Raw genomic sequence first — 57671 nt, 5'->3', positions numbered from 1 at the left:
CGATCCCCGCCTGGACGTCGTCGGCGGAGCCGCCGGACTGGAGAGCCGCGAGCTGCACTGCGGCCGCGGCGGCTCCCGCCTGGGTCGGGTCGCCGTTGATCGCGACCGAGCCGCGGTAGTCGGCGCCGAGGAGGTCCTCGAGCGACGTGGGCGCAGGCACCGCGTCCGCGTCGAACCCGATCGACATCAGGCCGGTGTAGTCGTTGACCCAGAGGCCCGACTCCTCCTTGTTCCCCTCGGGGATGTCGTCCCAGGACTCGACCTTGTACGGCGCGAACATGTCCGTGTTCGCCAGAGCGACGGCCGGCCCCAGGTCGAACACGTCGGGAGCGGTGTCCTGCCCGGCGAGGTTCTCCGCCGTGCTGATCTCCTCCGCGGAGGAGACGTCGGGGTCGGCGGAGTTCACGGTGATGCCGTACTCGTCCTCGAAGCCGCTGATCAGCTCGCCGTAGTTCGCCCAGGTGTCGGGCAGGGCGATGACGTTGAGCTCGCCCTCGGCCTTCGCAGCCTCGACCAGGGCGTCCAGCCCGCCGAGGTCCGCGGCGGACGTGGCGGACGCCGCGTCCGTGCCGCCGCCGTCGGACGAGGCGGTGGCGCCGCCGGAGCAGGCCGAGAGCGTGAAGACGAGGGCGGTGCCGGCGGCGGCGACCGCGGCGGTGCGCGACAGGCGCTGAATGGTCAAGGGTCCTCCAGGAGTCGGGTGGGCCGCCCCGGTGGGACGGCCTCGGGAACGGTAGGAGCGCCGCGAGACGGCGAGGGAGCGCGGCGGTGAATGCCGGGCGAACGCCGGGGGCCGAATCGGGGACGGCGATGTCGGGGGCGTTCGCTAGCGTGGGCGGACCATGACCGAGCAGCTCTCCCCCGCGCTCGCGCGCCGCATCGCCCTGGCGGCGCAGGGGTTCGGCGTCCCCCGTCCCTCCCGGGTCGACGCGCGCCGGGTGCGCGCCGCCGTGGACCGGATCCGCCCGCTCCAGCTCGACTCGGTGAACGTCTTCGAGCGGAGCCACTACCTGCCGCTGCTCGCGCGGCTCGGCCCGTACGATCGCTCCCTCCTCGACGCCGCGGCCTTCTCCCCCGACGGCCCCTACGTCGAGTACTGGGCCCACGAGGCCGCCCTCGTCCGCCGCGAGGACCTCCCGCTCTACCGCTGGCGGATGGAGCACTACCGCCGGGTCCGCCTGCCCGAGCACGAGGGCTGGGCCCACGAGAACCGCGCCACCCTCGACTGGCTCCGCGCCGCGCTCGCCGACGGTCCCCTCCGCGCCTCCGAGATCGAGCACCAGGCCAACGTCCGCACGGGCCCCTGGTGGGGCTGGTCCGACATCAAGCGCGGCCTCGAGGTCCTGTTCCGCTGGGGCGAGGTGGTGACGGCGGGGCGCACGCGCTTCGAGCGCTCCTACGGTCTCGCCGAGCGGCTCCTCCCGAGCGCGGTGCTCGACGCCGACGTGCCCCTCCCCGACGCCGTCCGCGAGCTCGTGCGCCGGGCGGCCCGGGCCCACGGGATCGGCACCCTCGGCGACCTGGCCGACTACCACCGGCTGCTCCAGTCCCCCACGCGCGTCGCGATCGACGAGCTGGTCGAGGCGGGCGAGCTCGAGCGCGTCGAGGTGCGCGGCTGGGAGCGGGGCGGGCGGCCCGTTCCGCTCTGGCGGCACGTCGACGCCCGACGCCCCCGCACGCTCCGGGCGGACGCGCTCCTCTCGCCGTTCGACCCCGTGGTCTGGCACCGGCCGAGGGCCGAGCTGTTCTTCGGCTTCCACTACCGGATCGAGATCTACACCCCGGCCGAGCAGCGGGTCCACGGCTACTACGTCCTCCCCGTGCTCCTCGACGACGTGATCGCTGCACGGGTCGACCTCAAGAGCGAGCGCAAGCGCCGGGTCCTCCTCGTGCAGGCCGCCTGGCTCGAGCCGGGGGCCCCGGCCGACACGCCGGAGCGGCTCGCCGCGCTGCTGGTCGAGGCGGCGGCCTGGCAGGGCCTCGACGTCGTCGAGGTCGTCGGTCGCGGCGACCTCGCGGCCGCCCTCGCCGCAGCACTGCGGAGGATCGCGTGAGCGGGCCCGGCGGCGTCCTGGCGCTGGCGCTCTCGGAGCGCTGCGTCGCCCGTCTGCTCGAGCGCGGAAGCGTCGTCGGAGTCGGCACGGGCGAGCTCGCCCACGCGGCCGGCGTCTCCCTCCGGACCTTCCACCGGTACCTCGGCGGGAAGGAGGACTGCGTGCGCCCGGTGCTCGCCGCCGCGATCGCCGCGATGGGACGCGCCTTGCTCGAGCGCCCGGCCGCCGAGCCGCTGAACGCGGCGCTCGGTCACGCCTTCGCCGCGGCGGCCTCCGGTCCCCAGCTCGACCGCACCCTCCGGCTGATCCCCCTGCTCACCGAGACCTCGGCGATGCGCGCCGTCTGGGCGCAGTCGCTGCACGACGGCGAGGAGGCGCTGACGCCGTTCCTCGCGGAGCGGATGGGGCTCGGCCGCACGTCCCCGCACCGGGCGGCCGTCCTGGCCACCGTCGTCCTCGCCCTGGTCCGGCGGGCGCTGGTCGACGCGGCGGCGAGCGGCATCGACCCGGCGCCGGTCTTCGCCGAGTACCTGACGACCGTCGACGGCGGTCCGCTCGCGGCTCCGACCGGATGACGTTCCGTCCGGCGCGGTGACGCGTGCCCCGCTGCCCGGGGTGAGATCCGGGCGGGCGGCGATCGGCGACGGGGCGGCCGCCGGATCGGCCTGCTAGAAGCGCGAGCCCATCTCGGAGAGGCGGGCGACGCGGTCCGCGATCGGCGGGTGGGTCGCGAAGAGGCGCGCGACCACTCCCGGCTTCGACGGGTCGGCGATCCAGAGGTGCGCCATCGAGCTGTTCTGCCGCTGCATCGGCCGGCCCGCGGACTCGAGCTTGAGCAGGGCGCGGGCGAGGGCGTCGGGGTGGCGGGTCGTCAGCGCACCGGTGGCGTCGGCGAGGTACTCGCGCTGACGGGAGATCGAGAGCTGCACGACCGAGGCGACGATCGGCGCGAGGACCATCGACACCAGCCCGACGATCAGGAGCGCCGGGTTGCCCCCGCCGTTGCCGTTGCCGCCCCGCCCGAAGAAGGCCAGGCGGAGGAAGGCGTCCGAGAGGAAGCCCACCGCGACGACGAGACCGAAGACGATCATCGAGACGCGGATGTCGTAGTTGCGGACGTGGCCCAGCTCGTGGGCCATCACGCCCTCCAGCTCGGCGTCGTCCATGATCGCGAGCAGGCCCGTCGTCGCAGCCACGACGGCGTGCTCGGGGTCACGGCCGGTCGCGAACGCGTTCGGCGCCGGGTCGTCGATCAGGTACACCTTCGGCATCGGCGTGCCCGTCGCGATCGAGAGGTTCTCGACGATGCGGTAGAGCCTCGGCTCGTCCGCCTTCTCCACCGCCACGCCGCCGCTGAGCGCGACCGCCTGGCGAGCGGCGAAGAAGTACTGGAAGAACGCGTAAGCGGCGGCGATCACGAGCACCACCACGACGATCGCCGTGCTGCGGTAGACCGCTGCCGCCAGGGCGCCCAGGCCGCCGATGATCACCAGGAACAGGACGAGGATCAGGACCGTGTTGCGCTTGTTGCGGGCGATCGCGCTGTACACGGCGGCTGCCTAGAACTGGACGCGCGGGGGCTCCGAGATCGCGGCGAGATCGCCGACCTCGAAGAACTCGCGCTCCGAGAAGCCGAGCCGGCGCGAGAAGAGCGTGTTCGGGAAGACCTTCACCTTGGTGTTCATCTCGCGCACGCCGCCGTTGTAGAAGCGCCGGGCCGACTGGATCTTGTCCTCGGTGTCGACCAGCTCGCCCTGCAGCTGGAGGAAGTTCTGGCTCGCCTGCAGCTGGGGGTACGCCTCCGCGACCGCGAAGATCGACTTCAGCGCGCTCTGCATGTGGTCCTCGGCGACCGACGCCTCCGCCGGGCCCTGGGCCTGGAGCGTCTCGGCGCGAGCCTGCGTCACCGACTCGAAGACCTGGCGCTCGTGCGAGGCGTAGCCCTTCACGGAGTCGATCACGTTGGGGATCAGATCCGCGCGGCGCTTCAGCTGAACGGTGATGTCGCTCCACGCCTCGTCCACGCGGACGTTGAGGGTGACCAGCGAGTTGTACGTCGCCCAGAGGTAGACCCCGAGGATGACGACGAGCGCGACGACGACGATGAGCGGGACGAGCCATTCCATGCCGTCCAGTGTAGGGACGGCGCGCTCCCCGCCACCTGTCGATGAGGCGCATTCGCAGGGGCGGGTCGGCCCTACTTGAGGGTCTTCTGCAGCAGGACGGTGCTGAGCCAGCGCTCGAACTTGAAGCCGACGCGGCCCATCCGGCCGACCTCGACGAATCCGAACTGCGCGTGCATCGCCAGCGACGCCTCCGCGCCCTTGTCGGCGATGACGGCCATGATCTGACGGATCCCCACGGCCTTCGCGCGCTCGAGGAGCTCGGCCATCAGCGCCCGGCCGAGGCCCTTGCCGGTGGAGGCCGCCCGCAGGTAGATCGAGTTCTCCACGGTGAAGCGGTACGCCCGCTTGGAGGACCACGGCGACACCATCGCGTAGCCGAGGATCTGGCCCGACGGCGAGACCGCCACGATGAAGGGCAGCCCGAGCTTCTGGTTGCGGGAGAACTTCGTGCGCCACTCCTTCAGCGTCGAGTCGTCCTCGTCGAAGGTCACCACCGTGTTGCGCACGTAGTGGTTGTAGATCTCGCGGATGTCCGGGAGGTCGGCGTCGCGGGCGTCGCGGATCTCGAACGAGAAGCCGGGCTCGGGAGGCGGCGCCTTCCGCAGGTGCGGCGGCAGGACGCGCCGGCTCTCGTACTCTTCCTCAAGCATCCGGCTCCCCTTCGGCTCCGCCCATCGATCCGGGCCAGCGTAGCCGCCCCGCGGGCGAGCGCCCGGTCACGCGAGAGCGCTCCAGTCGACCGGCTCCGCGCCGCGCTCCTCCAGGAGGGCGTTGGCGCGGCTGAACGGCCGGGAGCCGAAGAAGCCGCGCGAGGCCGACAGCGGGCTGGGGTGCGCGCTCTCGATCACTCCGGCCTCCCCCAGCATCGGGCGGAGCGACGCGGCGTCGCGGCCCCAGAGGATCGCGACGAGAGGCGATTCCCGGGCGGCCAGCGTGCGGATCGCGTGCTCGGCGACCGCCTCCCAGCCCTTCCCGCGGTGCGAGGCGGGAGAGCCGGGGGCGACGGTGAGGACCCGGTTGAGCAGCATCACGCCGCTCGAGGTCCAGCCGCTGAGGTCGCCGTGCTCGGGCGGCTCGACGCCGAGGTCGTCCCGGAGCTCGCGGTGGATGTTCTGCAGGCTCCTCGGCAGCGGGCGCACGTGGCGCTCGACCGCGAAGGACAGCCCGATCGGGTGCCCGGGCGTCGGGTACGGGTCCTGTCCGACGATGAGGACGCGCACGTCCGCGAGCGGTGCGGCGAAGGCGCGGAGCACGTCGCGGCCCGCGGGGAGGTAGGGCCGGCCGGCCGCGACCTCGCCGCGGAGGAAGTCGCCCATCGCGGCGATGTCCCCGGCGACGGGGGCGAGCGCCTCCGCCCAGCCCCTGTCGATCAGTCCCGAGGCCGCGAGCTCCGCGAGGTCCACCCGGTCAGCCCGCCGCGAGCGTCGCGACGACGACTCCGGCGTCGCTGCCGCTCACGCGCCACACCGAGCCGGCGCCGCCGACGCGGAGCGCGCCGGTCCCGACGATCAGCACGGTGGACTCGTCGAGCGCGACGCCGCCGTCGACCAGGCCCGCCTCGACGGCCGCGACCAGGCGGCCGAGGGTCCCCCACTGCGCCGCATGCACGTCGACCGTCACGTCGATGAGGCCGATGCCCTCGAGCACCGTGACCTCGTCGAGCTCCTCCGCCGCACCCTCCGGGACGACGGCGACGCCGCCGATCCGGTGGCCGCCGACGAGGGCGCGATCGGCCGCGACGGCGGCTCCCGCCGAGTAGCCGGCGTACGGCACCCCGGAGGAGACGAGATCGCGCAGCCGCGGGAAGCAGGCCTCGAGCGCGTCGCGGTAGGCCGGGGTCAGGCCTCCGCCGACGAAGATCCCGTCGACGTCGTCGAAGACCGCGGGATCGATCCGGCCGCCCTCCGGCTTCATCACGGCGAACGCGTCGAGCGGGCCGACCGTCGCGAGCAGTGCCGCGTAGCCGGCGTAGGCCTCGGGGCCCAGCCCGTCGTGGACGACGACGATCGCGATGCGCGGGCCCTCGATCCGGCCGGCGTCGACCGCGTGGGCGCGCGCCTCCGCGAGGAACGCCCCGTACAGCTGCTGGTCGTGCTCGACGCCGCCTCCGCCGCCGATCAGGTGGACGCTCACTCGTCGTCCTCGGCGAGGGCTCCGTCCACCGGGGGCAGAGCCGACCAGGGGAAGACGATCCAGCGCGGGGTGCGGCGCCAGAAGAAATCGGGCTCGAGCACCGTGCGCGGCTTCGTGTAGAGGGTCACGGTGCGCACCTCGGCACCCATCGCGCGGATGAGCTTCACCGAGAGGGCGAGGGTGTGGCCGGAGTCGGAGACGTCGTCGACCAGGAGGATGCGCTTGCCGCGCACGGACGCCTCGTCGAGCAGCGGCGGCAGCACCACGGGCTCCGCCAGGCGCGCCTCGACGCCGGTGTAGAACTCGACGTTCAGCGCGCCGCAGCTCTTGATGCCGAGCGCGTAGGCCACGGCGCCCGCGAGGAGCAGACCGCCGCGCGCGATGGCGACGACCAGCTCCGGCCGGTAGCCCGACGCGACCACGTCGTCGGCCAGGTGCCGAGCGGCGTCGCCGAACTCGAGCCAGCCGAGCACCTCCTTCTCCGTGGCGGCGAGGAGGGCGGCGGAGTCGTCGGCGTCGGAAACCATGAGGGACAGGCTAGGCCGTCGCGGGCCTCCGCGTCACATCGGTCAGGCGCGCGGGGCCAGGGGTCCCTTCGCGACCTTGTGCGGGGCCGCCTGCGCGACCGGCTTGATGGTCACCAGGTCGAGGTTGACGTGGGCGGGGAGCTCCACCGAGGAGACGATCGCAGCGGCGACGTCCTCCGCGACGAGCGGGTCGGGGACCTCGGCGTAGACCGCGTCGGCGCGCTCCCGGTCGCCGCCGAAGCGGACCAGCGAGAACTCGTCCGTGTGCACCATCCCCGGCGCGATCTCGATCACGCGGATCGGCTCGCCGGCCAGCTCGAGCCGCAGCACGGCGACCAGCGCGTGCGCGGCGTGCTTGGCGGCGTTGTACCCGCCTCCGCCCTCGTATGCGACGTGGCCGGCGATCGAGGTGACGGTCACGATGTCCGCGGAGGTGCCGCTCCCCCGGATCCCGGCCCGCAGCAGCGGGAGCAGCGCGCTGGTCACGAGCTTCACCGAGAGCACGTTGATCTCGAACATGCGGCGCCAGTCCTCGGGGTCGGACTTCTCGACCGAGTCGAGTCCGAGCGCACCGCCCGCGTTGTTCACGAGCGCGTGCACGGGCCCGGAGGAGGCGAGGTGGTCGCGCAGAGCGTCGACCTGGGCGGCGTCGGTGAGGTCGGCGGCGAAGTACCCGGCGCCGGTCTCGGCGGCGAGCGCCTCCAGCCGGTCGCGCCGGCGCGCGACGGCGACGACCTCCCAGCCGTGCTCGCGGAACAGGCGGACCGTGGCCGCCCCGATCCCTGAACTCGCTCCTGTCACGACAACGCGTCGATCCACGCCCGTCCCCTTCCGTCAAGCCTCGGACACCCTCGACTCCGTCGTCGCAGCCCAACGCTAGTCTGGCCGCGTGCCGCCCGCCGACCCGGTTCCCGCGACCGCCGGGACAGCCGTCACCCCGAAGCGCCGCGTTCCCCTCTGGGACAACGCGCGCTTCGTCTGCGTGACCCTCGTCGTGATCGGGCACGGCGTCCAGCGGCTGACGGCCAACTCCGACACCTCGCTCATCGTCTACCTGACGATCTACGCCTTCCACATGCCGGCGTTCGCGATCATCTCGGGCTACTTCTCCAAGAGCGGCGCCCCGAGCGGGCGCGCGATGCGGCGGGTGCTGACCGACATCCTCCTGCCCTACCTGATCATGGAGACGATCTGGACCCTGGTGCAGTTCCTGGTCGAGGGGAAGCAGGAGTTCAACCCGACGAAGCCGAGCTGGACGCTGTGGTTCCTGCTCGCGCTGGGCATCTTCCGCCTCGTCCTCCCCTACCTGGCGCTGCTGCGCTGGCCGCTGCTGATCAGCGTGGTGCTCGCGGTCGGGGTCAGCTACTACGACAACATCGACTCGACCTTCTCGCTCGCACGCGCGATCGGGATCCTGCCGTTCTTCGTGTTCGGCTGGCGCCTGCGCGGCTTCGCCCCCGGCGGCCGCTCCGCCGTCGACCGCTGGCTCGATCAGCCGCCGTCGCGGGTCCTCCTCGCCCGGATCCTCGCCGTCGTCCTCTTCGCGGTCACAGCGGTCGTCATGACCGTCAACATCGAGGCGTTCCGAGCGGCGGACCTGCGCTACTGGTTCTTCTACGACCGCCCCTACGACGCCCTCGGCGAGACCCAGTGGTGGGCCGGGCTGGTGCGGCTGGCCCTGATGGCCGGAGCGGTCGTGCTCTCGCTCGCGCTCTTCGCGCTGGTTCCGCGCCGCCGCACCCCGTTTACCGCCTGGGGGCAGTCGACGATGTACGTCTACCTCCTCCACAGCTTCGTCCTCTATCCGCTGCGGGAGTCCGGGATCCTCTCGCAGACGGAGAGCACGCTCGCCCTCGTGCTGATGATCGTGTTCTGCATCGCGGTCTCGGTCGCGCTCTCACTGGGCTGGACCCGCACCGTCTTCCACCGGCTGGTCGAGCCCCGCGCGGCCTGGCTCTTCGCCCCGGCGGCCGACGAGAGGCCTCCGCGCCCGGACCGCGCAGACCCCACGGGCGCCAAGCGCGACCGGCAGCCCGAGCGGCGCTGACGGCCGTTACCCCGTGTGTCGGCGGTCCTGGCCGCCCGGCGGGCCCCCGCGTACGCTCGTCGCGACGGAGAACGGCCCCGTCCCCGACCCCGACGATCCGATGGGAAGCACCATGACCGACTCCGACCAGTGGCAGTTCGAGACCAAGCAGATCCACTCGGGCGCCGCGCCGGACCCGGTGACCAAGGCCCGCGCGACGCCGATCTACCAGACCACCTCCTACGTCTTCGACAACGCGGAGCACGCCCAGAACCTGTTCGCGCTGGCCGAGTTCGGGAACATCTACACCCGCATCCAGAACCCGACCCAGGCGGTCGTGGAGGAGCGGCTCACCGCCCTCGAGGGCGGCTCCGGCGCCCTGCTGCTCGCCTCGGGCCAGGCCGCCGAGACCGCGGCCGTGCTGAACATCGCCCAGGCCGGCGACCACATCGTCTCGTCGTCCTCGATCTACGGCGGCACCTACAACCTCTTCAAGTACACCCTCGCCAAGCTCGGCATCGAGACGACCTTCGTCGAGAACCAGGACGACCGCGAGGAGTGGCGCCGCGCCGTCCGCCCGAACACGAAGCTGTTCTTCGCCGAGACCGTCGGCAACCCCAAGATCAACATCCTCGACATCCGCACCGTGGCCGATGTCGCGCACGACGCCGGCGTGCCCCTGATCGTCGACAACACCATCGCGACGCCCTACCTGATCCGCCCCTTCGAGCACGGCGCGGACATCATCGTGCACTCGGCGACGAAGTTCCTCGGCGGCCACGGCACGGTCATCGGCGGAGCGATCGTCGACGGCGGCCGCTTCTCGTGGACCGCGAACGCCGAGCGCTTCCCCGGCCTCACCACGCCGGACGAGTCGTACCACGGCGCCGTCTACACCGCCGCGGTCGGCGACTCCCTCGCCTACATCATCAAGGCCCGCGTGCAGCTGCTGCGCGACCTCGGCGCCTCGATCGCCCCGGCGAGCGCCTGGCAGCTCATCCAGGGCATCGAGACTCTCTCGCTCCGGATCGAGCGCCACGTGCAGAACGCGCAGGAGATCGCGGAGTACCTCGAGAACCACTCCGACATCGCCTCGGTGAACTACTCGGGCCTGCCCACCTCGCCCTGGTACGCCGCGGCCAACCGCTACGCGCCGAAGGGCGTGGGCGCGGTGCTCTCGTTCGAGCTCAAGGGCGGAGTGGACGCCGGCCGGGCCTTCGTCGACTCGCTGGAGCTGTTCTCGCACCTGGCCAACATCGGCGACGTCCGCTCGCTCGTCATCCACCCCGCGTCGACCACGCACTCGCAGCTCTCGCCCGAGCAGCAGCTGACCGCCGGTGTCACTCCGGGCCTGGTGCGCCTGTCGGTGGGACTCGAGAACGTCGACGACCTCCGCGCCGACCTCGACCAGGCCCTCCGCGCCGCGCGCGCCGTCGTCGAGGCCTCCCGCGCGAACGCCTGAGGCCCCTCGGCGCCCTGACGGGGTCCCCGTCCTCGGGGATCGCGTCGGGGCGCTCCGCGCGCGGGCGGACGAGCGCGGGAGCAGGACGTAACAAACGGCTCCGCCCCGCGGCGCTCTGACACGATGGACAGCGCTATGGACTGGCAGCAGACACTCGAGGACACGGTCCCGTCGGCCTTCGTCACCGAGCGCCAGCTCCTCTCGGTCATCGGCAAGCCGCCCGCCACCGGAGCCTGGCGCGACGGCGACCACCCGGGCGGACGCCGCTTCGTCGACCTCGGCCCGTTCGACTTCGAGGCGGGCGGCCGCCTCCCCCACGCCCGCATCGCCTACGAGAGCTGGGGCGCGCTGAACGAGCGCCGCGACAACGCCGTCCTCGTCCTGCACGCGCTGACCGGCGACTCCCACCTGCTCGGCCGCGGCGATCCCGGCCACGCGACGGACGGCTGGTGGTCGGGACTCGTCGGCCCCGGCCTCGTGATCGACACCGACCGCTTCTTCGTGGTCGCCCCGAACATGCTCGGCGGCTGCCAGGGCTCCACCGGGCCCGCGTCCCTCGCCCCCGACGGCCACGAGTGGGGCGCACGGTTCCCGTACACGAGCATCCGCGACCAGGTACGGGCGCAGGTGCAGTTCAGCGACCTGCTCGGCGTCGAGCGCTGGCACACCGTCATCGGCGGCTCGATGGGCGGGATGCAGGCGCTGGAGTGGGGGATCGACCACGCGGAGCGGGTCGCGCGCCTCGCGGTCCTGGCCGCTCCCCCGCGGGCCACGGCCGACCAGATCGCCCTCAACTTCGTGCAGCTCGAGGCGATCCGCAACGACGCGGCCTTCGCGGGCGGCTCCTACTACGACGCGGGCGACGGCCAGGGCCCGTACCACGGCCTCGCGCTCGCCCGCCGGATGGCACTGCTCAACTACCGCAGCCCCTCCGAGCTCAACGACCGCTTCGAGCGCAGCTGGCAGTCGGGGCTCAGCCCGCTCGGCGGCGGCGGCCGCTTCGCCGTGGAGTCGTACCTCGACTTCCACGGCAACAAGTTCACCCGCCGCTTCGACGCGAACAGCTACATCACGCTGGTCGAGGCGATGAACTCGCACGACGTCGGCCGCGGCCGCGGCGGCGAGGCGGCCGCCCTCTCCCGGATCACCAGCCCGACCCTCGTCCTCGGCATCGACAGCGACCGGCTCTTCCCGGTCGAGGGCCAGCGGATCATCGCGGCGCACGCTCCCGGCGCCCTCGACGGCGGAGAGGTCGCGGTGATCACCTCGACGTTCGGCCACGACGGGTTCCTCATCGAGGACGACGCGGTCGGCGCGCACCTCGCCCGGCTGCTGGCGCATCCCGCGACGGCCTGACCCGCCCGACTCCGGCGCGGTTCGACGCCCCGAACCGCGCCGACCGGCCCGGCCAGTGGCTATCGTGAGACGGGGGCCAGCCCCGCGCCACGACCGGAGGGGGCCAGAGCGTGCCGATGATCCGCAGCGCCCGCGAGCGCGATCGGCTGCTGCGCCACTCCGCCTGCGGGATCGGCCTGCTCACGGAGGCGGGGGCGCTCGGTATGGCCCTCATCCCCGGAACGCTCCAGCCCGCCGCCGTGCCGTTCGCCGTCGCGCTGCTCCTGGGCATGATGGCCGCCCACGTCGAGCTCGCCCGGACGGGGCGCCGCAGCCGCGTGATCGCGGTCGCCGTCGGCGGCCTGCTGCTGGGCTGGGGCCTCGCCCTGGGGCTCGCTCCGGGCGCCGACTTCGCCGGGTTCGTCCTGGTCAACACCGCGAACGCCGTGACCGCGAGCATCGCCGTGGTCGTGACGACGTCCGCGCGCCGCCTGCTCCTGCTGCTGCCGGTGCTCCTCCCGAGCCTGATCCCGTCGGTGCTCGTCTCGAGCGGCACCATGATCCCCACCGTGGTCGTCCAGAGCCTGCTGCCCTGGGGCACGCTCTGCGGCTTCGCCCTCTGGATCGGCACAGCGGTCCCGCGGGTGGTGCGGCGGATCGACAGCATCGGCAACGCCCACCGCGTGGAGCGCCTCGCCAGCGAGACGGAGGCGCAGCGCCGGCAGGGCGCGCGGCTCCTGCACGACACGGTGCTGGCCACCCTCACGCTCCTCGCGCACTCGGGCCGCGGAGTGTCGGTCGACGCGCTCCGGCAGCAGGCGGCGCAGGACGCGCAGCTCCTGCGCCAGCTCCGGCTCGGCGGGACCCCCACCCCGAGCGCGTCCGGCTCCTACCAGCTGACCAGCGTCACCTCCGCCCCCGCGGCCAACACCCTCGAGACCGTCCGCAACCGCTTCGGCCGGATGGGGCTCGACGTGATCTGGCACGGCTCCGGCCAGGTGGCGCTCACCGGCGCGGCCCTCGACTCCTTCGTGCTCGCCCTGGCGGAGTGCCTCGAGAACGTGCGCCGCCACTCCGGCGTCGCCTCGGCCGACGTGACGATCACCGAGGACGAGACGACCGTCCGCGCGATGGTCACGGACGCGGGCGCGGGCTTCGACATCGCGACCGTCCCCGACACGAAGCTCGGCTTCAAGGAGTCGGTGATCGCCCGGCTCGGCGACGTCGGCGGCCGCACCAGACTGTTCAGCGCCCCCGGATCGGGGACGACCGTGGTGCTGGAGGTCCCCAAGTGAGCCCCGCGCCGGAGTCGCGGGCCCCGCTGCTGGGACGCGTGCCCGCGACGCACGGCCGCTCCTCCCGGTCCGCCCGCTCGGTCCGCCGCCAGCAGGAGGGGCTCGGCACCAACTACCTCGGCAGCGGCCTCAACGGCATCGCCGCCGCGATCCTCGCCTACGAGCTGCTGATCTTCCTCTCGACCTCCGCCCGCTACAGCGACCTCGCACCCGCGGCGATCGCCTGGGTCCTCGTCGTCCTGGCCTTCGGGTCCACCGTCCTCGCGATCCACCTCGGCGGACGCCGCCTGCCGCTCCCGGTCTACCTCTGCTTCCTCGTCGCCCTCGGAGCCGCCGTCGTGCTCGACCTGGTGGCCGTGACCGACTCCGGCGCGGCCCGCACCGTCCCCACCGCCGCGGTCGCGGGCGCCGTCGCGCACGCCGCGCTGATCGTCCACCGGCGCGGGATCGAGATCCTCGCGGTGAGCGCCCTCGTCGCGATCGCCGAGGTGATCGCGTTCCTCTCGATGGAGTCGGGCGGCGCAGGCGCGCTCTCGGTGCGCATCAGCGCCCTCGTGGTGACGATCGCGCCGGCCGTCGTCGTGGTCGTGATGATGCGCGGATTCCGCCGGATGGTCCAGCTCGAGATCGACCGCGCCCTCGTGCAGAGCACCACGCTCGGCCCGCGCTACGCGGTCGGGATGCTCGCCTCGGAAGAGCTCGCACGGCTCGACCTCGCCGCCGAGCGCCTCCTCGCCGAGGTGGGCGACGGCTCGGTCCGCCTGCCCCTCGACGCCCAGCGCGCCGCGCACGCGACCTCGCTCGCCACCCAGCTCCGCCTCCACCTCATCGAGGGGCGGCGCGAGACCTGGCTGCACCACGCCGTGCTCGAGTCCGAGCTGCTCGCGCCGCTCGTCGAGCTCGACGACCCGGACGGCACCGCCGGGCTCCTCGGGCACCAGCAGCGCGACGGGCTCCTCTCGGCGATCTGGCTGATCGCCGACAGCGCGACCGGGCTCGCCGTGGTCCTCCACGTCGAGTCGGGCAGCCCCCGCGATCCCGGAGCCGGGACGGCCGCCCGAGGACTGCTCGTGCCGATCACGCTCCGCTCCTCAGGCGCGCCCTTGCGCGGCGTCGATCCTGCGACGTGGGAGGCTATCGCTCAGGTCGGCGTCTTCCGCGACACCTCGCGCGACGGGGAGCTCCGGATCGAGATCGACTGCCTGGTCGAGAATCCCGCCGACCGGTGAGCAGCCGCCGAGAGACCGCCGACGACCGCCGACCGAAGGACACCGATGACACCCACCGCTGACGCGAAGATCACTCTCGCGGTCGTGGACGACCACAAGATGCTCCTCGGAGCGCTCACGGAGTGGATCCGCGGAGCCGCCTCCGACATCCAGCTGGTGGCCGCGGTCGCCTCCTGGCCCGAGCTGCTCACGCACCCCGAGTTCCCCGTCGACGTCGTGCTCCTCGACCTCGACCTCAAGGACAACATCCCGATCTCGGTGAAGCTCTCGACCCTCAAGACCACCGGGGTGAAGACCGTGCTGATGAGCACCTACTCCGAGCCCGCCGTGGTCCGCGAGGCACTCGCCTCCGGAGCCCTCGGCTACCTCGTGAAGACCGAGGACGCGGACATGATCGTCGAGGCGATCCGCGCGGCCAAGGACGGCCACTCCTACATCTCGCACGAGCTCGACATGGCGCTCTCCACCGGCGACTCCGACGGAGCGCCGAAGCTCAGCGCGCAGGAGCGCCGCGTGATGGCCCTCTACGGCGGCGGCGAGCCGGTCAAGTCGGTCGCGTTCGAGCTGGGCATCTCGGAGGAGACCGCGAAGTCGTACCTCAAGCGGATCCGCGAGAAGTACCGCGTCGTCGGCATCGACGTCGGCACGAAGGTGGCGCTCCGCAAGCGCGCCATCCACGACGGGATCCTCATCGAGACGGACTGAGTCCTCTTCCGTGGCGGTCCCTGACCGCCACGGCGCGGTCGGCTTCACGACGTGGTGCGTTCCGCGGAGCGGGGTGCGTCGCCCGGCATCGATCCACTGGCACGCGGATCGCTGTCGGCGGACTCCACGAGGGCGCGGCGGTCCCCGCCCGCCGCGGCGCGGTCGGCTTCACGACGTAGTGCGATCCGCAGAGCGGGGCGCGTCGCCCGGCATCGATCCGCTGACACGCGGATCGCTGTCGGCGGGCTCCACGAGGGCGCGGCGGTCCCCGCCCGCCGCGGCGCGGTCGGCTTCACGACGTAGTGCGATCCGCAGAGCGGGGCGCGTCGCCCGGCATCGATCCGCTGACACGCGGATCGCTGTCGGCGGGCTCCACGAAGGCGCGGCGGTCCCCGCCCGCCGCGGCGCGGTCGGCTTCACGACGTGGTGCGTTCCGCGGAGCGAGGTGCGTCGCCAGGCATCGATCCGCTGGCACGCGGATCGCTGTCGGCGGACTCCACCTCGTCGAGCGGCGGCCACCTGCTCCTGCAGTCGAGCCGGGCGGGCGTGCCCGAGTCGTGCCGGTCGAGTCGCCGCGGGACGCGGCGTATCGAGACCCGCCAGGCACGGACAACGGGTCGATGCTGGTCGAGATGCCGCGGGACGCGGGGCATCGAGACCCACCGGACCGGGACTGCGAGCGCTCCTGCGGGACCGCGTCAGGGGGCCAGGACGGCGACAGTCATGCCGGGCGTCGCGGCGGGGGCGTCCATCGCGGCGAGGGCGCCGGGCAGGTCCTCGAAGGCGATGGTGCGGCCGACGGAGTCGGCGGGGCGCAGACGGCCGGCGACGATGTCGTCGAGGAGGGCCGTGTAGCCGCTCCGGGCGATGCCGTGGCTGCCCAGCAGCTCCAGCTCCTGGGCGATGACCCGGCCGAGCGGGATCGCCGGTGCGGCGTCGGGCCCGAGGAGCAGACCCACCTGCACGTGCCGGCCGCGCGGACGCAGGGCGGCGATCGACGCCTCCGCGGTGACCCTGCTGCCGACGGCGTCGACCGCCAGATGCGCCCCTCCTCCGGTCGCCGCCCGGATCGCCTCGGCGGCACCCTCGCCTCCGGGGACGGTCACCGCCCCGAGCGCGGCCGCGGCCTCCCGCGCCGGGGCGGAGACGTCCGACGCCACCACGCGGGCCCCGGCCGCGAGCGCGACGATCACCGCGGAGAGGCCGACTCCGCCGCAGCCCAGCACCGCGACCCACTCCCCCGGGGCGACCCGGCCGCGCTCGTGCAGGGCGTGGTACGCGGTCCCGAAGCGGCAGCCGAGACCGGCCGCCTCGACGAAGCCGACGGAGTCGGGCAGGCGCACCAGGTTCAGGTCCGCACCCGTCACGGCCACCGCCTCGGCGAACGACCCGTCGAGGGTGAATCCCGGCTGCTGCTGCCGGAGGCACACCTGCGTCGCCCCCTCCCGGCACTGCTCGCAGTCGCCGCAGGCGAACACGAACGGCGCCGTGACCCGGTCACCGACCGCGAAGAGCGACACCCGGGCTCCCGTCGCGATCACCGTCCCGGCGAACTCGTGCCCGGGGATCTGCGGCAGGACGACCGAGTCGTCGTGCCCCTTCCACGCGTGCCAGTCGCTCCGGCACACCCCGGTCGCCGCGACGCGGACGACGACGCCGTCGACGGGGCAGACGGGCTCCGGGACCTCGACGATCGCGGGGAGGGCGGAGAAGGACGAGTAGCTCACGGCGCGCATGCCGAGAGTCTTCCAGAGGCCCGGGCGGCGCTCTGCTTACAGTGCGTCGACCGGGATGCCGCCGGTGCCCGGCTGGGCGGGCTCGCGGTGGACCGGGTAGACCGTGCCTCGGGCGCGGTCGATCGCGATGCTGCCGAGAGCGAGCACGATTCCGGCCGCGGTCAGGCCCACGCCGACCCAGATGGGCGACAGGTAGCCCAGTCCGGCGGCGATCGTCAGGCCGCCGAGCGCGGCACCCACCGAGTTGCCGATGTTGAGCGCGGAGTGGTTGAGCGCTGCCGCGATCGTCTGGCTGTCGCGCGCCACGTCCATCAGCCGGGTCTGGATCGCGGGCGACGCGGCCGCCGAGAAGCCCGCCGAGAGGAACGCGAACACCACCAGGCCGACGACCGACGAGGCCGACAGCGCGAGTCCGATCAGCGAGACGCCGACGCCGGCGAAGAACACCACCAGCGCCCGCCGCACGTCGCGGTCGGCGGCCCAGCCGCCGACGAGGTTGCCGACGGTCATCCCGAGGCCGATGACGACCAGGATCCACGGGACCGCGCCGAGCGGCAGGCCCGTCACCTCGGTCGCGAGCGGCGAGATGTAGCTGTACATCGCGAAGAGTCCGCCGAAGCCGATGGCGCCGACGAGCAGGGTCATCCAGACCTGCAGGCGCCCGAACGCCCGCAGCTCGTTGCGGACGGTCGCCGCCGGATTCCCGGGCTGCGCGGGCACCAGAAGCTGGACGGCCACGACGGTCAGCGCGAAGAGCACCGCGACCACGAGGTAGGCGGTGCGCCAGCCGGCCACCTGCCCGACCCAGGTGATCGCGGGCACGCCGACGACGTTCGCGATCGTGAGCCCGGAGAGGACGAACGCGACTCCCTTGCCGCGCTTGCCGGGACCCATCAGGTCGGCGGCGACCAGGGAGGCGATGCCGAAGTAGGCGCCGTGCGGGAGCGCGGCGACGAAGCGCGCGGCGAGGACGAGCGGGAAGCTCGGGAGCAGCGCCGAGCCGATCGTCCCGACGGTGAAGGCGACGAGGAGGGTCAGGAGGAGCCTCTTGCGCGGCCAGCGCGCCGCTGCGGCGGCGATGGTGGGGGCGCCGACCACGACGCCGAGTGCGTAGGCCGAGATCAGCATCCCGGCCTGCGAGACGGCCTGCTCCTGGCTCACGGCCCAGACCCCGGGGAGGAGGTCGGCGGCGAGCTGCGGGAGGAGCCCCATCGCGACGAACTCGGTCGAGCCGATGCCGAAGCCCCCCATCGCGAGGGCGAGCAGGGCGAGGCGGGTCCGAGCGGGCGAGAGCGTCACCGCTCAAGGCTACTCAGGATCGGGCGGATGTCGAATCGATTCGAGAAAGCCTGGACACGAGAGGACGCGGCGGGGACCCGCTACTCCCCCAGCGCGTCGTTCAGCCGAGCGATCTTGCCGTCGATCTCGCCTGAGTAGCCGGGTCGGATGTCCGCCTTCAGGACGAGCGACACGCGCGTCCCGAACGCTCCGACGGCCTCCGTCGCGCGCTTGACGACGTCGAAGACCTCGTCCCACTCCCCCTCGATCTCGGTGAACATCGAGGTCGTCCGCGACGGCAGGCCGCTCTCGCGGACGATGCGGACGGCGGCGGCGACGGCGTCGTGGACGGACGCGTCGGGCGCCTCGCCCCCGGACGGTGCGACCGAGAATGCGACGAGCATGGGAGCCTCCTTGACTGCGCGCACCGCGTGCCGGCCCCGCGCCCTCCGAGCCTACGAGCCCTGGGGCGCCAGGCGGGTCTCGCCGGTCAGCGACGACGCGGAAGTCGTGGCGCCGGGTGCGACGACCCGCGCCGTCCCCATCCTCCACAGCTCGCGCAGCAGCCAGCCGAGCAGCACCACGAGGAGGATGTTCCGCACGGTCAGCACGAGCACCATCCACCAGTGCGACCAGAGGAGGAAGAGGTAGAGGTACGGGTAGACCACCTGGGTCAGAGCCGCAGTGACGAGGGTCAGCTTCGCGGGCCGGTCGAACGCGCCGTCGCGGCACGCGATCAGCCCGGCGATCACCGGCGGCGCGAGCCAGACGATGTACTGCGGCGAGAGCACCTTGTTGGTGTCGATGAACACGACCACGAAGGTCAGCGCGAGCAGCGGAAACAGCCTCGCGGGGTCCGCCCGGCGGGCGAGAGCACGGGCACCCAGCAGGGCCACGCCGAGCATGGCCAGAGCGAGCAGCGGGGTCATCAGGCTCGCCGCGAACTCGGTGCCGGGCCCGTGCATCTCGAAGGTGTTGATGTCGGCGGCGTAGTAGACGTAGCTCCCCGATCCCGGGAGGACCGACAGCCACATCCAGGGAGTGCTCACGACGGCCTCGATCTGGAGGCCCCGATCGGTTTGATCGGTGACGAAGCTGAAGACCTGGTCCCCGCCACCGACGAGGACGACCGCGAGCACGATGATCACGGAGGCGACCGCGGGGACGAGGACCATCCGCAGCCGTCCGCGCAGGACCAGCACGGCAGCGGCGAGGATCGCGGCCGGCCACACCTTGATCCAGGTGGCCACGGTCATCAGCAGCGCCGCGACGCCCGGACGGGTCGCAGCCCAGAGCATCCCGGCGATGGCCGGCGGCGCGGTGAAGGCGTCGATGCGGCCGATCGCGATCGGCCCGAGGAGGACGAGGAACAGCAGCCACCAGCGCGCCGCGGCGAGGCGCGGTGCCGACCGGCCGCGCAGCAGCAGGGCGAAGGCGGCGGCGTCGGCGAGCGCGACGAGGACGAGCCACATCAGGTCGTAGCCCGCCGAGCCGAAGAGCCAGGAGGCGGCGATCGGGCCCCAGGCGAGGATCGGGTAGACCCAGCCCGTGTCGATCCCGGCGATGCCGCCGCCCTCGACGGCGGTCCTCATCCACTCCTTGTAGACGATGCTGACGTCGCCCATCGGCAGACCCGGAGCGAACAGCGCCAGGAGGGAGAGCACCACGTGCACCAGCGCGAAGGCGCCCCAGAGCACGGCGACGGAGTCGCGGTTCTCGCGCAGCCGGGCGAGGGGGCGGGAGGACGCTCGAGGAGGGGAGGACGGCACCGCGTCATTGTAGAGGGGCCGCTGAACGGGACCCTGGCAGCACCTGAGCCCGCCTGAGAGCGCCGCTCCCGCCGGGCATCGGTCCCCCCGGCGGCGTCGGTCGCCGCCGGGCGTCAGCAGACGGCGGGCGTCAGCAGGCCGCGGGTGTCAGCAGGCCGCGGGTGTCAGCAGCTCGCGGTCGTCAGCAGCCCGCAGGCGTCCGGAGCCCGCAGGCGTCACCAGCCCGCGGGCGTCGCGACCCGACGAACTCAGTAGCCGGCGAACGCGTCGGTGCGGATCCGCTTCGCCCCGGCACCGCGCAGGGCGCCGCGGACCGAGTCGACGAACGACGGCGACCCGGAGACGTAGCCCACGCGGCGGCCGGCGTCCGGCACCGCGTCCGCGAGCAGCTCGGCGGTCAGTCGGCCTGTGACGTGCGACCACCGTGCGGGCAGGTCGGTCGGCGCCTCCTTCGAGCAGAGCACGACCCGGGCCCCCGACTCCTGCAGCAGGTCGCGGTACGCGACCTCGGCGAGGCTCGGCGCGGCGACCACGACGACGACGTCGCGCCGCGGACCGTCCGCGAGCGAGCGGAGCTGACTGGCGAACGGGGTGATCCCGATGCCGCCCGCCACCAGCAGCAGCGGCACGGTGGGATCGGCCGGCAGGACGAAGTCACCGCCGACGCTCGTCGCCCGGAGCGAGTCGCCGGGCTCCAGCGCGGCGAGGGCGCGCTTGAAGCTGCTCGCCTTCTCCGGCATCCGCAGGGCGATCGCGATCTCGCCGTCGGACGGAGCGGAGGAGACCGAGAAGGTGCGCCGGCTGCCCCGGCTGTCGGCGCGGTGCGGCAGGTCGAGCTCGAGCCACTGGCCCGGCTCGAAGGCCAGCGGCGAGCGGGAGCGGAAGCGGTACTCCGCGATGCCCGGCACCAGCACGCGGGTCGAGGCGAGCTCGAGCGTGTGCCGCCGACGCTGGCGGAACGCCAAGGCGAACGCGAGGGCGTTGCCGACCACGAGGCCCAGCTCCGGAGTGGCGGAGACGACGCCGATGTGGAAGGGAACGCTCGCCACGAGCGCTGCGACGACCGCGATGATCAGCTGCTGCGAGCGGCGCGGCGCGAGCGTGAGCGGCTCCGTCAGCATGAAGGCGCCGGCGAAGACGAAGGGGTAGGCCGTGAGGACCAGGGCCGCCGCGGCGCCGAGGTCCTGGCCGTTCTGCACCGCCTGCTGCACGGACACCCCGCCGGCGACGACGACGAAGACGGCGAAGACGGCCCAGCGGCGGACCCGCGCGACGATCAGGAGGGAACCCACGACGACGAACGGCCAGATCGCGCCACTGGCGATCCACCAGGCTCCGGCGTTGAGCCCTGTGAAGCCGATGATCAGCACGGCGACCGCGGCCGGGTTGAAGAGGTGGCGGCCCCGCCAGGCGAGGACGTACTTGGACGCGGCGGCGATCGCGCCGACGAGCGCGATCACGGCGAGCCCGCGGGGATCGGCCGTCGGGAAGAGCAGGCAGGCGATCAGCAGACCGGTGACGAGCGAGGACTCCAGGTGCGCGCGGCTGCGGAACAGCCTCGCGAGGACCGCGCTGACCAGGGCCGTCGAGGCGACGGCGACCAGCGTCGTGCCGAGGATCTCGAGCGGCGTCGAGAAGATCAGGCCGGCTGCGGCGTAGCCGACGGCGACGAGCAGGAGCGCGGCGAGCGTCATCCAGACCAGCCGGTAGGTGGTGACGCGGCCGAGGGCGCGGTCGAAGGTGCCGATCATCGGAAGACCTCTCCGGGGAAGGAAGGCGAGTAGTGGAGGGTGCCGTCGCTGCGGACGCGGACGAACTCGAAGTCGAAGCGCTCGGCGAGGGCCTCGGGCGGGCAGACGAACAGCGCGGTCGCGAGCCCGTCGGCGACGAGGGCCGTGTCGGCCACCGCCCAGGTGGCGACGATGCTCTCGACCGGAGCTCCGGTCCGCCCGTCGAGGACGTGGTGGAGGCCGCTGCCCCAGGCGCGGCGGTTGCTCGCCGAGCCGCAGAGCGCGCGGTCGCCGGGCACCGCCACTCCCAGTGCGCTGCTCGGGTCCCACGGGTGCTCGAGGCCGACCCGGACGGGTCCGGCTCCGATGCCCCGGAGGTCGCCGCTCGCGTCGACGACCGCGGGCCCGGCTCCGTCGAGCTCCTCGAGGACGAGGTCGACGAGCTGGCCCTTGCCCGCGGCGCCGACGTCGACGACGGTCCCGGGCTCGACCCGCAGTCCCGCCGCCCCGCGACGGGCGGCGGCCCAGGAGGGAGCCGGGACGGCGGGTCCGCGCGGGACGAGGGTGTACGCGGAGTCGTAGCCGAGCTGCTCGAGAGAGCCGCCGACGAAGGGGGTGACCGCCCCGCCGGTCAGCTCGTCGAGCACGTCGTACAGTGCGAAGAGGTCGACCGCCTCGTCGGGGAAGACGTGCTCGCCTCCGGCCCGCAGCTGCGAGACGGCGGAGTCGTCACGGAACCGCGACCAAGTGCGGTCGTACGCCGCGATGCGCGCCTCGACCCGCGAGCGGTGGGACGGCCCGAGCGGCTCGGCGGTGTCGATCTGCCAGCCGGTGCCGATCGCGTCGAACCGCCACGCGTGGCCGAGGACCGTCGGGGCGTCAGGCCGTGGCATCGGCCTTGATGGTCTCGACGGCGTCGTTGAAGCCGCCGGAGGTGAGGGAGGACCCCGACACCTTGGAGACCTTCAGCTCGTCGAGCTGCTTGCCGACGACCTCGCCCGCGATGCCGCCCGCGAAGCGCGACTGGTACTGCTGGCCGGTGGGGTTCTCCGACTCCGGGGTCACGGTCACGTCGGTGACGACGCCGTCGGCGAGGGTCAGCGAGACGCCCACCTTCTCGTTCCCTCCGGGCGAGGTGTAGGCGCCCTCGGCCTCGTAGGTGCCGTCGGCGTAGCTGCTGCCGCTCGCGGCTGAGGACGCGGCGCCGGTGGCCTCGGGGGCGGAGCTGGTGGCGGTGCTCGGAGCGGTGGTGGTCGCCGCGTCGGCGGCGTCGCTCCCGGTCGTGGTGGTGCTGGAGCAGGCGGCGAGCGCGGCGAGGGTGCCGGCGCCGGCGAGGAGGGTCAGGGCGTAGCGGGCGGGAGTCGTGGTCTTCGCGGTCATGTCTGTTCTCCTGGTCAAGGCGGACGCGGCGGATCCGACGGTAGAGGTGCTCGCTTCGAGCACCCGATGAGGCGGCGGTGCGGAGCGGGTGAGCTGGGCCGCGGGCGTCGCTTCCTCCAGGACAACGGCGGCGGTCCCGGTTCGGTTCAGCGCTCGTCCGACGGGCGTGTCAGCGCAGGAGTGCGGCGACCACTCCGGCCAGGTGCTCCGCGATGTCGAGCGCGGCGATCGGGCCGCCGGCGGAGGCGCTCCGTCCGGCCTCCGCGTGCAGGACGGCGGCCGCGGCTGCCACGGGGGCGAGGTCCTCCGCGGTCAGAGTCTCCCCGGCCGCCTCGGCGTCCGCGGCCCGACCGGCGAGGAGTGCGCCGAGCACGCCGCCGAGGACGTCGCCGCTGCCCGCGGTCGCCAGCCAGGGCGTGGATCCGGAGACCTCGAGCTCGACGCCGCCCGCGACGACGTGGGTGGTGCCGCCCTTGAGGAGCACGCAGACTCCGAGGCGGTCCGCCGCCCGGCGCGCCCACTCCCCCGGGGCCTCGGCGATCGTCGCGGCGTCCGCGTCCAGACCCGCTCGGCCGAGCACTCCGGCGAGCTCGCGGTAGTGCGGCGTGATGACGACCGGGCCTGCGGCCTCGTCGATCAGGTCGAGCGCGCCCGCGTCGAGCACCACCGGGACTCCCGAGTGCAGCTGCTCGATCAGGGTGCGCCGCTCCTCGTCGCTGCGGTCCTCGGCGCTGGTGCCGGAGCCGACGAGCCAGGCCTGCACGCGCCCCACCGCGGTCACGACCTCCGGCCGCCGGGCGAGCACCAGTCCCGCGGGCCGCTCCGGTCCGAGATAGCGGACCATGCCGACTCCCGTCCGCACCGCCGCCTCGACGCCGAGCACCGCCGCTCCCGGGTACCGCTCCGACCCGGTCGCGATCCCCAGCACCCCGCGCGTGTACTTGTCGTCGTCCTCCCGCGGCACCCTGATGCTCCGCGCCGCCTCCGCCGTCCCGACCCGCTCACCCATCCCGCCACCCTACGTCGCCCTGCGACGGATCCGCCCGGTGCCGGCGCAGCGCACTGGTGCCGGCGCAGCCGCACCCCTCTCCCCTTTCTCCAGGGGGGCGCGGGTGCTGGAGGGGGCAGTCGCTGGGCGGAGGAGGAAGCGGTACCGGCGGTACCGCGCCCGACAACAACGCCGCAGACGGCCCCTCCGCGGCCCGCGCCTAGCGGCGGGTGGCGTCGTCGACTTCGCCGACGAGCTCCTCGATGATGTCCTCGAGGAACAGCACTCCGGTGGCGCGGCCCTGCTCGTCGAACGCGCGAGCGAGGTGGGCGCCGGTGCGCCGCATGATCGCGAGGGCGTCCTCGAGGTCGGTGGCCTCGAAGATCGAGGCGAGCTGGCGGATGCGCTTGGCGGGGACGGGGAGGCGGAACTTGGCGCCCTCCGTGTCGCCGTCGAGGTCGAGGACGTCCTTGAGGTGGATGTAGCCCTCGGGGGTGCCGTCCTCGCCGAGGATCACGTAGCGCGAGAAGCCGTGCTTGGCGACGGCGCGCTCGACGTCGGCGGGGGTCGCTCCGCTGGGGAGGCTGACGATCCCGACGAGGGGCAGGGCGACGTCGTGGACCTTCTTCTCGGTGAACTCGAACGCGGCGAGGAGGGTCCCGGTCGAGTCGCGGAGCGTGCCCTCGCGGGTGGACTGGTCGACGATCGTCTGCACCTCCTCGAGCGTGAAGGTGCTGTTCGCCTCGTCCTTGGGCTCCACCTTGAAGAGGCGGAGCACTCCGTTCGAGACCGCGTTGAGGGCGACGATGATCGGGCGGAGGACCCGGGCGATGGCGACGAGCGGCGGCGCCAGGAGGAGCACGGCGCGGTCGGGCATCGAGAACGAGATGTTCTTGGGGACCATCTCGCCGAGCACCACGTGCAGGAACGACACGATCAGCAGCGTGATGACGAAGGCGACGGTGCCGGAGAGCTCGTCGGGGATGCCGACGGCGTGCAGCGGCACCTCGAGCAGGTGGTGGATCGCCGGCTCGCTCACGTTGAGGATCAGCAGCGAGCAGACGGTGATGCCCAGCTGCGTGGTCGCGAGCATCAGTGTGGCGTGCTCCATCGCGGCGAGCGCGGTGATCGCGCTGCGGCGTCCGCTCTCCGCGAGGGGCTCGATCTGGGAGCGGCGCGCGGAGATGACCGCGAACTCCGCTCCGACGAAGAAGGCGTTCGCGGCGAGGAGCACCACGAGCCAGGCGATTCCGGCCCAGTCACTCATCGTCGGACTCCTTCCGTCCGCGGTGTCCGCGGGCGACGTCGGCGAGCGGGTCGGGGATCCCGTCGGGATCCGCGTCGGGGTCGGGCGTGAAGCGGAGGCGGTCGATGCGGCGGCCGTCCAGGCGCTCGACGCGCAGCGAGCCGCCCTCGACGACGACCCGGTCGCCGACGGCGGGGAGGCGGCCGAGCTCGCTCATCACGAATCCGGCGACCGTCTCGTAGGGCCCCTCCTCGGGGATGTGCACGCCGGCGCGGTCGAGGACCTCGTCGGGGCGGAGCATGCCGGGGAAGGTGGTGGAGCCGGGGAGCTTGACCACGTCGGCCCGGGAGCGGTCGTGCTCGTCGGCGACCTCGCCGACCAGCTCCTCGACCAGGTCCTCGAGCGTGGCGACGCCCGCCGTCCCGCCGTACTCGTCGACGACGACCGCGAGCTGGAAGCCGCGTCCGCGCAGCTCCGTGAGCAGCACGTCGAGCTTCATGGTCTCGGGGACGCGGAGCGGCTCGGAGCGCAGCGCCGTGACCGGCACGTCGGACCTCTTGCCGCGGGGCACGGCGACGGCCTGCTTGACGTGCACGACTCCGACGATGTCGTCGATGTCGTCGTCCGTGATCGGGAAGCGCGAGAACCCGGTGGTGCGGGCGAGGTCGAGCACGTCCTGCGCGGTGCTCGCGCGCTCGACCGTCGACAGGCGCAGGCGCGGCGTCATCACGTCGCCCGCGGTGAGGGCGGAGAAGCGGAGGGTGCGCCCGAGCAGGTCGGCCGTGTCCTCCTCGAGCAGTCCGGCGCTGGCGGAGTGGCGCACGAGGCTCGAGAGCTCCTCGGCGCTGCGGGCGCCCGAGAGCTCCTCCTTCGGCTCGATGCCGACCAGGCGCAGCAGGGCGTTCGCGCTGCCGTTCAGCAGGGCGACGGCCGGGCGGAACACCGTCGTGAACGCGGTCTGCAGCGGCACGACGAGCTTCGCGGTCGCCCGCGGCAGAGCGAGGGCGAAGTTCTTGGGGACCAGCTCGCCGAGGATCATCGACAGCAGGGTCGCGATGACGATGGCGACCACCGTCATGACCGGCGCGAGCGCCTCCTCCGGGATGCCGAGTCCGCTGAACGGCTCCTGGAGCAGCGTCGAGAGGGCGGGCTCCATCGTGTAGCCGGTGAGCAGCGTCGTGAGAGTGATGCCCAGCTGCGCGCTCGAGAGGTGCGTGGAGGTGACGCGCAGGGCCGCGATGGTCATGCCCAGGCGCGTCTCGCCGCGGTCGCGACGGGACTCGAGGTCGGCCCGGTCGAGGTTCACCAGCGCGAACTCGCTGGCGACGAAGACGCCGGTGCCCAGGGTCAGCAGCAGGCCGACGCCGAGGAGGAGCCACTCAGTTCCCACGGTGGTCGCCCCCGGTCACGAGAGGGAGGTGCGAGGAGGGCCGGATGGTGCGGGCCGGCGGAGCGGCGGCACCGGAGCGTCGAGCGGGAGTCCGAGGAGCACGGCAGTGAGCGGAACAGGCCGGATGCGCAGAGGGAGGGTCGTCCATTGTGGCGCCGAGTCTACCCGCCGCGGAGCGCCGCCGGGCGTGCTCCGACGCGGCGGCTCAGAGCCACTTCTTCCGCTTGAACACCGCGTAGAGCGCGAAGCCGAACAGCACCATCAGGCCCAGCGCCCAGGGGTAGCCGAGCCGCCAGTGCAGCTCCGGCATGTCGTCGAAGTTCATCCCATAGATGCCGGCCACGAGCGTCGGGGCGAAGAGGATCGCCGCCCACGAGGAGATCTTGCGGACCACGTCGTTCTGGGCGAGCCCGGTCTCGGTCTGCCGGCGCGAGACGAGCGTCGAGTGCACCGTGAGCGCCTTGTCGAGGATCGCGCGCAGGGAGTCGACCGCCTCCGTCACGCGGATGGTGTGGTCGAGCACGTCGCGGAGTGACCGGCGCAGCTCGATCCGCTCCGGCGAGGGCGAGGGCTCCCCCTCCACGGGCGTCGACTCCTGCAGCAGCTCGTGCAGCAGGGCGGTCAGCGGCTGCACCGAGCGCTGGAAGTGGATGACCTCGCGCGAGAGCCGGTAGATGCGCTCCGAGAGCCCGTCGTCCGAGTCGTCGCCGAAGAGCTGGTCCTCGATCTCGTCCACGTCGCCCTGGACGCCGAACACCACCGGCGCGTACTCGTCGACGACCTGGTCGAGGATCGCGTAGAGCACCGCTTCGGGCCCGCGGGCGAGGAGGGCCGGATCCTCCTCCAGGCGGCGCCGCACGCGGGCGAGGTCCGGGGAGTCGGCGTGCCGGATGGTGACCACGAAGTCGGGGCCGACGAAGACGTGCAGCTCGCCGAAGACGACCGTCTCGGCGGCGTCCGCGTAGCGCGCCGGCCGCAGCACGACGAAGAGCCCGTCGTCGTAGCGCTCGAGCTTGGCCCGCTGGTGCCCGCTGAGCGCGTCCTCGACGGCGAGCGGGTGCAGCCCGAACTCCTCGGCGACCGCCTCGACCTCCTCGCGCGTCGGGCGGTAGAGGCCGATCCAGGCCATGCCGTGCTCGTCGCGCATCAGCTCGAAGGTGTCCTCGAGCGAGTCGGGGTTCCGGATGCGGCGGCCGTCGACGTACACGGCGTTGTCGACGATGGTCATGGGCTCGGTTCTAGCACGCGGCGCCCGCTCACCAGCTGACCGGCAGCGCCTTGCCCTCCTCGTAGCCCGCGGCCGACTGCAGGCCCACGTGCGCCCGCTCGTGGAAGTCGGCCACGCTCCGGGCGCCGGCGTAGGTGAAGGACGAGCGGACCCCCGAGGTGATCATGTCGAGCAGGTCCTCGACCGAGGGCCGCAACGGGTCGAGGTAGATGGTGGAGGAGGAGATGCCCTCGGCGAAGAGGCGCTTGCGGGCGAGCTCGTAGGCGTCGAGGCGGTCGAAGCGCTCCTGCACCGCCTTGGCCGAGGCCATGCCCCAGCTCTCCTTGTAGACCCGGCCGACCGCGTCGCTGCGCAGCTCCCCCGGCGCCTCGATCGTGCCGGCGAACCACGAGCCGATCATCACGGAGGCGGCGCCCGCGGCCAGCGCGAGGGCGACGTCGCGCGGGTAGCGCACCCCGCCGTCCGCCCAGACGTGAGCGCCCAGCTCGTGCGCGCGCTCGGCCGTCTCGAGGACGGCCGAGAACTGCGGGCGGCCGACCGCGGTCATCATCCGGGTGGTGCACATCGCGCCGGGGCCGACGCCGACCTTGAGGATGTCCGCTCCCGCGTCGACGAGGTCGTGCACCGCGTCGGCCGTGACGACGTTGCCCGCCGCGATCGGCACTCCGAGATCGAGCGCGGAGACCGTCCGGAGCGCCCGGAGCATCCCCTCCTGGTGGCCGTGCGCGGTGTCGAGGACGAGGACGTCGACGCCCGCGGAGACGAGCGCGCGCGCCTTCGCCTCGACGTCGCCGTTGATGCCGATCGCCGCCGCGACGCGCAGACGCCCGTCCGCGTCGAGCGCCGGGTCGTAGACGGTGGAGCGGAGGGCGCCGGTGCGCGACAGCGTGCCGACCAGGGCGCCGTGGTGCAGCACCGGGGCGAAGTCGAGGTCGGCGGCCACCATGAGGTCGAAGGCGGCCCGCGCGGTGGGCACGTCGTCGGCGTCGATCGAGGGCGTGGCGGAGTGCACCAGGTCGCCCAGACGCGCGTCCGGCAGCGCGGTCGCCAGGCGCGCAGCCGGGACGCAGCCGAGGATCGCGCCGCCCTCCTCCTGCACCACGAAGCCGTGGCCGGCGACGGCCGGCAGGATGCGCAGCGCCTCCTCCACGGTCGTCGCCGGCGAGGCGGTGAGGGCGCCGGAGAAAGCGACCGGCTGGCGCTTCACCCAGCGGATCGCGGCGTCCAGCGCCTGCAGGGGCATGTCCTGCGGGAGGACGCCGAGCCCGCCCCGGCGCGCGAGCGTCGCTGCGAGGCGCTGACCGGTGACCGAGTTCATGTTGGAGGAGACGACGGGGATCGTCGCCCCGGTGCCGTCGCCCGGGGCGAGCGAGACGTCGAGGCGGCTCGTCACCGACGAGCGGCCGGGGACGAGGAAGACGTCCGAGTAGGTGAGGTCGCCTGAGGGTGTTCCGCCGGAGAAACGCATGGGGGAAACGCTACTCCGGCGCGGCCCCGGGTCGGCCGTGCAGGGAACGGGGCTAGGCTTGGCGACCGGGACGGGACCAGGCGACGGCACCGGTTCCCGCTGGTGCGAGGACGACCTCCTCCGCCGCGGTGGCAGGCGCCGAGGGATGCGACGGGCCCGTCCGGATGATCGAGGACGAATCAACGGAGAGAGTGGGCGATCGGCTGTGTCGAGCCAGTTGACCGGAGCAGGAACAGAGCAGGGCGCGGAGGACTTCGGAGCCAACGAGTGGCTCGTGGAGGAGCTGTACGAGCAGTACAGCGCCGACCGCGCCTCGGTGGACGAGTCCTGGTGGCCCATCCTGGAGCGCTACGGCGCCCAGCTCGCGAACTCCGGCAAGGACGCTCCGGCTCCGGCTCCCGCCGCGGCCCCCGCGCCCGCCGCCTCGAAGCCCGCCGCTGCCGCCGAGCGCGTCTCGTCGAGCGGCGGAGGCGCCGTGACCCATCCCGCCGCGGCCTCCTCCTCCGAGTCGACCCCCGCCTCCCGCACCACGTCGAAGCAGCCGAAAGCGCAGCCGATCCCGGCCGACGCTCCGGTGAGCAAGCCCTCCGCCGAGGACTCGACGCCGGACGAGGACGTCGTCACCCCGCTCCGCGGCATGGCGAAGAGCCTCGCGACCAACATGGACGCCAGCCTCAGCATCCCCACCGCGACGAGCGTCCGCACGATCCCGGCGAAGCTGATGATCGACAACCGCATCGTCATCAACAACCACCTGCGCCGCACCCGCGGCGGCAAGGTCTCGTTCACGCACCTGATCGGCTGGGCGCTCATCCGCGCGCTCAAGGACTTCCCGAGCCAGAACGTGTTCTACGACGAGGTCGACGGCAAGCCCGCGGTCGTCGCCCCGGCGCACGTCAACCTCGGCATCGCGATCGACATGCCGAAGCCCGACGGCACGCGCGCCCTGCTCGTGCCGAGCATCAAGCGCGCCGACACGCTGAGCTTCACCGCCTACCTCTCGGCCTACGAGGACCTGGTCAAGCGCGCGCGCGGCAACAAGCTCGTCGCCGGCGACTTCGCGGGCACCACGCTCTCGCTGACGAACCCCGGCGGCATCGGCACGGTCCACTCCGTCCCCCGCCTGATGAAGGGCCAGGGGTGCATCATCGGAGCCGGCGCCCTCGAGTACCCCGCGCAGTTCCAGGGCGCGTCCGAGAAGACGCTGGTCGAGCTGGGCATCGGCAAGACCATCACCCTGACCTCGACCTACGACCACCGCGTCATCCAGGGTGCCGGCTCGGGCGAGTTCCTCAAGATCGTGCACGAGCTCCTGCTCGGCGGCCGCGGGTTCTACGAGGACATCTTCGCCGCGCTGCGCATCCCCTACGACCCGATCCACTGGTCCACGGACATCGCCGTCGACCTCGCCGAGCGCGTCTCCAAGACCGCCCGCGTGCAGGAGCTCATCAACTCGTTCCGCGTCCGCGGGCACCTGATGGCCGACGTCGACCCGCTGGAGTACGTGCAGCGCTCGCACCCCGACCTCGCCATCGAGAGCCACGGCCTCACCTTCTGGGACCTCGACCGCGAGTTCGTCACGGACGGCTTCGGCGGCAAGCGCCAGCTCAAGCTGCGCGACATCCTCGGGATCCTCCGCGACTCGTACTGCCGCACCGTCGGCGTCGAGTACATGCACATCCAGGACCCGGAGCAGCGCGCCTGGATGCAGCAGAAGCTCGAGCGCGGCTACGAGAAGCCGGGCCACGACGAGCAGCTGCGCATCCTGGGCAAGCTCAACGAGGCCGAGGCCTTCGAGACCTTCCTGCAGACCAAGTACGTGGGCCAGAAGCGCTTCTCGCTCGAGGGCGGGGAGTCGCTCATCGCGTTGCTCGACGCCGTCCTGCAGGGCGCGGCCGACGAGCACCTCGACGAGGTGGCGATCGGCATGGCCCACCGCGGCCGCCTGAACGTGCTGACCAACATCGCCGGCAAGACCTACGGTCAGATCTTCCGCGAGTTCGAGGGCACCCAGGACCCGCGCACGGTCCAGGGCTCCGGAGACGTGAAGTACCACCTCGGCACCGAGGGCACCTTCCGCGGTGCTGCGGGCGAGGAGATCCCGGTCTACCTGGCGGCGAATCCCTCGCACCTCGAGGCCGTGAACGGCGTGCTCGAGGGCATCGTCCGCGCCAAGCAGGACCGCAAGCCCATCGGCACCTTCACCACGCTGCCGATCCTCGTCCACGGCGACGCCGCGATGGCGGGCCAGGGCGTGGTGGTCGAGACCCTGCAGATGTCGCAGCTGCGCGCGTACCGCACCGGCGGCACGATCCACATCAACATCAACAACCAGGTCGGGTTCACGACTCCCCCTCACGAGGCCCGCACCTCGATCTACTCGACCGACGGCGCGAAGACGATCCAGGCGCCGATCTTCCACGTGAACGGCGACGACCCCGAGGCGGTCGTCCACGTCGGGCAGCTCGCGTTCGAGTACCGCCAGCGGTTCCACCGCGACGTGGTCATCGACCTGATCTGCTACCGCCGGCGCGGGCACAACGAGGGCGACGACCCCTCGATGACCCAGCCGCTGATGTACAGCCTGATCGAGGCCAAGCGCTCGGTCCGCAAGCTGTACACCGAGGCGCTCGTCGGCCGCGGCGACATCACCGAGGAGGAGTACGACCGCGCCCACCAGGACTTCCAGGACCGCCTGGAGCGCGCGTTCGCCGAGACCCACGCCGCGCAGACCGGCGCGATCCCCGTGATCACCGCCGATGGCGACTCCGTGGCCGACCTCGAGCTGCCCGACGCGCAGCAGGGCGAGGACTACCCGGGCGAGCCCGAGGTGACCGGCGTGAAGACCGAGGTCGTCACCCGCATCGGCGATGCGTTCACGACGCCGCCCGAGGGCTTCACCGTGCACCCCAAGCTCCAGCAGCTGCTGGCGAAGCGCCAGGAGATGAGCCGCTCCGGCTCCATCGACTGGGCCTTCGGCGAACTGCTCGCGCTCGGCTCCCTGCTGCTCGAGGACACCCCGGTGCGCCTCGTCGGCCAGGACACGCGCCGCGGGACCTTCGTCCAGCGCCACGCGGTCCTCCACGACCGCGAGAACGGCCAGGAGTGGCTGCCGCTGATGAACCTGTCCGAGCAGCAGGCCCGGCTCTGGATCTACGACTCGCTGCTCTCGGAGTACGCGGCGATGGCGTTCGAATACGGCTACTCGGTGGAGCGGCCCGACTCGCTCGTGCTGTGGGAGGCGCAGTTCGGCGACTTCGCGAACGGCGCCCAGATCGTGATCGACGAGTTCATCTCCTCCGCCGAGCAGAAGTGGGGGCAGCGCTCGTCGCTCGTTCTCCTGCTCCCGCACGGCTACGAGGGCCAGGGCCCCGACCACTCGTCGGCCCGGATCGAGCGCTACCTGCAGATGTGCGCGGAGCGGAACATGACCGTCGCGCGCCCGTCGACGCCGGCGTCCTACTTCCACCTGCTACGCCGCCAGGCCTACTCCCGGCCCCGCCGACCGCTGATCGTCTTCACCCCGAAGGCGATGCTGCGCCTGCGCGGAGCCTCGAGCCCGGTCGAGGACTTCACCTCGGGCCGCTTCCAGCCGGTGATCGACGACGCGCGGATCCAGGACGCCTCCGCCGTGAAGCGCGTCCTGCTCCACGCCGGCAAGGTCCACTACGACCTCAAGGCGGAGCTCGAGAAGAAGCCCGACGACGGCATCGCGCTGGTGCGGGTCGAGCAGTACTACCCGGCGCCGATCGAGGAGCTGCGCGGCATCGCCGAGCGGTACCCGGACGCGGAGCTCGTCTGGGTGCAGGACGAGCCCGAGAACCAGGGCGCCTGGCCGTTCATGGCCCTCGAGGTCGCTCCGAAGCTGGGCCGGTCCATGCGCGTGGTCTCGCGGCCGTCCGCGGCCTCCCCCGCGGCCGGCTCGGCCAAGCGGCACGCCTCCGAGCAGGCAGACCTGCTGTCGCGGGCGCTCACCCGCTGATCCGCGGTCCGCACGACGCGGTCGGGCCCGTCGGAACCTCGTGTTCCGGCGGGCCCGTCACGTTGCGGGCGGACCGTGCCTGACCGCAGGCCCGCAGAGACCGGCAGGAGCGCTCGCGACGTGCGGGTGCCGCGGCGACCGGAGGCCGCCGGACACGACGGAGCCCCGGCCCCTCGAGGGCCCGCGGTGCGCGGGAGGTCTCGAACGGCCGGGGCTCCCCGGGTCGTGCTGCGCCTAGAGGCGGGCGGGCGCCTGGGAGTGCGCGGCGTGCTCGTCGCGGAGCATGCCGAGCACCTGGGCGCGGAGGTCCTCCGGCGCCGTCTCCTTGCACGCCCGCTGCACGGCGACCGTGAGCACCACGCCGACCTTCGCCTCGTCGGCGCAGTCGACGCATCCCGCCATGTGCTCGCGGATGTCGGCGGCGTCCTCCTTGCACAGCTCGTTGTGGAGGTACTCCTCGAGCTCGGCCTTCGCCTTCGTGCAGCCGCTGTCGGTCATTTCGTGCTCCCGGAAGTGAATGCGGCGCGGAATCCGCGCTCGCGTGCGTAGTCGGTGAGTCGTTCGCGCAGCATGCGCCGACCGCGGTGCAGCCGGCTCATGACGGTCCCGACGGGGGTCTTCATGATGTCCGCGATCTCCTGGTAGGAGAAGCCTTCGACATCGGCGAAGTAGACGGCGAGCCGGAAGTCCTCCGGGATCGCCTGGAGCGCCTCCTTCACCGCGGTGTCGGGGAGGTGGTCGATCGCCTCCGCCTCGGCCGAGCGGCTGGAGGTGGCCGTGGTCGACTCGGCGCCGCCCAGCTGCCAGTCCTCGAGCTCGTCGATCGCGCTCTGATAGGGCTCGCGCTGCTTCTTGCGGTACGAGTTGATGAACGTGTTCGTGAGGATGCGGTAGAGCCAGGCCTTCAGGTTGGTGCCCTGCTCGAACTGGCGGAACGCGCCGAAGGCCTTCGCGAAAGTCTCCTGCACGAGGTCCTGCGCGTCGGAGGGGTTCTTCGTCATCCGCAGACCGGCCGCGTAGAGCTGGTCGATGAAGGGCAGCGCCTGCTGCTCGAAGAGGGAGCGGAGATCGACGGGAGCCTCGACCGGGGCGTCGTCCAGCGACTCCTCGACGGTCTCCACGATCGTCTGCTCCGCGTCGGCGGGCTCGGGAGCCTCGTCGGCGGGGGTGGTGCGGGGTTCGTCGTCGCGAGTCATCACGAGCGATTCTAGAGCGGCGGCGCGGCGGACGACCGGGGTTGCGGCGCGAGGGCGCCTCCGGGCGACGGGCCTGCTGCTCCGGAGGACCGGGGGTGCTGCCGTCATGCTCCGCCTCCGTCACGCTCATGACGACGCCCTGCGCGCCGACTATTCTGACAACCGATGGTCTTCTCGCGTTATTCCGCCCCCGAGTTCGATGCGTACGGCGACGCCCGTGCGCTCCCCGGCGACGACGCCTGGCCCGCACCCCTCGCGGCCGGCGCTCTCGACGCCGAGGTCGGCCTGCCCGGCTCCAAGTCGCTGACCAACCGGGAGCTGGTGCTCGCTGCTCTGGCCGACGGGCCCTCCACGCTGCGGGCGCCGCTGCACTCCCGCGACAGCGCCCTGATGATCGAGGCGCTGCGCTCGCTCGGCACCACGATCCGGGAGTCCGGCTCGACCGGCGGCTTCGGCGCCGACCTGTTCGTGGAGCCCGCGGAGGAGCTGCTCGGCTCGACGACGATCGACTGCGGGCTCGCGGGCACCGTGATGCGCTTCGTCCCGCCGCTGGCCGGCCTCGCGCTCGGCCCCACCACCTTCGACGGCGACGCGTACGCGGCGAAGCGGCCGATGGGGGCGACGATCGCCTCCCTCCGCGCGCTCGGCGTCGACGTCGCCGACGACGGCCGCGGCGCGCTCCCCTTCACCGTCCACGGGTCCGGGGCCGTCCGGGGCGGCGACGTCGTCGTCGACGCCTCGCGGTCGAGCCAGTTCGTCTCGGCGCTCCTGCTGGCCGGCGCCCGCTTCGAGGAGGGACTGCACCTGCGCCACGAGGGCAGCGCCGTCCCCTCCCGGCCCCACATCGACATGACCGTCGCCGCGCTGGCGGCACGGGGCGTCGAGGTCGGCACGCCCGCCGACGGCGAGTGGACCGTCGCGCCGCAGCCCATCGCCGGCGCCGACGTGCTGATCGAGCCCGACCTCTCGAACGCCGCGCCGTTCCTCGCTGCGGCCCTCGTCACGGGCGGCCGCGTCCGGCTTCGCCACTGGCCGGCCGTCACCACGCAGGTCGGGGCGCACCTCGAGCGGATCCTGCCGCTGTTCGGCGCCCGCGTCGAGCGCGACGGCGAGGACCTCGTGGTCACCGGCGGCGACGAGATCCTGGGCGTGGACCTCGACCTGTCGGAGGGAGGCGAGCTCGCCCCCGCCCTCGCCGCCCTCGCCGCGCTGGCCTCCACTCCCAGCACCCTGACCGGGATCGGCCACATCCGCCACCACGAGACGGACCGCCTCGCCGCCCTCGCCGCCGAGATCACCGGCCTCGGCGGCCGGGTCACGGAGCTCGAGGACGGTCTGCGCATCGAGCCCGCCGATCTCCACGGCGGCCGCTGGCGCACCTACTCCGACCACCGCATGGCCCACGCCGGCGCTCTGATCGGCCTGGTGGTCCCCGGCGTGGTGATCGAGGACGTCGCGACGACAGCGAAGACCCTCCCCCAGTTCCCGGAACTGTGGACGACCCTCGCCGGATCGGTCTGACCCGTGTCGTGGTGGACGGACAGCGGCCTCGACGCCGACGGTGCTCTCGACGACTTCGACGGGTACGACGAGTCGGACGCGCGGGTTCGCCCGAACCCGAAGGGCACGAAGCCCCGGACCAAGAACAGGCCCGCCTACGAGGACGCCGAGATCGCGATGGTGCTCGGCGTCGACCGGGGTCGCTACACGGTGATGATCGGCGACGGGACGCCCGAGGAGCACGAGTTCACGGCGGCCCGGGCCCGCGAGCTGCGGCGCCAGGCGATCGTGGCCGGCGACCGCGTCGACGTGGTCGGGGACTCCAGCGGCGACGAGGGGACGCTCGCCCGCATCGTCCGCATCCGCGAGCGGTCGACCCTCCTCCGCCGCAGCGCCGACGACACCGACGCGATCGAGCGCGTGATCGTCGCCAACGCCGACCAGATGCTCTGCGTGGTGGCCGCCGCCGACCCCGAGCCCCGGACCCGGCTGGTCGACCGCTACCTGGTCGCCGCCTTCGACGCCGGGATCACTCCGATGCTCTGCATCACCAAGACCGACCTCGCGGACCCGGCCCCGTTCCTCCGCAACTTCGAGGGGCTCGACCTCCGCGTGTTCCTCTCGAGCCAGGACGAGCCGCCGGTCGACGAGATCGCCGACGCCCTCCTCGGCCACGAGACCGTGGTCGTCGGGCACTCCGGAGTCGGCAAGTCCACCCTCGTGAACAAGCTCGTCCCGGACGCGCACCGGGCCATCGGGCGCGTGAACACCGTGACGGGCCGCGGTCGGCACACCTCGTCCTCCACCGTCTCGCTCCGCGTGGAGCGCGGCGACCGGCACGGCTGGGTCATCGACACCCCCGGCGTCCGCTCGTTCGGACTCGGCCACGTGAACACCGACAACGTCCTCGGAGCGTTCACGACCCTCGCCGTGATCGCCCGGGACTGCCCGCGCGGCTGCACGCACCTGCCCGACTCCCCCGACTGCGCCATCATCGAGGCGGTCGAGGGCGGACTGCTGGGCGCCAGCGGACCGGAGCGCCTCGACTCGCTCCAGCGCCTCCTGACCACCTTCGCCACGACCGACGGAAGCAGACGATGACCGACCTCTCCCCCCTCCCCGCCGAGGCGCGCCTCGCCGCCGGCGACTCCGCTCCGGAGTTCACGCTGCCGAACCAGGACGGCGAGCCCGTCTCGCTCGCGGACTACCGCGGACGGCGCGTCATTCTGTTCTTCTACCCCGAGGCCGACACCCCCGGCTGCACCACGGAGGCCTGCGACTTCCGCGACAACGCGGCGTCCCTCCGCGACTCCGGCTACGAGGTCCTCGGGATCTCGCGGGACGCCCCGGAGGCGCTGCGCCGCTGGGCCGACGCCCAGGGCATCGCGTACCCGCTGCTGAGCGACCCCGACATGACCGTGCACCGCGCGTACGCGGTGTGGGGCGAGAAGAGCCTCTACGGCAAGACCGTCGTCGGCGTGCTGCGCTCGACGTTCGTCGTCGGAGCCGAGGGAGCGCTCGAGTTCGCGCAGTACGGCGTCCGGGCGACCGGGCACGTGCAGGCGCTCCGCAAGAAGCTGAAGCTCGTCTGACCCCGGGGCGCGCGGTGCAGGTCATCGTGCGCCACCGGCTCTCGGGGTTCCGCTCATCTGCGAGCATCTCTCATGTCGACGTGAGCGGCACCGTCCGGTGCCCCGTCGGGACGAGGGGTGGTCAGGGTGCGCTCGAATGCTCGCAGGACGACGGCCGCAGCGGCGATCGCGGTCGTGGCAGCTGTACTGGCGGGCTGCACGCCACCGGAGCCGGCGCTCACCGCCGCCAGGGTGCTGCAGGCGGTGTCCGTCGCCGTCTCGTCCGACGGGGGTGTCCGTGCGATCGAGGGGACGGCCCTCGCCGTCGGCGACGACCCGTCCGACACCTCGGCGACCACCACCGTCTACGATCCCCCCGAGGTCGCCGCCGACCTGCCGGTCCGTGTCCGGCCCTCGTGGCGCACCGCCGACGCCTCGGGCACCGATCCGGCCGACCTCGCCGGGCGCTCGGGTCGGATCGAGATCTCGCTCGCGGTGGAGAACCTGACGGTCCGGCCCGAGGAGGTCGCGTTCGACGCGGCCGGTCGTGCAGCCCGCCGCAGTGCACTCGTCGGCGCTCCGCTGACGATCGCAGCCTCCGCGGTCCTGCCGGGCGTCTCGCCGAGTCGCGTCGTCACCGAGAGCGAGTCGGGTGCCGTCACCAACGGCGTGCTCAGCCGTGACGAGCACGGAGACGCCGTCGTGCAGTGGGCCGCTCTCCTCGCTCTCCCGGGCGGTGGCGCGACGGCGACGCTGACCCTCGTCGCCGACGTCGCCGACTTCGCCGTCCCCGCCTTCGACCTGGCGGTCCAGCCCGGCCTGAGCACCGACCCGACCACCGAGGGGGCGCTGGGCGCCGCGTTCGACTCCTCCGACGCCTCGCCGCTCGCCCTCGAGCGCCGCACGATCGAGGTCGTCACCGCGGTGGACGACCTGCTGACGCAGGCCGGCACCACCGTCGCCGAGGTGCGGGCCTCGCTCGACGCGACCTCCGAGACTCTCGGTGTCCGCACGGCCGAGGAGCTGCGGGCCGGCGCCGCCTCGACGGCGGCCTCGATGCAGAGCCTCTCCGGGCAGCTCGGCGCGCTCCGGGCGCAGCTGTCGTCGACGGTCTCGGGCACCGAGTCCGGCCTGCTGGCGCAGCTGTCCGAGGCGATCGACGCGGTGGACGCCCTGCTGGGCGACACATCGGCCGCGGTGCCGCCGCCGACGGTCTCGGGCAGCGGATGCGGACTCGCCGTCGACGGCGGCCGCACCGGCTCGATCCACTCGGAGCTGCTACGGCTCACGGCCGAGCTCGACGCGTACGGGACCGCGGCCGAGTCCTGCCGCGACGAGGTCGTCGCGGCTCTCCGTGCTGCCGCGGGGCCGGCACAGCCCTCCGCCGAGACCTGCACGGCACCCTCGATGACATGCTCCCTCGCCGCCTCCGCAGCCGCCGTCGACACCGTGCTGCTCGGGATGCTCGATCGCGGGCAGGACCTCGTCGACTCCCTGCAGCCGGAGCTGATGGACGGCGTGCAGGCCGGGTTCGCCGCCCTCGCGAGCAGGGTGGACGCCGCGTCGGCCTCGGTGGACACCCTGGCCGACCCGGAGGGATCCGTCACCCGGGCGCTCGCCGCCCTGTCGGCGACGCTGGACGAGCTCGACGCGGACACCGCGGGCCTGGAGACGACGGTCGCCTCGGTCGGCGCCGCCGCCACGACCGCCCTGGACGAGCTCGGCACGCCGACCAGCACGGGGTCGCTGTCGGCGCAGAACCAGGAGCTGGCCGATCGGCTCTGCGAGCTGTCGCCGGCGACACAGTCCCCTGCTGCCGCACCCACGCCGACCGGGCGCCCGACGCGCGCACCCGTGGAGGTGACCCGGGGCTCCGTCGAGGAGCTCCGCGCCTACCTGACCGCGACGCCCTGCTCCGGCGCGGGCCGCCTCGACGCTCCCGACGGCTATCCGGCCCCCCTGGCCGACCGGCTGAGCGACCAGGTCCACGCGTGGACCGCCGTCGCCTCCACCGTCGGCAGCACCGGCGCGAGTGCCGACCTCGCCGCCCTGCGCGCCGCGCTCGCCACGGTCCGCAGCGGCATGGCCGAGGCCGGCGCGACGGCCGGCTCGGACGACGCACGCCTCACCGGCCTGCTCGCCTCCCTCCGCACCGGCGTCGACGCGCTGACCGCTCAGCGCGACGCCCTCGGCACCCGCATCGACGCTCTCGGCGCCCAGCAGGACGCTCTCGCACCGGCGATCCAGAAGGCGTTCGCCGAGACGGACACGGCCGCCGCCTCCGCGGTCACCGCACTCCTCGACGAGCAGGTGCGGCGGATCTCGACGCGCTCCGGCGCCGACGCCGACGCGGTCGTCGCGATGTTCGACCGGTCGGTCTCGAGCCTGCGCACGGCCTCCTCCGGCATCCGCTCCGACGGTGCAGCGACGGTGGACGCCGGGCACCGGGCTCTCCGCACCGCGGAGGCCCGGATTGGCGGGGCCGTCTCCGAGCGGACGCGCGCCTCCCTGGCCGGCATCGCGACGACGATCGACGCCTCGACCCGCGACACCGACGCGGCCGCCGCGCTCCTCGCCGCCGATCTGCACAAGGTGCTCCTGGACCTCGGCGACCGGACGGTCGGCGGCTCCGGCCTGCTCGGATCGATGACCACGAGTGCCGCGAAGGTCGGCACCGCCGACGTGCAGCTCGCCCTCGCCTCGCAGAGCGCACGGGGCTACGCCGCGGTGCGATCCGAGGACGTCTCGGGCATCCTGCTGGCGCAGGCCCAGGAGCGGGCCTCCCTCCGCGCCGGGGATGAGCTTCCCGCGTTCCACCTCGACCTGCCCGAGGGCACGCGGACCCGGACGGTCTACTCCTTCCGGATCGGGGACGAGCGATGACCCGCCTGGGCAGGCGCGCGGCGCAGCACCCCCGCACCGCCCGACGGAGCCCGATGCTGATCGGCGGCGCCGTCGCCCTCCTCGGCGTCAGCGGTGCCCTCGTCTCCCTCCTGCCCCCGCAGTCCGCCCCGATGACGGAGGTCGCCGCTCTCCCGGTCGGCTTCTCGTGCGCCCGGGTGCCCGAGCAGCTGACGCTCGGGGTGGTGGTCTCGCTCAGCTCGGCTCCGGGCGAGGGCGCGGAGTGGAAGGACGCGGCGAACGGTGCCGTCGTCGCAGCGCACCGGTCAGCGATGGGCGACTGCGAGATCGGTCTCGTCGCCGTCGACGACCACGGGACGCCCGAGGGTGCCCGCGCCGCCGTCGAGGAGCTGACGGGCCAGGGCGTGTCCGGCCTCGTCCTCGCGACCTACGGCATGCACACCGCTGCGGCCGTGGACGCCGCTCGGGCAGCGGGGACAGCGGCCGTCCTCCCGTACGGAGGCGACCCCGCCCTGCCCGGCGACGGCGTCTGGTCCCTCGGACCCGACACCGCCTCGACCGACGCGGCACTCGTGGAGGAGGCCGGCGGCGGCGCCCGGGTACTCCTCGTCGACACCGGTGGAGGCACCCCGACCGGTCTCTCGCCCGCCGCGACGGTGACCGCCGATCCCGGCGCCACCGCGGACGTGATCATCACCGCCGCCCGCCCGCACCTCGAGGGCGAGCTGGCGGTCGAGCGCGTCGTCGTGTCCGGCCCCGCCGCGGCGCAGGCGACGGCGGTCGCCGCTCTGCAGGCGGCGGGGGCGTCCGTCCCGATCCTGCTCACGCCCGACGCGCTGAGCCCCGCCTTCGCTCCCGCCCTGGCCGCGGCCGGAGGCACCCTCTCGGGAGATCTGACGACGATCGGCACGGATTCCGGCGACGCGGTCGCCCTCCGCGGCGACGAGCGCGGACGCGCGGCCTCCGCGTTCCTGGGGGCCGTGCGGATGACCGCCGACGATGCCGCGCGGGCGACCCTCCTCGGCGACCGTTCGTTCCGCGATCTCGCCGCGGTCGCGGACGCCCCCAGCCACGACGCCGTCGTGGCGCTCGTGCGAGCCGCGGCCGTCGCAGGCAGCAGGGAACCCTCGGCGGTCGCCGCCGCACTCCGGGGATCCACGATCGGACCGACGGACGGGCTCGCCGGTCCGCCGCTCGACTTCGGCGCCGCGCACGCTCTGGACGCCCCGGCACTCCCCCTCCACACCTCGCCGCAGCGCCTCGGCCTGCGGCCCGCCGACCCGCCGCTGCTCTGGTTCGCCGGACAGCCCCGACCGTGAGCCCCCGGTGCGACTCCTCCTCGATCTCGACGGCACCCGCTCCGACATCGACCTCGGCCGCCACCGCGACTCCGCGACACTCGGCGAGCTGATCGCCACCGCCACCGGGCACCGCCTCCCGCCCGGGACGGCCCTCGCCGTCGACACCGCCCTGCATCCTGTGGAGACCCGGCTGGCCGATCTGCTGCTGCTCGAGGGAACGCGGATCGCCCGCTCCCCCCTGCCCCGACCTGCCGCGGCCCGCGGGTGGACGGCCGTGCTGTCGGGCGGTCTCGGCGCGGGAGCCGTGGTCGAGATCCCGCGGGGCCGTGCGCTGATCGTGGGCCGCTCCCCGCACGCCGACGTCGTCCTCGACACGGCGAGCGCCTCCTGGGAGCACTTCTCGGTGACCCGCGAGGGCGACGGCCTGCGGGTGCGCGACGCCGACAGCACCAACGGCACTCTGGTCGACGGCGTCTCCGCGACCGGGGACGGGGTCCTCGTCTCCGACGCCGTGGTCGTGATCGCCGGTGGGGCGGCTCTCCGACTGCGCCCCGCGCCTCCCGAGCTCCTCGCGCCCGAGCCGGGGAGCACGGACAACGTCACCGCGACGGCGACCGTGCCCTTCAACCGGCCGCCGCGACCGGGACGTCCGGCGGCCGGCGAGGCGGTCGTCCCGCCGGCCCGCCTCGAGATCGCCTCCGCCACGACCTTCAGCGTGATCACCGTCGCCGCGCCGCTCGTCCTCGCCTTCGCGATGGTCCTCATCATGGGCGATGCGCGCTACGCCCTCTTCGCCGCGCTCAGCCCCGTGGCCGGGGTGGGCCTGTGGTTCGAGCAGCGGCACCGGCACGCCCGAGCGACCCGGTCCGAGGAGCAGCGCTACGGCGAGGCGCTGCAGACGCTCCGCGACGACATCGCCCGTTCCGCGCGTGTCGAACGGGCCCGCCTCGAGGAGGACGCGCCCGACCCGGCGACGACGATCCGCCGGGCGGCGCTGCCCGCCACGTCGCTGTGGCAGCGGCGCGCGACCTCCGCCGATGTGCTCCGCCTGCACATCGGCGTCGGCGACGTCCCGTGGTCTCCCCCGCTCGATCAGCGCGGAGTGCCGCGGCTCGAGGAGGAGGTGCGCGCGATCCTCGCGGTGAGCGTCGTCCCGAGCGCGCCCGTGTCCATCGATCTCGCGGACTCGGGCGTCGTCGGGATCGTCGGCGACCGCGAGGGCGGCCTCGCTCTGGCGAGGAGCCTGCTCTGCCAGGCGGCGGTCCACTGCGGTCCGGCCGACCTGGCGATCGGGGTGTTCTGCGACCGGCGACTCGACTCCGACTGGAGCTGGGCCTCCTGGCTCCCCCACACGCGTCTGCCCGGGGGCGGACGCCGACTCTCCGACCGGCGCGACCGCAGCTCCGAGCTCCTCCGCGCCCTCCGCGAGGAGGACTCGCCGCGCGTGCTCCTGGTGCTCGACTCCGACGTGCTGACCGAGGGACGCGCCGCTCCGGCGCGCGAGCTCCTCGGACTCGGCCGCGGCGAGCGCGAGACGGCGATCCGGATCTCCGGCCTCGTGCTCGCGGCGTCGGAGGAGCAGCTCCCAGCCTCCTGCACGGTCGTCGTCCGGGTCGGAGCGGACGCCTCAGCGGTCCTCTCCCGGCCCGACGAGCGGATCACCGTCGAGGACGTGGTGCTCGCCGGTCTCGCCTCCTCCACGGCCGAGCGCTGTGCGCGCGACCTTGCGCGCTTCGAGGACCCGGAGCTCGTCACCGCGGGGGCGGCTCTCCCCGCGCTCGTGCGGCTGCCGCCCCTGCTGGGCGCCGATCGTCCGACCGCCGCGGACGTCCGGGGGTGGTGGTCGAGCGCCCGGGGCGTGCGCGCGCCCGTCGGCTCATCCGAGCACGGTCCGCTCGTGCTCGATCTCGTCGCCGACGGCCCGCACGGCCTCGTCGGCGGCACCACGGGCTCGGGCAAGAGCGAGTTCCTGCGCTCCTTCGTGGCCGGCCTCGCGGCCTGGAACGATCCGACGCGCCTCACCTTCGTGCTCATCGACTTCAAGGGGGGTGCAGCGTTCGCGTCCTGCGAGCGGCTCCCGCACACGATCGGCACCATCAGCAATCTCGATGCCCAGCTCGCCGACCGCGCGCTGCGCTCGCTCGAGGCCGAGATGCGGCGTCGTCAGCGGCTCTTCGCCGCCGCCGGCGAGGGTGTCGACGACCTCGACGCGTACTGGGCCACCTCGCCGCCGGAGCCGATGCCGCGGCTCCTGCTCGTCGTCGACGAGTTCGCCGTTCTCGCGAAGGAGCATCCCGACGTCCTGACGTCCCTCGTGAGCATCGCCGCGGTCGGCCGGACGCTCGGCGTGCACATGATCCTCGCCACCCAGCGTCCGGCCGGAGTGGTGAACGACGACATCCTCGCCAACACCAACCTCCGCGTCGCCCTCCGGGTGCAGAGCCGGGACGACTCCGCCGACGTGATCGGAGTCGCGAGCGCGGCCGGGATCTCCCGCTCTCAGACCGGCCGGGCGTACGTGAAGCGTGGCCAGAACGACATCTCGCCCGTCCAGACGGCGCTGGTCACCGGTCGCGCGGAGGCGGCGGCCGTCGAGGCGATCGAGGTCCGCCCGGTCGGACCCACGGGCGTCCCCGTCGAGGGCCCCTCCCCGGTCGCCGCCGACGAGACGGCCCCGACCGATCTCGACCTCCTGATCGACGCGGTGGTCGAGGCGGACGCCGCTTCAGGCTTCGGCCCTCCCCGCCCGATCTGGCCGGAGCCGCTCGAGGACATCGTGGCCCTCAGCGGGTTCGGCGCGGAGGAGTCCGACCTCGGTCGCGTCGTCGGCGACGTCCTGCACGTCGCACTCTCGGACGACCCCGACCGGCAGCGCCGGACGCCGACCGGCTGGAATCTGGGCGAGGGGAACCTGCTCCTCATCGGCATCCCCGGCAGCGGCACCAGCACGGCGCTCGCGTCGATCGCGCTGACGGCCGCCCGCCACTTCCCCCCGGACGAGCTCGACCTCTACGTCCTCGCTGCCGGTTCCCGCGACTCCGCCCCGCTTGCGCGACTCCCGCACACCGTCTCCTACGTCGGCGCAGGTGGCGGATCCCACGAGAAGCAGACCCGGTTCCTCCGTCACCTGCGCGACGAGGTGCGCCGGCGCCGAGCATCGCCCGGGGGCCACCGTCGTGCGCTGGTGCTCGTCGACGGTCTCGCCACTCTGAAGGACGAGTTCCAGGACTGGGAGGGCCTGGCTCTGATGGAGGCGTTCACCCGCGCCTACGCCGACGGACCGGAGCTCGGCCTGCACTTCGCGGTGACGAGCACCCGGGCGAGGGCGATCCCCTCGGTGATGGAGGAGGTCACGACGCAGAAGTGGCTGTTCCGCCTCGCCGACCCGCAGGACTACGCCGCCGCCGGGGTGAAGCCGGTGCAGGCGCCGGCAGCGGTGCCGGGGCGCTGCGTTCTCACCTCGTCGCTCCTGCAGACGCAGGTCGCGACTCCGAGGGCCGGTCTCGACGACGCGATCGCCGAGCTCGCGGCCGCCTGGCCGGATGCGCGCGGCAGGACGAGCACGGTCGGCACGCTTCCTGACAGGGTCGCCGTGAGCGCGCTCGGGATCGAGGCCCGCTTCGATCGCGAGCCGTGGCTGCTCCCGATCGGCCTCGGCGAGTCGGACCTCGCCCCGCTGGCGTTCCAGGTCTTCGAGGGCGAGCACGTCGTCATCGCCGGACCCGCCCGATCGGGCAAGTCGACCGTGCTGCTCGCCCTGGCCGAGGCGGCGCGGGCCGCCGGCTCGGTCGCCGTCTGGGGAGTGTGCGATCGACGCTCCCCGCTGAGGGGCGCCGACCTCGACCGACTCGCCGTGGGCGCGGAGGAGCTCTGCACCCTCCTCGCGTCGCTGTCGACGGAGGAGGGCCCCGTGCTGCTCCTCCTCGACGACGCCGAACGCTGGGACGACACCGACCAGGCGCTGATGAGGCTGGTCTCGTCGGGTCGCCCGGGACTCTGCGTCGTGCTGGCCGGCCGGTCGAGCGAGCTCCGCAGCCATTTCGGGAACTGGACGAAGAAGGCGGCGGCCTCCCGCTCCGTGCTGCTGCTCCAGCCCGACATCGACAACGACGGCACTCTCCTCGGCGCGCAGATCCCGCGGCGCTTCCCCGTCCCGCCCACGGTGGGCCGGGGCTTCGTCCGCCTCGACGGCGAGATCCACTTCGTGCAGTCGGTCTCGCCGACGCCGGCGGACGGCGGCTGATCAGCGCCCTCGGGCGGGTGATCGCGCCTCCGCCACCGAGTCGATCGGCGCGTCCTCCTCGAGAGCGCTCCGATCACTCCGAGACGCACCGATGGAGGTGCGCGGAGGAAGGAGCGCGGCGACGACGAGCACGTCCCGCCCCCGCTCGCTGGAGCACGCAGGGGCGGGACGGCCGGTCAGCTCCCTCCGCCGGCGGCGAAGATGTTCTGCGAGATCGTCGCCAGCTGGCTGCGCAGCTCCTCGAGCTCCTGCTTGGCCTTCTCGAGGGCCGACTTCGTCTCCGGCCAGGTCGACGAGCGGAACTGCGAGGCCAGCGGACCGTCCCAGACGTTCGGATCGGACAGTGTCCGCCCCTGTGCGTCGAGCCGGCTGATCTGATCGGCGAGGCCGCCGTTGACGATCGACTGGATCTGCTGGAGCGCGGACTTCGCCTCGTCGGTCGAGAGAACACGTGACATGGATCACACCTTTCTACCCCTGCGGACGGGACCGTCCCGACCGCTCCCCACTCCACCAACGTTTCATGAGGATGTCTCGTCATGGTAGAAGGCAAGACAGCACAGACGGCTCGCGTGGCGTCGACGGCTCGACACTGGCGCGGGAGGTCGACTCACTCGCGAGTGGTGATCGCGAAGGGACTGCTCGAGAGGTCCGAGAACGCGCCCACTCGGGCGCGCAGCTCGCAGGACGGAGTCACCGTGAGGGCGGTCACCGTCAGCCCGTCGGACGACACGGCGACCGCGCCGCCGCAGCCGTCGCTGAACCGCACGCCCTCCACTCCGCCCGCGATCGCGTCGAGCATGCTGCTCGCCGGCGCGGACGACGGCGTCGCGAGCAGGGGGTTCACGGGGTCGGCCCCGCTCGGCCAGACCGGCACCAGCGTCACCGGCAGCGGGGTCCGGCCGACCGTCCGCGCGGGAGTCTCGATGCGCACATCCCGCAGCCGCTGCACGGGATACGCCGTCCCGGTGACCGCAGGGTCGGCCACGGCCTGTGCCGTCGCAGACGCTGCCGCCGCCAGCCACCCGTCCAGGGCGCTCTGCTCGGCCACCGCGATCGGCACGGTCGCCGTGACGTCGACGATCCCCTGCGCCGGGACGTGCAGGTCCGTCAGGCTCCAACCGCAGCCGACCCCGACTCCGGTGACGCTCGGCCGGTTGCGCACCGCCGTCACTCCGGACCAGCTGGCCGCGGGGCACGCCGCCGCGGCGTCCGGGCCCGGCAGCACCTCGAGGAAGGACCCCGAGAGGGGCGCTCTCTGGGCGGAGTAGGAGATCTCGACGACCACGGCCCGTCGCTCCGCGTCCCAGGTGGCCGATCGCGTCACTCCGAGGCCCGTCGGCAGCGGCCGGTCCTGCTGCCGGGCCGACAGGTCGGCATCCGGCGCCGAGGCCCGTGCTCCGCCGCCACGCGGCTGGACGGCGAGGAGCACCGCCCCGATGAGCAGGACGCCGGCGCCGAGGGCGGCGAGGATCATCCGCAGACGTCCGCCGCGCCCCCGCCGAGCTGGAGCCTCGAACGGCCGTTCCGCCAGGCGCAGCTCGCGGCGCGGCACCGGGCGGAGCACGGTCGCCTGCGACGACGGGCCGAGCTCGGGAGCGGGCCCCTCCTCCACCGGCTGAGACGACATCTCCACCGCCATCCCGCGGAGGACCGTGCCCGGGCGCTCGGCCTCCTCGAACTCCGCCACGCCCGCCGCGAGCGGCAGCGCCGGCAGCCCGGCCAGTGCCGGGGAGAGGCGTCGCAGGATCCCCGCCGCCTCCGCAGCCGTCGGCCGCGACGCCGGATCCTTCGCGAGCATCCGGTCCAGGAGCGACGCGAGCCGCGGCGGCAGCTCCAGCGGCGGCGGGAGCATCGCGACGTGCCGGTAGGCGACCGCGACGTCGGCGCCGGGGCCCGCGAACGGGGTCCGGCCGCACAGCAGCTCGTAGAGCAGGATCCCCGTCGAGTAGACGTCGCTCGGCGGGCCGGCCGCTCCGGTGGCGAGCATCTCGGGCGAGAGGTACTCCGGCGTCCCGATGACGCCCGTCGTCGCGCGCGGCCCCTCGGCGACCACGTGAGCGATGCCGAAGTCGGAGACGCGGACGGCGGAGCCCGCATCGTCCGCACCCTCCGCGAGCAGGACGTTGTCGGGCTTCACGTCCCGGTGGACCGTGCCGATCGCGTGCGCGGCGGCGAGAGCGTCGAGGATCGAGGCCGCCACGGGCAGCGCATCGACCGCCGGGAGGGTGCCCTCGTCCCGCAGCAGCTCCCGCAGCGATCCGCCGCCGACGAACTCCATCACGATCCCGAGCGTCTCCCCCTCCACGACGAGGTCGAGCACCTCCACGACGTGCGGGTGTCGCAGACGGGTGAGCACCGACCTCTCACGGACGAACCGCTCGACCAGGCCCGCGTCGTGCACGTGCTCACGGCGGAGGAGCTTCGCCGCGCGGTCCGGCCCCTGCGCGTCGGCGACGCGCCACACCTCGCCCGCGGCACCCGAGCCGATCCGCTCGAGCAGGCGGTAGCGCGCCCCCAACGGATCCCCGGCACTCCTCGCCATGCCGTCTCCCGATCCGAGCTTCCGTCATCTTCGAGAGGAAACATAGCGGAGACCGCTCGGGCGGATCAGCGGTGGCGCATCGGCCGGATCAGAACCCCTCGTTGGCGCGCGGTGCGTAGTCGGCGCCCAGCGCCTCCAGCTCGTCGGCGGTCAGCTCCACGTCCAGCGACGCGACCGCGTCGTCGAGGTGGTGGAGCTTCGTGGCTCCGACGATCGGAGCGGTGACCGCCTCCTGCTGCCGGACCCAGGCGAGCGCCACCTGCGCACGGGGCACGCCGCGCTGCTCGGCGATGCATGCGACGGTCGCGACGGTCCGCCGGTCGGCCTCCTCCTGCTGGCGGTAGAGGGTGCCGCCGAAGACGTCGGTCTCGGTGCGCGCCGTGGTCTCGTCCCAGTCGCGGGTGAGCCGGCCCCGGGCGAGCGGCGACCACGGGATCACGCCGACTCCCTGGTCGACGCAGAAGGGGTGCAGCTCGCGCTCGTCCTCGCGCTGGATCAGGTTGTACTGGTCCTGCATCGAGACGAACCGCGTCCAGCCGCCCAGATCCGCGGTGTACTGCGCCTTCGCGAACTGCCACGCCCACATGCTCGATGCGCCGATGTAGCGCGCCCTGCCCGAGCGGACGATGTCGTGGAGCGTCTCCATCGTCTCCTCGATCGGCGTCTCGGGGTCCCAGCGGTGGATCTGGTAGAGGTCGACGTAGTCCGTGCCGAGACGTCGGAGGCTGTCGTCGATCGCGCTGAGGATGTGCCGCCGCGAGAGGCCGCCGCCGTTGGGGCCGGGGCGCATCCGCCCGTGGACCTTCGTGGCGATCACGACCTCCTCGCGGACCGCGAAGTCCGCGAGCGCCCGGCCGACGAACTCCTCGCTCGTGCCGTCGGAGTAGACGTCCGCCGTGTCGAACGTGGTGATGCCGAGGTCCAGCGCCCGCCGGAGGAAGGTCCGCGACTCCTCCTCGCCCATGCTCCAGCCGTGGGCACCGCGGTCGGGAGCGCCGAAGCTCATGCAGCCGAGGACGATCGAGGAGATCTGCAGGCCGCTGGAGCCGAGTCGGGTGGAGTCCATGCGCGTCGCTTCCGTGTCGAGGAGGGGGTCCCTCCAGCGTCGCACCCGCGAGCGGCGGCGCGCCAGCCGTCCGGCTACACGGCCGGATCGCGACGAGTGGCGGCGACCACGCTCGGGAGGAACAGCGCGACGACGGCCACCGCGGCCGGCGCCAGCAGCGCCCAGCCGATGTCGGGCACGGCGTACTGGCCCTGGAAGGCGCCGAGCGCCACGGCCATCATCACCAGCTGGATCGTCAGCGCCGACGCGCGCATCCAGCCTCGCCGTCGCACGGCGCCGAGCGTCGTCGCGGCGGCCCAGCACACGGCGATCAGCGCGAGGACGACGATGGCGATCCCTCCGCCGACCGTGTCGGCCCGGGTCGTCAGCAGCTCGAGCACGAGCCACGCCGCGACCCCGGCGACGGCGAGCGTCTCGAGGGCCAGGACCGCGATCAGCACCACCAGACCGAGCGGCCGGGAGGCGGTCGGGCGGGGTCCGCGGGACCCGTTCGCGTCAGCGGTCACAGGCACATCCCATCCAGGACTCTTGATTCGGGCTCATCCCCGTGACAGGCTAGTCCAGTTCGTTTCACCGCTCACAGGGTCGTGGGTTTCCGCCGATGTGAACATCCGATCCCGCCGCGCCGTCAGGCACGGGGGCGAGCCGGATGACCAGCACTGGAGCCGGGTGGCCGACGCAGTGCTCACGCATCGCGTCGAGTGCACCGGCAAGAACCGAGCGTTCTCCCGTCCACCACCCCGATCCACCCCGCGCTCCAGCACGGGGCCTCGTGGCGTGCGCCGGTGAGGGCGCGGAGGTCGAGTACTGGTCGGGATCGTCGGCGTGGATCGATCATCCCACCCGAACACTGCGTGGTTCCTCCACGCACGCCTTCACACAAGGAGCACCCGCATGGACTGGCGCGACAAGGCCGCTTGCCTCACCGCAGACCCCGAGCTTTTCTTCCCGGTCGGCAACACCGGCCCGGCCGTGGACCAGATCGAGAAGGCGAAGTCGGTGTGCGCACGCTGCACCGTCACCGAGGTCTGCCTCCAGTACGCCCTCGAGACCGGCCAGGACTCGGGCGTGTGGGGCGGCCTCAGCGAGGACGAGCGTCGCGCCCTGAAGCGCCGCGCCGCCCGCGCACGCCGCGCCTCCTAGGCGCACGAGCCGCTCGGCGGCACGAACGACCCCGACCCCCGTCGCCTCTCGGCAGCGGGGGTCGCGTCGTCTCCGGGCTCAGGAGCGGGCGCGCTCCAGCCACCGCAGCGGCACCTCGATGGTGACCTCGGTGCCGCGCCCGACCAGCGTGTGCCAGTCGATGGTGCCGCCGAGCTCGCCCTGGATGAGCGTGCGCACGATCTGCGTGCCCAGGCCCGATCCGACCTTGCCCTCCGGCAGCCCGACGCCCGTGTCGCGCACCTTCACTGTGAGCTCGTCGTCGCTGCGCGAGGCGACGATCTCCACGTCGCCCTCCCGTCCGGCCAGGCCGTGCTCGACGGCGTTGGTGACCAGCTCGGTCAGGGCGAGGGCGAGCGGAGTCGCGTACTCGCTGGGCAGGTTGCCGAAGCTCCCCGTCAGCTTCGGGTGCACCGTGGTGTTGTGGGTCGAGGCGACCTCGGCGATCAGCAGCAGCACCCGGTCGAAGACCGCGTCGAAGTCGACGTTCTGGTTCAGCCCCTCCGAGAGCGTGTCGTGCACGACCGCGATGGCGGCGACGCGGCGCATCGCCTGCGTGAGCGCCTCCCGGGCGAGGTCGGAGTGGGTGCGCCTGGCCTGGATCCGCAGCAGCGAGGCCACGGTCTGCAGGTTGTTCTTCACGCGGTGGTGGATCTCGCGGATCGTCGCGTCCTTGGTGATGAGCTCCCGCTCCTGGTGGCGCAGCTCCGTCACGTCGCGGCACAGGACGACGGCGCCGACCCGCTCGCCGCGGTCGCGGATCGGGATCGCGCGCAGCGACACCGTCACTCCGCGGGCCTCGATGTCGGTGCGCCACGGCGCCCGGCCGGTCACGACCAGCGGGAGCGACTCGTCGATGACGACCTTCCCCGCGATCAGCTTCGTCGTGACCTCGGCGAGCGACTCCCCCTCGAGCTCGTCGGCGAAGCCGATGCGGTTGAACGCCGAGAGGGCGTTGGGGCTCGCGAACGTGGTGACGCCGTCGACGTCCAGGCGGATCAGGCCGTCGGACGCGCGCGGCGCCCCGCGGCGAGGACCGGTCGGCGCGCCCAGATCGGGGAAGTCGCCCGAGGCGATCATCGAGAAGAGGTCGTTCGCGCAGTCGTTGAACGTCAACTCCTGCCGGCTCGGCGTGCGCGTCTCGCTGAGGTTGGTGTGGCGTGTGACGACCGCGATGGGGCGGTCCGTCGTCCCGCCGTCGGAGGCTCCCAGGCGGCGCAGGACGGGCACCGCGCGCACGCGGGTGGGCGTCTCCTCGAACCAGTCCGGGGCGGAGGTGTCGACGATCCGCGCCGTCTCGAACGCCTCGACGACCTGGGCGCGCCACTCCGACTTGATCCTCTGCCCGACGAAGTCGCGGTAGAAGAGCGTCGCCGCACTGCTGGGGCGCGCGTGGGCGACGGCGACGAAGCTGTCGTCGGCCGTGGGCACCCAGAGCACGATGTCGGCGAAGGCCAGGTCGGCGAGCAGCTGCAGGTCGCCGACGAGCAGGTGCAGCCATTCGACGTCCGCTTCGTCGGATCGGCCGTGGGAGAGGACGAGGTCACTGAGGGTCGACACCCGACAAGCCTAGGGCGCGGCCGGGCGGCGCACGCCGGGCTCGCTGTCCACAGCTCGGGACGGCCGACGATTATCCACAGTCTGCGCCTCTGCCTTCCATGAGCATCCCTCGACTGCTTCGATGAGGTCGTCCTCGCGTGCCGACCCAGCGCGCCCCGCCCGTCGAGCAGAGAGGTGACCCGGACCCGTGAACAGCTCGTCCTGCCCCAGGAGATCGCCGCATGAGCCTTCCCCTCCACGCCTTCGACTACCGCACCCTCCCCCTCGACCCCGAGGCGGCCGTGGAGCGGCTCACCCTCGCGGAGTTCTTCGCCCCGCAGCCTGCGACCCGCGCGGAGCTGCCCGAACCGGAGCCCCTGCTCGCCCGGCTCACGCACCTCGTGATCGAGATCCTCGAGGGCTCGCGCGAGATCGACCAGATCGCGCGGTGGCTGAGCGACGAGGTCTACCACCACCTGCAGAAGCGGGTCGTGCTCGCGGCCCGCGCCCGCAGCCTGCGGAAGCGGACGGCGCAGCGCGTCCCGTTCACGGTCGGACGGGTGATCGTCACGGAGCCGCGGGACGGTGTCGTCGAGGGAGTCGTGCTGGTGCATCACCGCGCACGGAGCCGGGCCGTCGCGATCCGGCTCGAAGGCACGGACGCGCGCTGGCGTGCCACCGCGATCAACGTGCTGTGAGGAGCGGGTCAGCGCTCCCGGGCGGCCGCACCGGCCGGGAGCACGATCTCCACTCCCCTGTCGCGCAGGGCCTCCTCGAGCTCCGGGGGCGGCGGGGCGTCGGTGACGAGATGATCCGCGCGACCGAGCTCCGCGACCTCCTCGGGGACGGCTTCACCGCCGCCGACTACGACCGCGTCGGCGGACTCCCTCCCCAGCCCGGCTCGCAAGCGGTGTGCGCAGCGGTGGAGTCGACGCTCGAGGCCTGCTGCGTCCCCGGGCTCGTCCTCGAGACGGACCGGCCGACGACGATCGGCCTCGGCGACACCTTCGCCGGCGGCTTCGTCTCGGCCCTCGCGCGCGGCGAGTCCTGACGGCGGGCGAGGCGGGCTCCGAGCCTCCGCAGGAACGCCGACGGCCCCGGACACCCGCTGCTGCGGGACCGGGGCCGTCGGCGTCGTCCGGGGAGGACTCAGCGGCGCTTGGACTGCGCGCGCCGCTCCTCGCGGTTGGCGGGGGCGTCCGAGCCGCCCGGCTTCTGGCCGAAGGCGCCGGTCGTCGGAGTCTCCTCCGCCTCGCCCTCGGGAAGCGCCTTGCGGGCCTCCTCGGCGCGGGCCTTCGCGGTGGCCGCCTGCTGCACCTGTCCGCGCTGGTCGCGGACCTCGACGCCGCCGGTGTCGCTCGGGGCTGAGTAGCTGAGCTTCTCGGCCGGAGCGACCGGCTGAGCGAGGCCCTTGGCCGCGACTCCGGCGACCTCGCCCTGCTTCTGGGTCACCTCGACCTCGAGGTTGAAGAGGAAGCCGACGGTCTCCTCGCGGATCTGCCCCATCATCTGCTGGAACAGGGCGAAGCCCTCGCGCTGGTACTCGACCAGCGGATCGCGCTGGGCCATCGCGCGCAGGCCGATGCCGTCCTTGAGGTAGTCCATCTCGTAGAGGTGGTCGCGCCAGCGGCGGTCGATCACCGAGAGCACGACACGGCGCTCGAGCTCGCGCATGGCGGGAGAGCCCAGCTGCTCCTCGCGGCGCTGGTAGGCGAGCTGCGCGTCCGAGAGGATCTCGCGGCGCATGAACTCCTTGTTGATGCGGCCGCGGCTGCCCGCCTCCTGCACCACCTCGTCGATGGTGAGGCTGATCGGGTACAGCGTCTTCAGCTCGGTCCAGAGGGCGTCGAAGTCCCAGTCGTCGCCGTTGCCGTCGCCGGTGTGCACCTCGAGGATCTCGTCGATCACGTCGACGAGGAACTTCTGGGTGCGCTCGTGCAGGTCGTCGCCCTCGAGGATGTGGCGGCGGTCCGAGTAGATCGCCTCGCGCTGGCGGTTGAGGACGTCGTCGTACTTGAGGACGTTCTTGCGGATCTCGGCGTTGCGGGCCTCGACCTGCGACTGGGCGCTGCGGATGGCGCGCGAGACGACCTTCGACTCGATGGCGATGTCGTCCGGGACGTTGCCGCGGCCCATGAGCGCCTCGGCGGCGCCGGAGTTGAACAGGCGCATGAGGTCGTCGGTGAGCGAGAGGTAGAAGCGGCTCTCCCCCGGGTCGCCCTGGCGCCCCGAGCGTCCGCGGAGCTGGTTGTCGATGCGGCGCGACTCGTGGCGCTCGGTGCCGAGCACGTAGAGGCCGCCGGCGGCCTGGACCTTCTCGGCCTCCTCGCCCACCTTCTCCTTGACGGCGGCGAAGACCTCGTCCCACGCGGCCTCGTACTCCTCCGGAGTCTCGGAGGGGTTCAGGCCCTTGGCCGTCATCTCGGAGACCGCGAGGAACTCGGCGTTGCCGCCGAGCATGATGTCGGTGCCTCGACCGGCCATGTTGGTCGCGACGGTGACGGCGCCGAGGCGGCCGGCCTGGGCGACGATGGCCGCCTCCCGCGCGTGGTTCTTGGCGTTCAGGACCTCGTGGCGCACGCCCTTCTTGGCGAGCAGGCGCGAGAGGTACTCGCTCTTCTCGACGCTGGTCGTGCCGACGAGGACCGGCTGCCCGGCCGCGTGGCGCTCCGCGATGTCCTCGACGACCTGGGCGAACTTGACCTGCTCGTTCTTGTAGACGAGGTCGGCGTTGTCGATGCGCTGCATCTTGCGGTTCGTCGGGATCGGGACGACGCCGAGCTTGTAGGTCGACATGAACTCGGCGGCCTCGGTCTCGGCCGTTCCGGTCATGCCGGAGAGCTTCGCGTAGAGGCGGAAGTAGTTCTGGAGCGTGACGGTGGCCAGGGTCTGGTTCTCGGCCTTGACCTGCACGCCCTCCTTCGCCTCGATGGCCTGGTGGATGCCCTCGTTGTAGCGGCGTCCGGCCAGGATGCGGCCGGTGTGCTCGTCGACGATCAGGACCTCGCCGTTCAGCACGACGTAGTCCTTGTCCTTCTTGAACAGCGCGCGCGCCTTGATGGCGTTGTTGAGGAACGAGATCAGCGGGGTGTTCGCCGACTCGTAGAGGTTGTCGATGCCGAGGTAGTCCTCGACCTTCTCGATGCCGGGCTCGAGGACGCCGACAGTGCGCTTCTTCTCGTCGACCTCGAAGTCCTCGCCCTCGTCGAGGCGCTTGGCGAGGTTGGCGAACTCCGCGAACCAGCGGTTCGCCTCGCCCGACGCCGGTCCGGAGATGATCAGCGGGGTGCGGGCCTCGTCGATGAGGATCGAGTCGACCTCGTCGACGATGGCGTAGAAGTGGCCGCGCTGGACCATGTCCTGCGCCTGCCACGCCATGTTGTCGCGGAGGTAGTCGAAGCCGAACTCGTTGTTCGTGCCGTAGGTGATGTCGGCCGAGTACTGCTCACGGCGCTGCTCCGGGGTCTGGCCCGAGAGGATCACTCCGGTCGTCATGCCGAGGGCGCGGAACACGCGCCCCATCAGCTCGGACTGGTACGACGCGAGGAAGTCGTTGACCGTGACGATGTGCACGCCGCGGCTGGCGATCGCGTTGAGGTAGGCCGGGAGGGTCGCGACGAGCGTCTTGCCCTCTCCGGTCTTCATCTCGGCGATGTTGCCCAGGTGCAGGGCGGCGCCGCCCATGAGCTGCACGTCGAAGTGGCGGAGGCCGAGCGTCCGGCGCGAGGCCTCGCGGACGGCGGCGAACGCCTCCGGCAGCAGGTCGTCGAGGGACTCGCCGTTCGAGTAGCGCTCGCGCAGCTCGACGGTCTCGTTCTTCAGCTCCTCGTCGCTGAGGTGCGTGAAGTCCTCTTCGAGGGCGTTGACGGCCTTCGCGTAGTTCTCGAGGCGGCGGATGACCCGCCCCTCCCCGACGCGAAGGACCTTTTCGAGGACAGAGGCCACGGGGTACTCCAAAAAAATAGAAGACAGGAGTCGCGCGCCGGAGCGCGGACCGCGACCAGCCTAGCCGGGGCGGGCGGCGAGCGGTCGGGCCGACGCGTCCGCCCTGGGCGGACTCCCTGCCTGGGCCCGGGGTCGGATCTCAGCCGGCGGCCTGCTCGGCGAGCTCGTCGGCCTCGTCGCCGAGGCCGATCACGCCGTAGTCCCAGCCCTTGCGGCGGTAGACCACGCTCGGGCGGTTCGTGTCGGAGTCGATGAAGAGGTAGAAGTCGTGTCCGACCAGCTCCATGTAGTCGACGGCGTCGTCGACGGTCATCGAGACGGAGGCGAAGACCTTCTTGCGGATGACGACGGGGCAGTACGGCTCCTCGACCTCGTCCTCGACCGGCTCCGGCGCCTCCTGCACGGGGATGACGCCTGTGCTCAGCTGCTCCAGCACCGCCGCGTCGGCCGGCTGGATGGCGACGACGCTGAAGTCGTCGGCGGCCGCGTCGCGGAGCGAGGTCGGCCGATGCTGGCCCCGATGGACCTTCTTCCGGTCCTTGGCGCGTCTCACCCGTTCGAGCAGCCGGCCGATGGCGACGTCGAACGCCGCGTACTTGTCGGCTCCGCTCGCCTCGGCCCGGACCACGGGCCCCTTGCCGATCAGCGTCAGCTCCACGCGGTCGCCGCCGGCCGAGCCCTTGCCCTCGGCGTGCCTGCTCGCCTTGATCTCGAGTGCGAGAGCACGATCGGCGAGGTGCGCCACCTTGTCCGACTTCTCCGTCGCGTACGCGCGGAAGCGATCGGTGATGTCGATGTTGCGTCCTGTGATGTCGATGTCCATGACAACCTCCCAGTCGAGTACGGCGTGCCGCCTTTCTCCGGGGCGGACCGTTCACGCCGTGCCCCCACCGTAGACCCCGGCCACCGGATCGTCACCGGGAGTTCGTCCGGATTCTGCTGCTACGTTCCCTCCTCGTTGCGCGGTGCCGGCCAGGGCCGCCGCGGCCCGGACCGTCCCGCCGGCCGCACGCACGGCGCGCCGGAGCTCGAGCAGGGTCGCGCCGGAGGTGACCACGTCGTCGACGAGGACCACCGGCGGCCACGACGAGAGCGGACGGCGGGCGCGGAACGCCCCGTCGAGGTTGCCGCGCCGCTCGACGCGGCCGAGCCCGACCTGGTCGCGGACCATCCGCGACCGCCGGAGAGGACGCGCCGCCCGCCCTCCCGCCGCGGCGACCAGCTGCGCGACGGGATCGGCGCCCCGCCGCACGCGGCCGAGCCAGGAGCCGGGCGGGACGACCAGGATCGCGGGGCTGCCGGCGAGCGCCGCGCCGAGAGCGGGACGCAGCAGCGCGCCGAGCGGGGCGAGGCTGGCCGTGCGGCCCTCCTCCTTCAGCGCGACGACGAGGCGGCGCACCGTGCCCTCGTACGGGGCACCGGTGACGACGAGGAGCGGATCGTCCGGCGGTCCGACGTCGCGGGTCAGCATGCAGGCCGAGGCGGCCGCGTCGGCCGAGCAGTCCGGACAGGGCGCCCGGCTCGTCGGCTCTCCGCAGGCGGGGCACTCCAGCGGGAGGAGGACGGCGAGGGCGTCGAGCAGGTGATCGGAGAGCATGCCTCCACGTTCGCCGTCCGGGCCGCGGCGCGGTGGGTGGATCCGTCGGATCGGGACG

Annotated in this window: 48 protein-coding genes (1 of these 48 cut by a window edge); 18 read left to right on the top strand and 30 right to left on the bottom strand. The window is 73.0% G+C overall.

Annotated elements, in window-relative coordinates; genetic code table 11:
- Positions 1–682, bottom strand: partial view of an ABC transporter substrate-binding protein gene (locus C5C25_RS01630; protein WP_104249529.1) — the 5' portion only. Its footprint begins 458 nt before the window's first position; 682 of the gene's 1140 nt are visible here — the first part of the coding sequence; the start codon lies at positions 680–682; its stop codon lies beyond the left edge, outside the window.
- Positions 683–842: 160 nt separating this feature from the next.
- Here C5C25_RS01630 and C5C25_RS01625 point away from each other — a divergent pair, with 160 nt between their 5' ends.
- Positions 843–2054, top strand: a complete 1212-nt coding sequence (locus tag C5C25_RS01625; protein WP_104249528.1) for a winged helix-turn-helix domain-containing protein — start codon at positions 843–845, stop codon at positions 2052–2054.
- On the top strand, positions 2051–2629 hold the full coding sequence (locus C5C25_RS01620) for a TetR/AcrR family transcriptional regulator (RefSeq protein WP_104249527.1): 579 nt from the start codon (positions 2051–2053) through the stop codon (positions 2627–2629). The genes C5C25_RS01625 and C5C25_RS01620 overlap by 4 nt, the downstream gene beginning before the upstream one ends.
- A 93-nt stretch (positions 2630–2722) precedes the next feature.
- Here C5C25_RS01620 and C5C25_RS01615 read toward each other — a convergent pair whose 3' ends face one another.
- The 7 genes from C5C25_RS01615 to C5C25_RS01585 all read right to left on the bottom strand — a co-directional run bounded on the left by C5C25_RS01615 (position 2723) and on the right by C5C25_RS01585 (position 7659).
- The gene (locus tag C5C25_RS01615; RefSeq protein ID WP_104249526.1) at positions 2723–3604 is read right to left on the bottom strand and encodes a M48 family metallopeptidase; all 882 of its coding nucleotides are present in this window, start codon (positions 3602–3604) and stop codon (positions 2723–2725) included.
- Between the two features lie 9 nt (positions 3605–3613).
- Positions 3614–4180: a LemA family protein gene (locus tag C5C25_RS01610; RefSeq protein WP_104225511.1), complete on the bottom strand. Its 567-nt coding sequence runs from the start codon at positions 4178–4180 to the stop codon at positions 3614–3616.
- A 71-nt stretch (positions 4181–4251) separates the two neighbouring features.
- Positions 4252–4830: a GNAT family N-acetyltransferase gene (locus tag C5C25_RS01605; protein WP_104224438.1), complete on the bottom strand. Its 579-nt coding sequence runs from the start codon at positions 4828–4830 to the stop codon at positions 4252–4254.
- Between the two features lie 66 nt (positions 4831–4896).
- Positions 4897–5583: a uracil-DNA glycosylase gene (locus tag C5C25_RS01600; RefSeq protein WP_104249525.1), complete on the bottom strand. Its 687-nt coding sequence runs from the start codon at positions 5581–5583 to the stop codon at positions 4897–4899.
- Between the two features lie 4 nt (positions 5584–5587).
- Positions 5588–6313, bottom strand: a complete 726-nt coding sequence (locus C5C25_RS01595; RefSeq protein WP_104224440.1) for a peptidase S51 — start codon at positions 6311–6313, stop codon at positions 5588–5590.
- Positions 6310–6840: a phosphoribosyltransferase gene (locus tag C5C25_RS01590; protein WP_104224441.1), complete on the bottom strand. Its 531-nt coding sequence runs from the start codon at positions 6838–6840 to the stop codon at positions 6310–6312. Before C5C25_RS01590 ends, C5C25_RS01595 begins: the two co-directional genes overlap by 4 nt.
- A gap of 42 nt (positions 6841–6882) precedes the next feature.
- Complete coding sequence (locus C5C25_RS01585) at positions 6883–7659, bottom strand: SDR family NAD(P)-dependent oxidoreductase (RefSeq protein ID WP_258061205.1); 777 nt, start codon at positions 7657–7659, stop codon at positions 6883–6885.
- A gap of 70 nt (positions 7660–7729) precedes the next feature.
- Here C5C25_RS01585 and C5C25_RS01580 point away from each other — a divergent pair, with 70 nt between their 5' ends.
- From C5C25_RS01580 to C5C25_RS01555, 6 genes are all read left to right on the top strand, one after another.
- Positions 7730–8887: an acyltransferase family protein gene (locus C5C25_RS01580; RefSeq protein ID WP_104249524.1), complete on the top strand. Its 1158-nt coding sequence runs from the start codon at positions 7730–7732 to the stop codon at positions 8885–8887.
- A 112-nt stretch (positions 8888–8999) separates the two neighbouring features.
- Positions 9000–10328: a bifunctional o-acetylhomoserine/o-acetylserine sulfhydrylase gene (locus C5C25_RS01575; RefSeq protein ID WP_104249523.1), complete on the top strand. Its 1329-nt coding sequence runs from the start codon at positions 9000–9002 to the stop codon at positions 10326–10328.
- Positions 10329–10463: 135 nt separating this feature from the next.
- A complete protein-coding gene (locus C5C25_RS01570) occupies positions 10464–11684 on the top strand; it encodes a homoserine O-acetyltransferase (RefSeq protein WP_104224444.1) in 1221 nt (406 codons plus the stop codon).
- A 116-nt stretch (positions 11685–11800) separates the two neighbouring features.
- The gene (locus C5C25_RS01565; protein ID WP_104224445.1) at positions 11801–12958 is read left to right on the top strand and encodes a sensor histidine kinase; all 1158 of its coding nucleotides are present in this window, start codon (positions 11801–11803) and stop codon (positions 12956–12958) included.
- 38 nt (positions 12959–12996) lie between these two features.
- On the top strand, positions 12997–14187 hold the full coding sequence (locus tag C5C25_RS01560) for a hypothetical protein (protein ID WP_104255275.1): 1191 nt from the start codon (positions 12997–12999) through the stop codon (positions 14185–14187).
- Between the two features lie 45 nt (positions 14188–14232).
- Positions 14233–14892: a response regulator gene (locus C5C25_RS01555; RefSeq protein WP_104224447.1), complete on the top strand. Its 660-nt coding sequence runs from the start codon at positions 14233–14235 to the stop codon at positions 14890–14892.
- Between the two features lie 698 nt (positions 14893–15590).
- On the opposite strand, the gene C5C25_RS01550 is transcribed toward C5C25_RS01555, so the two are convergent.
- The 12 genes from C5C25_RS01550 to C5C25_RS01495 form a co-directional block, all read right to left on the bottom strand.
- On the bottom strand, positions 15591–16628 hold the full coding sequence (locus C5C25_RS01550; RefSeq protein WP_104249521.1) for an alcohol dehydrogenase catalytic domain-containing protein: 1038 nt from the start codon (positions 16626–16628) through the stop codon (positions 15591–15593).
- A gap of 36 nt (positions 16629–16664) precedes the next feature.
- Entirely contained in the window at positions 16665–17879 is a 1215-nt protein-coding gene (locus tag C5C25_RS01545; protein WP_104249649.1) for an MFS transporter, read from the bottom strand.
- 128 nt (positions 17880–18007) lie between these two features.
- On the bottom strand, positions 18008–18310 hold the full coding sequence (locus C5C25_RS01540; protein WP_104224449.1) for a thiamine-binding protein: 303 nt from the start codon (positions 18308–18310) through the stop codon (positions 18008–18010).
- Positions 18311–18361: 51 nt separating this feature from the next.
- Positions 18362–19675 (bottom strand): glycosyltransferase 87 family protein, encoded by a 1314-nt coding sequence (locus C5C25_RS01535; protein ID WP_104249520.1) that lies wholly within the window; start codon positions 19673–19675, stop codon positions 18362–18364.
- A 248-nt stretch (positions 19676–19923) separates the two neighbouring features.
- Positions 19924–21426 carry an oxidoreductase gene (locus C5C25_RS01530; protein WP_104249519.1) on the bottom strand — a complete coding sequence of 501 codons (1503 nt, stop codon included), beginning with the start codon at positions 21424–21426 and terminating at the stop codon, positions 19924–19926.
- Positions 21423–22298: an FAD:protein FMN transferase gene (locus C5C25_RS01525; protein WP_104249518.1), complete on the bottom strand. Its 876-nt coding sequence runs from the start codon at positions 22296–22298 to the stop codon at positions 21423–21425. Before C5C25_RS01525 ends, C5C25_RS01530 begins: the two co-directional genes overlap by 4 nt.
- Positions 22285–22785: an FMN-binding protein gene (locus tag C5C25_RS01520; protein ID WP_104224453.1), complete on the bottom strand. Its 501-nt coding sequence runs from the start codon at positions 22783–22785 to the stop codon at positions 22285–22287. The genes C5C25_RS01525 and C5C25_RS01520 overlap by 14 nt, the downstream gene beginning before the upstream one ends.
- Positions 22786–22954: 169 nt before the next feature.
- Positions 22955–23794 carry an ADP/ATP-dependent (S)-NAD(P)H-hydrate dehydratase gene (locus tag C5C25_RS01515; RefSeq protein WP_104249517.1) on the bottom strand — a complete coding sequence of 280 codons (840 nt, stop codon included), beginning with the start codon at positions 23792–23794 and terminating at the stop codon, positions 22955–22957.
- Between the two features lie 199 nt (positions 23795–23993).
- Positions 23994–25040 (bottom strand): hemolysin family protein, encoded by a 1047-nt coding sequence (locus tag C5C25_RS01510; protein WP_104249516.1) that lies wholly within the window; start codon positions 25038–25040, stop codon positions 23994–23996.
- Positions 25033–26409: a hemolysin family protein gene (locus tag C5C25_RS01505; protein WP_104249515.1), complete on the bottom strand. Its 1377-nt coding sequence runs from the start codon at positions 26407–26409 to the stop codon at positions 25033–25035. Before C5C25_RS01505 ends, C5C25_RS01510 begins: the two co-directional genes overlap by 8 nt.
- A gap of 205 nt (positions 26410–26614) precedes the next feature.
- The gene (gene corA, locus C5C25_RS01500) at positions 26615–27637 is read right to left on the bottom strand and encodes a magnesium/cobalt transporter CorA (RefSeq protein WP_104224113.1); all 1023 of its coding nucleotides are present in this window, start codon (positions 27635–27637) and stop codon (positions 26615–26617) included.
- 28 nt (positions 27638–27665) lie between these two features.
- Entirely contained in the window at positions 27666–29105 is a 1440-nt protein-coding gene (locus C5C25_RS01495; protein WP_104249514.1) for a GuaB1 family IMP dehydrogenase-related protein, read from the bottom strand.
- Positions 29106–29310: 205 nt separating this feature from the next.
- Here C5C25_RS01495 and C5C25_RS01490 point away from each other — a divergent pair, with 205 nt between their 5' ends.
- Positions 29311–33087 carry a multifunctional oxoglutarate decarboxylase/oxoglutarate dehydrogenase thiamine pyrophosphate-binding subunit/dihydrolipoyllysine-residue succinyltransferase subunit gene (locus C5C25_RS01490; protein WP_181133606.1) on the top strand — a complete coding sequence of 1259 codons (3777 nt, stop codon included), beginning with the start codon at positions 29311–29313 and terminating at the stop codon, positions 33085–33087.
- Between the two features lie 234 nt (positions 33088–33321).
- On the opposite strand, the gene C5C25_RS01485 is transcribed toward C5C25_RS01490, so the two are convergent.
- Positions 33322–33585 carry a zf-HC2 domain-containing protein gene (locus C5C25_RS01485; protein ID WP_104224116.1) on the bottom strand — a complete coding sequence of 88 codons (264 nt, stop codon included), beginning with the start codon at positions 33583–33585 and terminating at the stop codon, positions 33322–33324.
- Positions 33582–34283, bottom strand: a complete 702-nt coding sequence (locus C5C25_RS01480; RefSeq protein WP_104224117.1) for a sigma-70 family RNA polymerase sigma factor — start codon at positions 34281–34283, stop codon at positions 33582–33584. Before C5C25_RS01480 ends, C5C25_RS01485 begins: the two co-directional genes overlap by 4 nt.
- Positions 34284–34448: 165 nt before the next feature.
- Between C5C25_RS01480 and aroA the strand changes: the two genes are divergently transcribed.
- From aroA to C5C25_RS01450, 6 genes are all read left to right on the top strand, one after another.
- Positions 34449–35804: a 3-phosphoshikimate 1-carboxyvinyltransferase gene (gene aroA / locus C5C25_RS01475; protein WP_104249512.1), complete on the top strand. Its 1356-nt coding sequence runs from the start codon at positions 34449–34451 to the stop codon at positions 35802–35804.
- Positions 35805–35807: 3 nt separating this feature from the next.
- Positions 35808–36884 (top strand): ribosome small subunit-dependent GTPase A, encoded by a 1077-nt coding sequence (rsgA, locus tag C5C25_RS01470; protein ID WP_104249511.1) that lies wholly within the window; start codon positions 35808–35810, stop codon positions 36882–36884.
- On the top strand, positions 36881–37375 hold the full coding sequence (bcp, locus tag C5C25_RS01465; protein ID WP_104232788.1) for a thioredoxin-dependent thiol peroxidase: 495 nt from the start codon (positions 36881–36883) through the stop codon (positions 37373–37375). Before rsgA ends, bcp begins: the two co-directional genes overlap by 4 nt.
- Before the next feature lie 174 nt (positions 37376–37549).
- On the top strand, positions 37550–40237 hold the full coding sequence (locus tag C5C25_RS01460) for a hypothetical protein (RefSeq protein WP_146079409.1): 2688 nt from the start codon (positions 37550–37552) through the stop codon (positions 40235–40237).
- A complete protein-coding gene (locus C5C25_RS01455; RefSeq protein ID WP_146079408.1) occupies positions 40234–41535 on the top strand; it encodes a hypothetical protein in 1302 nt (433 codons plus the stop codon). The genes C5C25_RS01460 and C5C25_RS01455 overlap by 4 nt, the downstream gene beginning before the upstream one ends.
- Before the next feature lie 7 nt (positions 41536–41542).
- Positions 41543–45760, top strand: coding sequence for an FtsK/SpoIIIE domain-containing protein (locus C5C25_RS01450; RefSeq protein ID WP_104249508.1), 4218 nt, complete (start codon positions 41543–41545; stop codon positions 45758–45760).
- A gap of 176 nt (positions 45761–45936) precedes the next feature.
- On the opposite strand, the gene C5C25_RS01445 is transcribed toward C5C25_RS01450, so the two are convergent.
- The 4 genes from C5C25_RS01445 to C5C25_RS01430 all read right to left on the bottom strand — a co-directional run bounded on the left by C5C25_RS01445 (position 45937) and on the right by C5C25_RS01430 (position 49877).
- Positions 45937–46218: a pyrophosphorylase gene (locus tag C5C25_RS01445; protein WP_104249507.1), complete on the bottom strand. Its 282-nt coding sequence runs from the start codon at positions 46216–46218 to the stop codon at positions 45937–45939.
- 152 nt (positions 46219–46370) lie between these two features.
- A complete protein-coding gene (locus C5C25_RS01440) occupies positions 46371–48305 on the bottom strand; it encodes a serine/threonine-protein kinase (protein ID WP_104249506.1) in 1935 nt (644 codons plus the stop codon).
- An 88-nt stretch (positions 48306–48393) separates the two neighbouring features.
- On the bottom strand, positions 48394–49371 hold the full coding sequence (locus C5C25_RS01435) for an aldo/keto reductase (protein ID WP_104249505.1): 978 nt from the start codon (positions 49369–49371) through the stop codon (positions 48394–48396).
- 74 nt (positions 49372–49445) lie between these two features.
- Positions 49446–49877 (bottom strand): hypothetical protein, encoded by a 432-nt coding sequence (locus C5C25_RS01430; RefSeq protein ID WP_104246659.1) that lies wholly within the window; start codon positions 49875–49877, stop codon positions 49446–49448.
- Positions 49878–50265: 388 nt separating this feature from the next.
- Between C5C25_RS01430 and C5C25_RS01425 the strand changes: the two genes are divergently transcribed.
- The gene (locus tag C5C25_RS01425; protein ID WP_055788231.1) at positions 50266–50514 is read left to right on the top strand and encodes a WhiB family transcriptional regulator; all 249 of its coding nucleotides are present in this window, start codon (positions 50266–50268) and stop codon (positions 50512–50514) included.
- A 78-nt stretch (positions 50515–50592) separates the two neighbouring features.
- Here C5C25_RS01425 and C5C25_RS01420 read toward each other — a convergent pair whose 3' ends face one another.
- Positions 50593–52092, bottom strand: a complete 1500-nt coding sequence (locus tag C5C25_RS01420) for a sensor histidine kinase (RefSeq protein WP_104224128.1) — start codon at positions 52090–52092, stop codon at positions 50593–50595.
- A 221-nt stretch (positions 52093–52313) separates the two neighbouring features.
- Here C5C25_RS01420 and C5C25_RS01415 point away from each other — a divergent pair, with 221 nt between their 5' ends.
- Positions 52314–52769, top strand: a complete 456-nt coding sequence (locus C5C25_RS01415) for an Rv3235 family protein (RefSeq protein ID WP_219812255.1) — start codon at positions 52314–52316, stop codon at positions 52767–52769.
- Between the two features lie 110 nt (positions 52770–52879).
- Positions 52880–53122, top strand: coding sequence for a carbohydrate kinase family protein (locus tag C5C25_RS01410; RefSeq protein ID WP_146079407.1), 243 nt, complete (start codon positions 52880–52882; stop codon positions 53120–53122).
- Positions 53123–53220: 98 nt separating this feature from the next.
- Here the strand turns inward: C5C25_RS01410 and secA are convergent, their stop codons facing one another.
- The 3 genes from secA to C5C25_RS01395 all read right to left on the bottom strand — a co-directional run bounded on the left by secA (position 53221) and on the right by C5C25_RS01395 (position 57613).
- Positions 53221–56016, bottom strand: coding sequence for a preprotein translocase subunit SecA (gene secA / locus C5C25_RS01405; protein ID WP_104225488.1), 2796 nt, complete (start codon positions 56014–56016; stop codon positions 53221–53223).
- 139 nt (positions 56017–56155) lie between these two features.
- Positions 56156–56839: a ribosome hibernation-promoting factor, HPF/YfiA family gene (gene hpf / locus C5C25_RS01400; protein ID WP_104224131.1), complete on the bottom strand. Its 684-nt coding sequence runs from the start codon at positions 56837–56839 to the stop codon at positions 56156–56158.
- A gap of 51 nt (positions 56840–56890) precedes the next feature.
- Positions 56891–57613: a ComF family protein gene (locus C5C25_RS01395; protein ID WP_104249503.1), complete on the bottom strand. Its 723-nt coding sequence runs from the start codon at positions 57611–57613 to the stop codon at positions 56891–56893.
- Positions 57614–57671 lie beyond the last annotated feature (58 nt).

Source organism: Rathayibacter sp. AY2B9 (genome assembly GCF_002931595.1).
In the GTDB taxonomy this organism is placed as follows: domain Bacteria; phylum Actinomycetota; class Actinomycetes; order Actinomycetales; family Microbacteriaceae; genus Rathayibacter.
Note: the sequence above shows the minus strand (reverse complement) of the source record. Positions and strands in the feature narration are given on the sequence as shown.

What these genes read in the sequence shown, in the direction of transcription:
- C5C25_RS01435 (WP_104249505.1), bottom strand. Translation starts at nt 49,371, where the DNA reads ATGGACTCCACCCGACTCGGCTCCAGCGGCCTGCAGATCTCCTCGATC.
- C5C25_RS01510 (WP_104249516.1), bottom strand. Translation starts at nt 25,040, where the DNA reads ATGAGTGACTGGGCCGGAATCGCCTGGCTCGTGGTGCTCCTCGCCGCG.
- C5C25_RS01545 (WP_104249649.1), bottom strand. Translation starts at nt 17,879, where the DNA reads ATGGGGGGCTTCGGCATCGGCTCGACCGAGTTCGTCGCGATGGGGCTC.
- C5C25_RS01625 (WP_104249528.1), top strand. Translation starts at nt 843, where the DNA reads ATGACCGAGCAGCTCTCCCCCGCGCTCGCGCGCCGCATCGCCCTGGCG.
- C5C25_RS01425 (WP_055788231.1), top strand. Translation starts at nt 50,266, where the DNA reads ATGGACTGGCGCGACAAGGCCGCTTGCCTCACCGCAGACCCCGAGCTT.
- C5C25_RS01495 (WP_104249514.1), bottom strand. Translation starts at nt 29,105, where the DNA reads ATGCGTTTCTCCGGCGGAACACCCTCAGGCGACCTCACCTACTCGGAC.
- C5C25_RS01550 (WP_104249521.1), bottom strand. Translation starts at nt 16,628, where the DNA reads ATGCGCGCCGTGAGCTACTCGTCCTTCTCCGCCCTCCCCGCGATCGTC.
- C5C25_RS01605 (WP_104224438.1), bottom strand. Translation starts at nt 4,830, where the DNA reads ATGCTTGAGGAAGAGTACGAGAGCCGGCGCGTCCTGCCGCCGCACCTG.
- C5C25_RS01590 (WP_104224441.1), bottom strand. Translation starts at nt 6,840, where the DNA reads ATGGTTTCCGACGCCGACGACTCCGCCGCCCTCCTCGCCGCCACGGAG.
- C5C25_RS01555 (WP_104224447.1), top strand. Translation starts at nt 14,233, where the DNA reads ATGACACCCACCGCTGACGCGAAGATCACTCTCGCGGTCGTGGACGAC.
- C5C25_RS01610 (WP_104225511.1), bottom strand. Translation starts at nt 4,180, where the DNA reads ATGGAATGGCTCGTCCCGCTCATCGTCGTCGTCGCGCTCGTCGTCATC.
- C5C25_RS01570 (WP_104224444.1), top strand. Translation starts at nt 10,464, where the DNA reads ATGGACTGGCAGCAGACACTCGAGGACACGGTCCCGTCGGCCTTCGTC.
- hpf (WP_104224131.1), bottom strand. Translation starts at nt 56,839, where the DNA reads ATGGACATCGACATCACAGGACGCAACATCGACATCACCGATCGCTTC.
- C5C25_RS01445 (WP_104249507.1), bottom strand. Translation starts at nt 46,218, where the DNA reads ATGTCACGTGTTCTCTCGACCGACGAGGCGAAGTCCGCGCTCCAGCAG.
- C5C25_RS01485 (WP_104224116.1), bottom strand. Translation starts at nt 33,585, where the DNA reads ATGACCGACAGCGGCTGCACGAAGGCGAAGGCCGAGCTCGAGGAGTAC.
- C5C25_RS01540 (WP_104224449.1), bottom strand. Translation starts at nt 18,310, where the DNA reads ATGCTCGTCGCATTCTCGGTCGCACCGTCCGGGGGCGAGGCGCCCGAC.
- C5C25_RS01455 (WP_146079408.1), top strand. Translation starts at nt 40,234, where the DNA reads ATGACCCGCCTGGGCAGGCGCGCGGCGCAGCACCCCCGCACCGCCCGA.
- corA (WP_104224113.1), bottom strand. Translation starts at nt 27,637, where the DNA reads ATGACCATCGTCGACAACGCCGTGTACGTCGACGGCCGCCGCATCCGG.
- bcp (WP_104232788.1), top strand. Translation starts at nt 36,881, where the DNA reads ATGACCGACCTCTCCCCCCTCCCCGCCGAGGCGCGCCTCGCCGCCGGC.
- C5C25_RS01515 (WP_104249517.1), bottom strand. Translation starts at nt 23,794, where the DNA reads ATGGGTGAGCGGGTCGGGACGGCGGAGGCGGCGCGGAGCATCAGGGTG.
- C5C25_RS01520 (WP_104224453.1), bottom strand. Translation starts at nt 22,785, where the DNA reads ATGACCGCGAAGACCACGACTCCCGCCCGCTACGCCCTGACCCTCCTC.
- C5C25_RS01565 (WP_104224445.1), top strand. Translation starts at nt 11,801, where the DNA reads ATGATCCGCAGCGCCCGCGAGCGCGATCGGCTGCTGCGCCACTCCGCC.
- C5C25_RS01575 (WP_104249523.1), top strand. Translation starts at nt 9,000, where the DNA reads ATGACCGACTCCGACCAGTGGCAGTTCGAGACCAAGCAGATCCACTCG.
- C5C25_RS01395 (WP_104249503.1), bottom strand. Translation starts at nt 57,613, where the DNA reads ATGCTCTCCGATCACCTGCTCGACGCCCTCGCCGTCCTCCTCCCGCTG.
- C5C25_RS01525 (WP_104249518.1), bottom strand. Translation starts at nt 22,298, where the DNA reads ATGCCACGGCCTGACGCCCCGACGGTCCTCGGCCACGCGTGGCGGTTC.
- C5C25_RS01480 (WP_104224117.1), bottom strand. Translation starts at nt 34,283, where the DNA reads ATGACTCGCGACGACGAACCCCGCACCACCCCCGCCGACGAGGCTCCC.
- C5C25_RS01530 (WP_104249519.1), bottom strand. Translation starts at nt 21,426, where the DNA reads ATGATCGGCACCTTCGACCGCGCCCTCGGCCGCGTCACCACCTACCGG.
- C5C25_RS01440 (WP_104249506.1), bottom strand. Translation starts at nt 48,305, where the DNA reads ATGGCGAGGAGTGCCGGGGATCCGTTGGGGGCGCGCTACCGCCTGCTC.
- C5C25_RS01410 (WP_146079407.1), top strand. Translation starts at nt 52,880, where the DNA reads ATGATCCGCGCGACCGAGCTCCGCGACCTCCTCGGGGACGGCTTCACC.
- C5C25_RS01415 (WP_219812255.1), top strand. Translation starts at nt 52,314, where the DNA reads ATGAGCCTTCCCCTCCACGCCTTCGACTACCGCACCCTCCCCCTCGAC.
- aroA (WP_104249512.1), top strand. Translation starts at nt 34,449, where the DNA reads ATGGTCTTCTCGCGTTATTCCGCCCCCGAGTTCGATGCGTACGGCGAC.